Raw genomic sequence first — 57,671 nt, 5'->3', positions numbered from 1 at the left:
ACATCCGAATCTGAGCGTCGAAATGCTGCTGCGAATCGATTCGACCCACCTCCTCGATGACGGCGTCGACATTGCCATCCATGTCGGTCACATGAAGGATTCCTCGCTTGTTGCGATGCCCTTTTCAAGTACGCGATGGATCATCTGCGCGTCCCCCTCCTACCTGGCGCAGCACGGAACACCTTCTCACCCTGACGACCTTGCAAACCATGCCTGCGTCAATTTTGTCTCATCGATTGCAGCCAGCCTCTGGATGGTTCGCTCAGGCGAGCACATGGCAAAGCCGCTGCAGGTCAAGAGTCGCATCGTGTCGAATCAAGCGTCTGTTCTCATCGAATTCGCCCGCGCCGGACTCGGCATTGCCCGCCTCACTGAAGTGCAGGTCGCCGACGACCTTGCGCAAGGCCGCCTCATCGAGCTGTTTCCGAAACATCAATGTCATGAAGAAGATCCGATCATTGCGGTCTACCAGAGCCGGCGGCACCTGAGTAGCCGGATACGGGCGTTCATCGGTTTTCTTCGAACCGCCTTCCCCGATCCGCCTGCCTGGCGGCACTGGCGCAAGGGCGATAACAGTACGCTGCCGATGTCGTAGAAATGAACGTCACTCAATGTCGTTTCACTCACCTCGGCAATTTATCCTTTGAGATCAAATTCGTCGCCGGGGTGATAGTCGTAACAATGGTATTCGGACAAGGCCGTCAGGCTTACTTTTCGGAAGTATTTGCAGCAACATCCGACGACAATCCATGCTCTGATTACGCGGCAGTTATTTCAGCTATTTGGGCTACTCGACCAGCTATTTGCACACTCCCCCCATTTAAAAATTAACGCTTTTTTTAGCAGGCCCAGGCTTTGGCTTTGGCTTTGGCTTTGCTTGCTCAAGTTCGACAGGCTGCCGGCGCGCTACTGTTCCTGCACCAGATGGCGCGCCAGCGCACCACCATCGCCGCGCCAGAATTCGTGATCTGCCTGGCGCACCCGCTCGGCCGCATGCTCCATGTGTTCGGCCGCTGCGGCGCGGGCGGCGTCGGGATCGCCCGCCGCAATCGCGCTGACGATTTTTTCATGCTCGAGGCGGACCTGGTTGGAAAAGTCTTCGCGCCGGGCCTCGTTGGCGCGCGTCACCTTCACGGCTAATCGCGCCGGCTGGGCAAACATTTTGATGAATTTCACCCAGTACGGATTACCGGTCGCGACCGCAATACTCAGGTGAAAAAGTACATCTTCCTCGACCCCGCTGACGCCGGAGGCAACCGCCTCTTCGATACGCCGCAACGCCTGTTCGATATCGGCCAACTGTCCCGGCGAGCGCCGCAATGCCGCCAGCGCAGCGGTCTCCGACTCCAGTCCGCGCCGTACTTCGAGCAGGTTCAGTAGCGATTGCACCGATTGCTCGGTGAGTGCAGCGTTGCTATCTGCCAGCGCCTCCGGCGCGGCACACACATAGGTGCCGCTGCCCTTGCGCGTGCTCAGGATGCCATCGGCCTTGAGCAATGCAATCGCTTCGCGCACCACTGTCCGGCTGACCCCGAAGTGCACCGCCATCACCTGCTCCGACGGTAATCGGGTACCGGGCGCGAGCTGGTCTGCGCGAATTTTTTGAAGCAACTTGCCCGCCACGCGCGAGCCGAGCGTGCCGGCGACAAAGCCATCGCCTTCAGGTTCCGGGTCAGGCAAGGTAAAAGAAGTTGAATCCATGGTGTCCATTTCAGTTATCCGTACATAAAAAGCTTAACGCCAAATTGTACGTAACCATGCGCACCGAGCTGATAAATATACAGCTTGACGTTCAATTTTTAGACACATAACATACAAAAGAACAAATTTAATACAGCCTGCAATCGCAGTCCGCGATCATAAAAACCATGCAAGCACTTAACCCAACCCAAAAGAGGAGACAACTCAATGGCAATTTCCGGAATACGATCGCCCGGTCGTGACACGTCGGCTGCCGCCGGCAGCGATGCCAGCGTCGAAGAAGCCCGCATCTATCGCAAGGTCACCTGGCACATCGTGCCGTTTCTGATGCTGTGCTACATCGTGGCCTACCTGGACCGCGTCAATGTTGGCTTCGCCAAGCTGCAAATGCTCAACGACCTGCAATTCAGCGAAACTGTTTTCGGCCTCGGTGCCGGCGTCTTTTTCCTTGGCTATTTTCTGTTTGAAGTCCCGAGCAACATTATCTTGCATCGGGTCGGCGCGCGCATCTGGATCGCCCGCATCATGATCACCTGGGCGGTGATTTCAGGCTGTTTCATGTTCGTCACGACGCCGACTTCATTCTACGTAATGCGCTTCCTGCTCGGTCTAGCAGAAGCCGGATTTTTCCCCGGCATCATCCTGTACCTGACTTACTGGTATCCGGCCGCACGACGCTCACGCATGGTCTGTACCTTCATGACCGCGATCCCGCTGGCTGGCCTGATCGGTGGCCCGTTGTCCGGCTGGATCATGGAAGCCTTTGCCGGCGTTCAGGGTCTGACCGGCTGGCAGTGGCTGTTCGTGCTCGAAGCCATCCCTGCCGTCGTGCTGGGTATTGCCGTACTGATGTACCTCGACGATGGCATCCGCTCATCCAAGTGGCTGACCGAAGCGGAGAAGCGTGTCCTCGAAGCCGGCATCGCCGCCGACGCCAACGACAAGGTCCCGCATCCGAGCCTGAAAGCGCTGTTTTCGGATGGCCGCTTGTGGCTGATGGCGCTGATCTATTTTTGCTGCGTGATGGGCCAGTACGGCCTGACCTTCTGGATGCCGACACTGATCAAGACCGCCGGTATTCAGGGCGTGCTCAACATCGGTCTGTTCACCGCGATCCCGTATTCGGCTGCGGTGATCAGCATGCTGGTGCTCGGTCGCAGCTCGGACAAATACCGGGAACGTCGCTGGCACCTGGTGATCCCGATGCTGATGGGCGCGATCGGCCTGGTCGGTAGCGCGATGGCCGGCACCACCAACACCGGTATCGCCATCGTTTTCCTGTCGATCGCCGCAGCCGGTGTACTGGCTTCGGCACCGCTCTTCTGGAGCTTGCCAACGTCGTTCCTGCACGGCGTCGCCGCCGCTGCCGGTATCGCAGCAATCAATTCGGTCGGCAACCTGGCCGGCTTCGCCAGTCCGTACCTGATCGGCCTGATCAAGGACATGACGCAGTCGACCGACATCGGCCTCTACGTGCTGGCCGCAGTGCTGGTTGCCGGTGCCGGACTGGTGTTGAGCGTCCCTGCGAAGCTAGTCAGCAAATAAGCGGTTTTCCTTCTTCACAGCCCGGCCACGCCGTCACGGTTGGCCGGGCATTTTTTCTTCAGCAGGAGCAATTTACATGACAGAACAAATCAAGCGGGTCGGCATCGTCGGACTAGGCGCAATGGGCATGGGCATGGCGCGCTCGTTATTGCGGGGCGGCCTTGAAGTCCACGCCTACGACATCCGGCCGGAAGTCGTGCAGCAACTGGTGGCCGACGGTGCCCACACCGCCGCCACGCCAGCCGAACTGGCCGGCCGGGTCGAAGCACTCCTGATCGTCGTCGTCAACGCCGCGCAAACCGATCAGGTTCTGTTCGGCGAACACGGTGCTGCGGCCCATCTCGCACCCGGTGCGATCGTTATTGCCAGCGCCACGGTCGCACCCGAGTATGCCGAAACCCTGGGCACCAAGCTGCTGGCGATGGGCCTGCGCTTCATCGATGCGCCGATCTCCGGCGGCGCGGCCAAGGCCGCCTCGGGCCAGATGTCGGTCATGGCTGCCGGTGCGCCAGACACGTTTGCCGTCTGCACCGATCTGTTCGCGGCGATCTGCGCCAACTTGTATCGGCTAGGCGATCAGCCCGGCCAGGGCTCGAAAGTGAAGATGATCAACCAGCTTCTGGCCGGCGTGCATATCGCCGCCGCCGCCGAAGCAATGGCACTGGGCTTGCGCGCCGGCTGCGATCCCGATGCGCTGTACGAAGTTATCTCCAACAGCGCCGGCAGTTCATGGATGTTCCAGAACCGCGTGCCGCATATCCTCGCTGGTGACTACCGGCCGCTGTCGGCAGTGAATATTTTCGTCAAGGACCTCGGCATCGTGCTCGACTACGCAAAAAAGAGTGTGTTCCCGTTGCCACTGTCGGCTACCGCGCACCAGATGTTCATGCAGGCTTCGGCAGCCGGTTTTGGCGCTGAGGACGATTCGGCCGTCGTCAAGGTATTCCCTGGCATTACGCTGCCTGCAGCCAAAGCAGGGGGAGACTGACATGACCGTGTTACTGGGATGTATCGCTGACGACTTTACCGGCGCTACCGACCTTGCCGGCATGCTGGTGAAAGCCGGCATGCGCACCGTGCAACTGATCGGCGTGCCTGGCGGTCCGCCGCCGGACAACGTCGACGCCATCGTCATCGCGCTGAAGTCGCGCACCAACCCGGCGAGCGAGGCGGTGGATGAATCGCTGGCGGCGCTGCGCTGGCTGCAGCAAGCCGGCTGTCAGCAGTTTTATGCGAAGTATTGTTCGACCTTCGACTCTACGCCGCAGGGCAACATCGGGCCGGTGGCCGACGCACTGATGGACGCGCTCGGCACCGATTTCACGATTGCCTGTCCGGCCTTTCCAGCCAATGGCCGCACGATCTACAAGGGCTACCTGTTCGTCGGCAACGAACTCCTCAATGAGTCCGGCATGCGCAATCACCCGCTGACACCGATGCACGATGCCAGCCTGGTGCGCGTACTGCAGCAACAGGTCAGCGGCAAGGTCGGCCTGGCCGATTACAGCGTCGTCGCACAGGGCACGGATGCGATTGCCGCACGCTTCGACGAGCTGCGCGCGCAAGGCCATCGCTATGCAATCGTCGATGCGGTCTCGAATCAGGACTTGATGGCCATCGGCGCGGCCTGCGCCGACTTGCCGCTGGTCACCGGCGGCTCCGGCATCGCGCTGGGCTTGCCAGAAAATTTCCGCCGGCGCGGCTTGCTGGATGCGCACACCGTGGCTGACCGCCTGCCGGCCACCGGCGGACGGCGTGCCGTGATCGCCGGCAGCTGCTCAATGGCAACACAACAACAGGTCGCCGCCATGCGTGCCGTCGCGCCGGCATTCCATGTCGATCCGCTGCAACTGGCGCGCGGCGATGACGTTGTTGCCACCGCACTCGCCTGGGCGGAGGCAAACCTGGGTCAACAACCGATACTGGTGTACGCAACCGCGACGCCGGAAACCGTACGCGCGGTGCAAGTACAACTTGGCGTCGAACGCGCCGGCACGCTGGTTGAAGTCGCCCTCGCGGCCATCGCGCAAGGATTAGTGCGGCTAGGCGTCGGACAACTCATCGTCGCCGGTGGCGAAACCGCCGGCGCGGTGGTCAAGGCGCTCGGCATCAGCGGTCTGATCATTGGTCCGGAAATCGATCCGGGCGTGCCGTGGACCGCTGTGCTGCACGACCATCGGAGTGACAAGAGCAGCGCCACACCGCTGGCGCTGGCACTCAAGTCGGGCAACTTCGGCAGCGAGGATTTCTTCATCAAGGCCTGGGCCTGCCTGCCATGACGATCGCGATCCACACCCATACCGACGAAGCGCGCCAGCGCGAACTGATCGTCGAGTTCGGCCGCTCGCTGTACGAGCGTGGCCTGACCGCCGGCAGCAGCGGCAACCTGAGCGTGCGGCTAGCCGATGGCTGGCTGCTCACGCCAACCAATGTCAGCCTGGGTCGGCTCGATCCGGCACGGCTCTCGAAGCTCGACGATAACGGCACGCTAATGAGCGGCGAACCGCCATCGAAGGAAGCCTTCCTGCATCAGGCGATGTATCGCCAGCGCGGCAAGGCTGGCGCAATCGTTCATCTGCACTCGACCTATGCGGCTGCGGTGTCCTGCCTGTGCGGACTCGACCACGATGACTGTATCCCGCCACTGACGCCCTACTTTGTCATGAAAGTCGGCCGCTTGCCGCTGGTGCCGTATCACCGGCCAGGCGATCCGGCACTGGCTTCGGTGATCGGCAAGCTGGCCTGCAAGCACTCGGCCGTGCTACTGGCGAACCACGGACCGGTGGTGTCGGGCAGCACACTCGAAGCGGCCGTGTATGCCGCCGAAGAGCTGGAAGAAACCGCCAAACTGTTTTTGCTGCTGCGCGGCTTGCCGACCCGGCCGCTCGATGCAGAACAAATCAAGGACCTCAGCTCGACCTTCGGGCTCGACCTTTAACGCGATTATCAACACACTATTTTTTCAAGGACTGCCATGCCCCGATTTGCTGCCAACCTGACCATGATGTTCAATGAAGTCGCCTTCCCGCAGCGCTTTGCCGCGGCTGCCGCGGCCGGTTTCAAGGCCGTCGAATTCCTGTTCCCGTACGATCACAGCCCCGCTGAAGTCGCCGCGCTGCTGCAAGAAAACCAGCTGCAGAACGTGCTGTTCAATTTGCCGCCGGGCGACTGGGCTGCCGGCGAACGCGGCATCGCCTGCCTGCCAGGGCGCGCAGAAGAATTCCGCGCCGGCGTGGCACGGGGCATCGAGTACGCGCTGGCAATGGGTACGCCACGACTACACATGATGGCCGGCCTGGTGCCGGCCGGCGCTGACATGGCCATGCATCGCGAGCAATACCTGTCGAACCTGCGCCATGCGGCGGAGGAGCTCGGCAAGCACGGTCTGATGCTTCTGCTCGAACCGATCAATGGCCGTGACATGCCTGGCTATTTCCTGAGCGGACAAGCGCAGGCGCATGCATTACGCGAAGAATCGGGGGCGACCAACGTCAAGGTGCAGATGGATTTCTATCACGCGCAAATCGTCGAGGGTGACCTGGCGATGACGCTCAAGCAGCACGTCGACGGCATTGGCCACGTACAGATCGCCAGCGTCCCGAGCCGCAATGAACCGGATGACGGCGAAGTCAATTATCCGTACCTGTTCGCGCTACTCGATGAGCTCGGCTACGACGGCTGGATCGGTTGCGAGTACCGTCCGCGTGGCCGCACCGAAGACGGTCTGGCGTGGCTGAAGGCAGCGCAGGGAGTGCAATCATGAAGGTACTCATCACCGGCGGCGCCGGTTTTCTCGGCCAGCGTCTGGCTCTGCAATTACTCAACATCGGCCAGCTGACCGGCAGCGATGGAGCACGCCACAACATCGAACAACTGGTGCTGATCGATGTCGTGGCAGCGTATGACTTCGGCGATGCGCGGGTACGCGTGGTCACCGGCGATATCGCGAACGGCGCGTTACTGCGCGAGGTGATCGATACTGATACCCGTGCGATCTTCCATCTGGCGGCCATCGTCAGCTCGCATGCCGAAGCCGACTTCGACCTTGGCATGCGCATCAATCTCGACGCGCCGCGCCTGCTGCTGGAAGTCTGCCGCGAACGCGGACACCAACCGAAAGTGGTCTTCACCAGCTCGGTCGCGGTGTATGGTGGCGACCTGCCCGCGGTCGTGCTCGACACCACCGCACTGAATCCGCAATCGTCGTACGGCATGCAAAAAGCCATCGGCGAATTGCTGCTCAACGACTACAGCCGGCGCGGCTTTGTCGACGGCCGCGTGCTGCGATTGCCAACCATCAGCGTGCGTCCGGGGCTTCCGAACAAGGCCGCCTCGTCATTCGCCAGCGGCATCATCCGCGAACCACTCAACGGTGTCGCATCGGTCTGTCCGGTCTCACCCGATACCCGTCTGTGGCTGCTATCGCCACAACGTGCGATCGATGCGCTGATCGCCGGGCATGACTTGCCGGGTAGCGCGTTTGGCACCAGCCGCACGGTCAATTTGCCGGGTGTCTCGGTGAGCGTCGCCGGCATGCTGGCCGCGCTGGAAAAAGTCGCGGGTTCGGCACCGCTGGCGCACGTCACCTTTGCGCCGGATCCGACGGTAGAGCGCATCATCCGCAGCTGGCCAGGTTGCTGGGACGTGACGCGAGCACACGCAATGGGACTGGTCGGCGATACCGATTTCGACGCCATCGTGCGGGCCTACATCGCAGCCGAACTGCCGACGAACTGACAACGCACCGACCTTTGCCACCTGCTCCTTATCGTCCTGGGCTGGTGGCAAACCGAGCGCATGAAGATGGCCGAAAACTTTGAAGTACAGCAACACCCCAGATAGCGTGAAATCAAGATTCCGTGCGCTCTCCCGGAAAAACAAATCTGCGCAAAACCGGCAATGCTCTGTCATCATGCGGCCCGACACTCGGCCCGACACTCGGCGTACGCACTCGAGCCATCGGTCAGATTCTTACAGGAGACCTGCTTGAGCATCAATTTCCACCAGTTGCGCTGTTTTCACGCGGTTGCGCTGCACGGTAGCTTCACGGCGGCCGCACGCAGCCTGTTCATTGGTCAGCCCAGCATCACCACCCATGTCAAGGCTCTTGAACAGCGTTTCGGCATCGAACTGTTCTATCGCCATGGCCATATCGTCGAACTGACCCATACCGGGCACAAGCTGATGGTGATGACGATGCGTATCTTTACGCTGGAAGCGGAAACCGAGGAAACCTTGCGCGCCGCCGGCGGCCTGCTGGAAGGGAAAATTCGCATCAGTGCGTTCGATCCGGTGCAGGTCACGCGCATGGCGGCAGCCTTTGGCCTTCAGTATCCGGAAGTGATGGTTTCTGTCGCCTTTGGCAACATCGGCGAATTGCGCGACAACCTGCTGGAACTGAAAGCCGATGTCGCCATCCTGCCGCAACTGGGTGACCAGCGTTTCTTTACCATTCCCTATCGGCGGGCCCGGATTTCACTGCTGGTCGGTCTCGGCCACGCCTGGAGCGAGCGCCACGAAGTCCAGATCCGCGACCTCGAAGGCCAGCGCATCGTGACCCGCGAAAGTGCCTCCATGCAACGCAAGGTGTTCGATACCCATCTGGAAGAAGCCGGCGTCAGTGTGCGCCGGGTACTGGAAATCGACAGCCAGGAAGCGGTGCGCGAAGCCATTGCCTACGGCATGGGCATCGGCATCCTGCTCGATGTCGGCAATTTCAAGGACCCGCGTTTCCGGGTAATCGAAATCGCCGACACGCCGATGTTCATCGACATGGAAATCGGTTGCCTGGCAGAGCGCCGCGAAGCGCCCGTGATCAAGGCGTTTTTTGACGTGGTGCGGAGGATGCAGGATGGGGAAGAGTCAGTGAATTAACATCCTCCTCCCACATCAACCTTGCGGTCGCCGCTGACGCGGAAAGAAAACATATTGCTGTGCGAGCGATCCATTCGCCGCACCGGCTTCAAAAAATGCTACAGGCCCTGTGCCTGTGCCGCCGTCGTCTGCGCCGCCGTCGCCTGCACCTGTCCAGCAGACACTTCCAGCGCCACCATCTGCGCCTTGACGAACGCCGTTCGCACGTCGCCCTTCATGCTGTCGCTCTCGGTGAGTATCTGCACCAGGCGCTTGGTGATCGCCCGCCGCTGGAGTACCTCGTCTTCGACCGTTGCCCCCTGCGGCACGTCCAGCACGTTGCCGCTGCAATAGCTGTTAGGGGCGCCGCTCCAGGTCTTGAGCCAGTTGTAAAAACTCTCGGCGCTGGCGTTCGGATTGGTGCCACGCACGGCGTCACGCAGCATCTTGCGAAACAGGTAGACGCCGGCGTCGAACTTGGTCGGGTTTTCCAGTGCATGAACTGCGATGGGGCGCTGGGTGGTGATCGCTTCATAGTCGCCAGGCGCCTGTTGCGCATCCTTGTAGCAAGCACGCTCGCGATGGTTGGCCGGGATCGGTGGGAAGTCTTCCAGCTTGTAGTCGCCAAAACGTTCCGGACGGCGCATCGCAACCTGACCTTCAAGGAAATCGATGGTTTCATATCCGACCATCTCACGCACGCCGATGCCACGCGTGTCGATGCCCGGACCCATCACGCGCCAGCCGAGCATGACGCTGTTTTCATCATCGACCGGCACTGTCCAGCGAATGATATGGAAGCGGCTGAAGTGCTTTTTGGCGACGCCGCTTTCCGAGGTATAGGCATGCAGGCTCAGGTTCGGCAATGCCTGGTGCTGGACCCGTATGAACAGGCGATCCTTGTCAACCCGGCGCGCGCCAGCACAGGCCAGGCCCCGCCCCTCATGAATCGGCACAAAATGCATGTCCGGAGGCACCTCCATCGAGGCAGCGCCGACTTCATTAAAAGTCGTGCCCTGGAAGTTTTCATCGACCACGTTGGAGGAGTTATGCAAGGCGGTCGGATGAAAATTGTCGGCCGCATTGTCCTGCACCTGCAGCCAGTTCGCATGCTGGAAATTACTGTAGGGGACCAGTTCGTCGCCCGGCGCCACGGTAAAGTTTTCTTCCCACTCCGGGAACGGCGGCTCCAGATCCGGTGGACCCATGTAGGCAAATACCAGTCCGTTTCGCTCGAAGGCCTTGTAGGCACCTTGCTGGATCGAGCAGGCAAACCGTTCCGCTTCCTTTTCTTCGCCCTTCGGAAACGGTACATGAATGCAGGTGCCATCAACATCGAACACCATGCCGTGATAACAGCAGCGGATGCCGTGCTCCTGGATTGCGCCGTATTCGAGCGACGCGCCACGATGCACGCAATGCGCATGCAGCACGCCGATGGCACCGCTCTTGTCGCGAAAGGCCACCAGTTCCTCGGTCAGTATCTTCAGGAACAGCGGCGTGTCACCGAGCTGCGCTGACATGCAGACCGGATGCCAGAACCCACGCATGTATTCACCCATCGGCGTCCCTGGCCCGGTTTCGGTCAGTTCCGGATCGTGCCCCGGCACCTTGTTGGTGTAATAACCGCCGAAGGCGGTGAGCTTCTGCGGCTTGACGTTGGCATTGCGCTTGTCGTTATCTACTTTTGTGTCCATCTAGGTCTCCTCTGTCCGGTTCATCGAACCATCTGATGCGTTACAAATCAGGCTGGTCTCCAACATAAAGGCCGGGACGTTCGCTGTCGAATTCATTTTCGCCATGGGACCTATTGGCAACCCGGCATGAGGCCGTGCCGCATCAGACCCTATCGGCTGAATCAATAGAGACCATCTGATAATCCGATTAGACGAATCCGGCGGACGCCGTTTAGCATGAAAAAAACAAAGGGATACCCGATACATCCCGCTGATCCGGGGTACGGATGCCGTTGCAGGCACCGGGTAAAACTCATCACCATCAAGGAGACACAATGAACACCATGACCGATCCCGGCATGCGCCAGAACGCAGCGTCACCGGCCCACCTGACCCTTTTGGTCCGCCAGATCCGGTGCGAAGCCAATGGTATCAATTCCTATGAACTGGTCGACCCTAGCGGTGCCGAACTGCCGCAAGTCACCGCTGGTGCGCATGTCGACGTCCACCTTGACGGCGGCATCGTGCGTCAGTATTCGCTGGCAAACGACCCGGCAGAACGTCATCGCTACGTCATCGCGGTACTGCGCGATGACGCCGGGCGTGGTGGATCGAAGGCGGTCCATGCATCATTGAAAGTGCGCGACCTGATTACGGTTAGCCAGCCGCGTAATAATTTTGCGATTGCCAGCACCGCCACCCGACACCTGTTGCTGGCAGGTGGCATCGGTCTGACGCCACTCAAGGCAATGGCGCATCATTTCGAGCGTACCGGCGCCGACTATGCATTCCATTACTGCTGCAAGGGTGCCGACTTCGCGGCGTTTTCACAGGAGCTCGCGCCACTGATCGAATCCGGTCACCTGACCATGCATTTCGATGGCGGCAAAGCCGGTGCCGGTCTTGACCTTTGCGCGCTGCTCAAGATGCATACCGCAGGCACCCATCTTTACTACTGTGGCCCGACCGGCTTCATGGATGCCTGTGCCCGCGCCACCAGTCACTGGCCGGACGGCAGCGTGCATTTTGAACATTTCAAGGCCCCGGCAATTACCGGCAGCGCGGGCGCTTCCGCAGATTCCAATACCGATGATTTCCAGGTGCAGATCGCCAGCACCGGCGACGTGCTGCAGGTACCGGAATCAAAAAGCATTGTCGAGGTTCTGCGCCACGCGGGCATTGCGATCGAAACCTCCTGCGAAGCCGGCCTTTGCGGTACCTGCAAGGTTAGGTTCATCTCAGGTGACGTCGATCACCGGGATTTCATTCTCAGCGATGCAGAACATCGGGATCACCTGACCGTCTGCGTTTCACGCTGCAGCACTCGTGCTGGCAACAAGCTGCTGGTGCTCGATCTCTGAGCGAGACGTCGCACGCCCTACCTGGCCTGGCGTGGCATCGACAACCCGATATTCCCTTTCACCTCGCCATTAAGCGGCAGCACCGCTTGGTTGTGGCGTGGCCTTCCCACCCGAGTCTGGAGTAATCATGAATACCGTTGTTAAACAAAACGAACTGCGCAGGACCAGCGCCCACCCATCGAATAATTCAATCTACAAGCCGAAGCAGGCCGGCCTGATCTTTCCGACGATCCCGGATTTCGAGACCTTTGCGCAGGAGCGCCAGCATCGCAAGGAACGCCTGGTGGCAGCCTGCCGCGCGTTTGCGCTGCATGATCTCGATTACGGTTTTGCCGGCCACCTGACGATCCGTGATCCGGAATTTCCGGAACTGTATTGGACCAATCCGATGGCAGTCCATTTTTCACTGGTCAAGATGTCGAACCTGATCCTGGCCGACCATACCGGCAAGGTCGTCGAGGGCAAGTATGCCTTGAACCGTGCCGGCTTCGTACTGCACGCGGCGGTGCATGAAGCCAATCCCGACATCGTCGCCATGTGCCACGCTCACTCGGTCTACGGCACCGCATTTGCCGCGCTCGGACGTCCGCTTGATCCGATCACTCAGGACGCTGCTGCATTCTTTGAAGATCATGTCGTGATCCGGGATGAAGCCGGTGCCGTCGCAGTCGAAGAGAACGCCGGCCTGTCGGTGGCGGATTACTTCAAGAACGTCAAGGCGGCGATCCATCAAAACCATGGATTACTGACAGTCAGCCGCCACAGCATCGAGGCTGCGGCGTTCTGGTTCATCGCACTCGAACGCTGCTGCAAGCAGCAAATGCTGGTGGAAGCCACCGGCATCAAGCCGCTGATGGTGCCGCCGGCAGCAGCGCGTTATAGCCGAGAACACGTCGGCAGCGAATACATCGGCTGGCTGCACTTTCAACCGATCTACGAACAGTTGGTACACACCAGCCCCGACATGTTCGAATAAAAACTTCGTTACAGAAGACCGGGCAACAAGAAACAGGATGGCGGGCCGGACCCGTCATCCGCACCGGGCAATCCATAAAATAATAACTGGAGACAAACATGCAAAATACGGCAACCGGCGTACCGCCGCTGGTCAAGGATTTCGAGGAGGCGACCTACAGCAAGGTCACCTGGCGTCTGATCCCGTTCCTGTTCATCTGTTACGTGTTCGCTTATTTGGATCGGATCAACGTCGGCTTTGCCAAGCTGCAGATGCTGAGCGACCTGAAATTCAGCGAAAGCGTCTACGGCCTCGGGGCAGGCATCTTTTTCATTGGTTACTTCCTGTTTGAAGTACCGAGCAACATAGCGCTTCATCGTTTCGGTGCCCGCAAGTGGATCGCCCGCATCATGATTAGCTGGGGTGCAATCTCGGCCTGCATGATCTTTGTGACAACGCCGACCATGTTTTACGTGTTGCGTTTTTTCCTGGGCGTGGCAGAAGCCGGGTTTTTCCCGGGCATTATCCTGTACCTGACCTACTGGTATCCATCGGCACGGCGTGCCAAGATCACGGCACTGTTCATGACCGGCATCCCGATCGCCGGCCTGATAGGCGGCCCGCTATCGGGCTGGATTCTGAAACGGTTTGACCAGTTGTATGGCATGCCGGGCTGGCAATGGCTGTTCCTGATTGAAGCGATTCCATCGATCATCACCGGCATCATCGTCCTGTTTTATCTGAACGACAAAATCAGTGATGCCAAGTGGCTCAGTCCGGCGGAAAAATCGCTGCTGGAAAAAAATGTCGCCGCCGGTGAAAAAAACATCGAGTCGCACAGCGTATTTGGTGCCTTCAAGAACACCAAGGTCTGGGTCTTGTGTGCCTGTTATTTCGGCATCATCATGGGGCTGTACGGGATTTCTTTCTGGCTGCCGACGCTGATCAAGGCCTCCGGCGTTACCGACGCCCTCGACATCGGCTTGCTGACGATGATTCCGTATGGCGTCACTGCAATTGCCATGGTCCTGATGGGACGTAATTCGGATCGCATGTTCGAGCGGCGCTGGCATGTCGCGATCCCGGCCGTCGTCGGTGCCATCGGCCTGATCGTCAGCACTTTCTATCCGCAAAACACCGCACTGGTCGTGCTGGCACTGACGGTCGCCACCGGCGGCATCTTTTCGGCTCTCAGCCAGTTCTGGTCGATACCGCCGGCATTTCTGGGCGGAGCGGCAGCGGCAGCGGGAATTGCGCTGATCAATTCGGTCGGTAACCTTGCCGGCTTTGTCAGCACCTACATCGTCGGCTGGATCAAGGACATGACCCAAAGTACTGACATAGGGCTTTACGTCATCGCCACATCGCTTGTGATAGCTGCGGCGATCGTGCTGACCATGCCAAAAAAACTGGTGAACAAGTAAAAGCTCATCGTTGGCCGGAGTGACTTGAAGTTGTAGGACGTGGCAATAAAACCGCTGTCCAGCCTGGTGCTGCCGGACAGCGGGCTGTCGCGGATGGTGCACCGGTTTCCAGGCGCGGCACCACTACATATGTCGAAAGTCGAACGATCGACTAATTTGCTCGAATAATAGCCAATATTGAATCCGCCACAGAGCCAAGGCTCATAAGGCCTTTCAACAAACAGCGTCCAAAGTCGCGCTATTGCAAAATGGCTATACCAACCGGCAATCACTTTGCGCGCAAACTAGGTATGACGGCCTGCATTCCATCAAGGTCAACCAGAATTAACTGCGACTGAATTGGCAAGAAGCCGTCTATCGCGTCATTCCAGTACTCTTTCCACGTCGACAATGTTCACACCTTGGAGTTGACCGAGCCAGGCATCGAACCACGGTTTGTGTGAGGCCCCGACGATGGTAAGTACGCGAGCCCCTGGCCGCTCACGGAAGGTTTCGCGGATGTTAGCCACCATGCGTAGATTGCGGATTTCCCAACCGGCCACCCACATCTGCGGGTAGCCTTGTGGCGATGTTGCGTTCAAAGCCAGTCTGACGTTGGTTTCGGCTAATACCCGAAGATGTTCCGGTTCGTTGATGTAGCGGTATAGCGGCAGCAGATCGTGCGCCTGCGACAGGGCATGCTCTCGTTTTATGCGCTCTTTGAACTCCTCACTGCCCGTGCCCCAGGCCGCCTCAATCGACTGGCCAAACGCCTTGATGTCTGGCACATCGATCTTGTCACCGGTATGGTTGTCGACCGCGTGGACCCGCGGCAGACCCAGTCGCGCGGCCAGGCGCGCGGCCAACTGGAATTTCTCATCGTTGCGTTTCCCGTCCTGCACAAGCATCTCCACCAGCGCGGCGCTCAAGCTGTCGCCGGAGCGGCGCTCGGCATCGGGTAGTTGTAGCCACTGCACGTAGGCCGAGACGCGGTCGTTTGCCGCAAAAAACAGCCCCGCCAGATGGCGCCGCTGCGCCGCTGTCGGTTGCGCCGGCCAGGCTTTTAAGGTCATGTCCACTTCAACGATGGCGGCAGGAACGTCCAGCCCAGTGGCTTCCCTGGCCGCGTCGGTGGGCCCACAATAATCCGTGCCGTATTTTGCTGGATGGCGGGCAGCGAGATCGCATTCCTCGCCAGACTCTTCCTCGATGGTGATGATGTCGGGGCTGAACGTCGCCAACCGGTCGAGCACGCGATCAAGCGATACGGCATTGAAGTCTTTTGGCATCTCGCGCAGATGCACGGTCCCCAGCACTAGTATTTTTGACCGTGGCCCGACCATAGCGCGACCTAGCGCCGTCAGATCGACCTGAGCCTGTGCTGCCAACGGCAACGTCAACAGCAATCCCCGAATCCAGTTTTTCCAATTACCCATCGCTTGATGCTCCTCGCACTTTAAGAACAGCTTTCACGTGACGATCCACAGGAGCGCTTGAGCATTGGAGGGTCGACGATCTTGGGTGCCAGATCGGCTGTCCGGCCAGTTACCGGCGGGCCAGCTTGCTCACGCCGTAGTGACGCACGTCGCCCTTCTCGTCAATATCCATATCCGGAACACCCATGAAGTTGGTGCGGTACATCATCAGTGACGACCGCACCACTATATCGTTCTTCGCACTACGTTGCCGTTGCAGCTCAAAAGCCAGATCCGACAAGGAACGTCCGCTTTTCATGAGAATCTCCAATCAATAAAAAAGCGGAGACACCTCCCCGCACGGGGATTGTGTCCCCGCCGGGGTGATGGACACGGTGGCAATCACAGTATGTTTTCGGATCCCCGCAGGACCATTGCTGTCATTGACCACTTGGTCATGTTGATTGATGCAATCCAACCAAAGCTTATCGATGCAATGTCTGACAATAATCTGCGCCAAGGCTGGCATTCCGCACTTGTCGAAAGATACGATTTCAGGAGGGTATCCCGGATCTAAAATTTTATTGCACAAAAAAAATAATAAGATTACATTAAGTGGTAGTACCGGTAAGACCAGAAAGACGAACGAGGTAGGACCGGCTGAGACATCACTATTTCCAACTCTAGAAAGACGACCATGCAACGCATTCTTCTCGTTCCTCTATTTCTGGCATTTATCAGTGGCGCTACCCATGCTCAAGAGCCGATTGCCATCGGCATTAGCATCGCCCAATCCCCACCAGGCTCGGTCGTGCAGGGAGTGCAAGTCAAGGACGGCGTTGAAATCATTAAAGACATGATCAATGCACAAGGTGGTGTACTCGGACGGCCGATTAAACTGGTTTATGAAGACAATCAGGGAATCCCCGAAAAAGGGAGATCTGCAACTGAAAAACTCATCGTCAAGGACAAGGTTGTTGCCGTCACAGGCGGACATCAAAGCTCGGTATGTTTAGCTGAAATCGAAGTCGCCCATCGCTACAACGTGCCTTACATTAATACAAATTGCTGGTCGGACGACGTCCGAAAAAAAGGTTACCCCGAAGTCTTTAATCCAGGAAATTACAACACCAGAGTATCCACGGCAATGGCTGAAACAATTGTCGCCATGGGCGTAAAGCGCGTGGTCGCCTTTGCAGAAAATACCGATTATGGTATCGGCCAAGCCAAATTAATGGCGGAGATGATCAAGGCGAAGGCCCCGCAAGTCGACTTCAAATTTGAGACGCTGGATCGGACAGGTAAAGATTTCACTCCAGCGATACTCGCCCTGCGCGCAAATCCTCCCGACATGGTGGTCAATGTGATGTTGCCACCGGCTGCCTACATCCTGATGAACCAGCTCTATGAGCAACGCGTTGCACCAAGTCCCAAGACCTGGATGTATGACGGGGCCGGCCTCGCCGACTATCCGGATTTCTGGCAAAACGTCAAGGACTCCGGAAAGTACATGCTCTCGTTTGGTCTCTATCATCCAAAAATGCCGATGCCGAAAATTGGACAGGACGTTGCTGCAGAATATTTCAAACGCACTAAAGGCGAGCCTAATCGCCTCATTTTTCAGGCTGCCGATTCGCTACTGACCATTGTAGAAGCGATCAAACAAGGCAAGAGTGCCGATCCCGCAGTGATCACCAAAACGCTCAAAACAATGACCGTCGAGGGTGCTCGCGGCAACTTCACATTCTCCCAAACACCGGGCGTCACTTTCCAGCAATGGGCTGATATTCCATATGTCAATTATCAGCTCACGGAAGTCAATCAACCGGTTTCAAAAACCAATTTGATCCAGGGCCCGGGGCAAGCGCTCGATGTCAGCAAGCTGCAAAAACCCGCCAAATAAAAACGCCGCATCGCCTGGCCGGCAGCGGCCGGGCCGTTTAACCAAATTGGGCCTCATGTGAACAACTTGCGACAATCGTTAGTCGACTATGTCGACTGGCTTGGCTATGGCCACGGCGAACGGGTAGAAGCGTGGATTGAGCGACTCGGCATGAATATGCCGGAGCTGCAGCACTTCCGTGCACAGACGACTCCATCTTGTCCTGCCTATGTAGCCAGCCCAGCGGCCATGCCAGTGGCCGATGGCGTGCCGGACCGGGTACTGGCCATTAAAGTAACACCAGATCAGGAAATCCTGGACGCCATGGATCGTGCCAAGGAACTGGCGCACTGGAACATGTTCACGTGGTTGGCAGCTGAAATACCGCAACGGGAACCCGGCTTTTTGGGTGGAATGCTCGTGGCAATAAAAGATTTAATGACCATCGCGGACAGGCCGCTGAGCGGTGGATCTGCCGCATTGAACGATACGATTGCGCTACGTGATGCAGAAGTGGTCGCAAGATTGCGACGGGCAGGAGCTGCATTTATTGGCGCCACCAATCTGCATGAATTGGCTTATGGAATTACCAGCGACAACCCACGTTTCGGCAGAGTAGTCAATCCTGCCGCACCAGACAGAATCCCAGGTGGATCGAGTGGCGGGTCGGCAGCCGCCATTGCTGCCGGCATTGTCCACGGTGCCCTCGGAACCGATACGGCGGGCTCGATCCGGGTGCCAGCAGCATGTTGTGGCATCGTCGGTTTCAAACCGAGCTACGACGTCTTGCCAAGGAAAGGCGTGCTTGATCTCGCACCCACTCTGGACCATGTCGGTCCCATGGGGCGGACCGTGGCCGATACGGCAGCCCTGTTTGCTGCCCTTCTGGACTTGTCGGCAATGCCGGCTTGGCGCTATGACAGCCTGGCCGGACGCAGGATCGCCCGGCTTGCTGGCTACTTCGATCAGCCGCTAGCACCGTGTTTGAGAGAGATGTTAGCCGAAGCTATGGAAACGCTTTCTGAAGCTGGTGCAACCTGCTCGGTAACTCAAATCGACGGGATGAACTCTGCAGCGTCGATCCAGTTAAACACGATTTGTGCCGAAGCCAGCGCGACCCACAACGCGTTGTTGCAGCAGAACGGTGAAGCCATTGGCGAAGATGTCCGGGTCAGGCTTGAAATCGGAAATTTTCTGCCAGGGCACTGGTATCTCAAGGCGCAGAAAATGCGATCCCGGTTGGCTAACGATGTGGACGCGGCATTCGGCCAGGCCGACTTTTTGATTTGTCCAACAATGCGCACCGCGGCTCCCGCTATCGGAGCGACACACGTCGACATTGAGGGTCGCACTTATCCGCTGCATACCGCAGTGACGCAACTAACCATGCCATTCAACCTGACAGGACACCCTGCCATTTCCATTCCATGGAGCCACACTGAGGACGGCGCGCCGCTCGCCCTGCAGATCATCGGCAGACGAAGCGCCGACTGGCAGGTTCTGGCGATCGCCGAGTTGCTAGAAACACTTTCACCATGGACCAAACGGCAAACAGCCGACAACCTTGAAAGAGACCGTCATGCTGGCAATTGATCTGCTTGTTAATGGTTTGATCTTCGGATTGTTTTACGCACTGATGGCCGTCGGACTGGCCATGATTTTTGGCGTCTTGAAGGTAGTGAACTTTGCCCATGGCGAGTTCTACATGTTGGGTGCTTATGCCTACGTACTTGTGTCGCTTAAATTAGGTGTCTCGCCGTGGATCGCCTTACCCATCGCTGCGGCTGTAGGCGCTGCTGTCGGTTGGCTGGTGGAACGCACACTGATGCGTCCGTTATACAGCGGGTATGCAAGCTGGAGCATCATGAAGGATGAATATGCCGTTGTCGTCACCTTCGGTCTGTCGCTTCTGCTGATCAACCTTGTCGACAAAGTCGTCGGACCCTATCCGATGCGCGGCCCGGAGCTCATCGAGACCACCCGATTCTCTATCGGACCTATCATGCTCAACGGTCAAAAGCTGATTGCGGCAGGTATCTCGCTGGCGGTCCTCATCGGACTTGCCCTGTTCATCAAAAAGTCACTGTGGGGACGCCAAATCCAGGCGGTCGCACAAAATCGATTGGGTGCTTCGTTAGCAGGCATTGACGCTACACGCACCACCAGCATGATTTTTGCCATCGCGGGTTTGCTCGCGGCGTTATCGGGTGCTTTGCTAGCACCGGTCATCAATCCGTCTCCAGATATCGGCGCGTTTCCTGCAATCAAATCCTATGTCATCGTCGTGCTCGGTGGAATGGGTTCGATTTGGGGGGCAATGATTGCAGCCTTGTTGCTTGGTGTGTTCGAGGCATTCTTCGCGGTGTATGTGTCTTACGCCTATCGCGATGCGTTCGGATTGCTGCTCCTGATCCTGGTACTGATATTCAGACCGCAAGGTTTGTTCGGCGAGAAAGGACGGGAAGTATGAGCGCCCCTCGTAATCTGTGGGCCAACAGGCTACGCACGGATTTTCAGGCAGCGTTAGGCATGATCGTCGCACTGGCCTGTATCCCATTATTCGTGAGCTCGCCGTATTTGCTCGGCATCGTCATTGTCAGTATGTACTTCGCGATGCTGGCAATGGGATGGAATCTGCTAGCAGGATTCACCGGTCAGTTCTCCCTTGCTCCTGCCGCTTTCGCCATGCTTGGCGCCTACACGACAGGACTGCTTAATTTCCATTTAAAAACGCCGCTTGCGCTGGGCCTTCCGGCAGCCGTGCTGGCGACTGCTTTCATAGGATGGGTGCTGGGACGGCTAATTCTGCGTCTGCGCGGGCCCTATCTGGCGCTGACGACATTGTCGTTTGCCGAAATCGCACGCGTCGTCATCAGTAATTCGTATGAATTCACGAGAGGAGACCGAGGACTGAACGTACCAACGCTGATGCAAAGCAGGCTCGGTTACTACTATTTATTTCTGGCGGTGCTGGTCTTCATGTTGATTGGACTCTATCTGCTCATGCGCTCAAAAGTTGGACGTTTTTGGCTGGCAATCCGGGATGACTCAATCGGCGCGGAAACGCGCGGTATCGATGTGGTGCGATATAAAACCCTGGCCTTCGCCCTGTCATGCGCAATGTGCGGCTTTGCCGGTGCACTCTATGGCACATTCAGCCAACTTGTCAGTCCGGAACTCGGCCTTCTGTTGCAAACGGGACTGGTCATTTCGATGGTCGTTATCGGGGGTATCGGCACCCTGTCGGGGCCGATCCTCGGTGCGCTGTTGGTCTATCTTTCGTCGGAATGGTTGCGAGAAATTGGCGGCGTGCAGTTAATTGTTTTTTCTGCGCTCGTCATCCTGTTCGCACGGTTCTTTCGCACGGGAATATGGGGCCTGATTACCACCTGGCGTCCGCGTGAAAAGTCCAAATCTGATACTGCCACGGAGTCAACATGAGCCTGCTGATGACAAAGGAACTTTCACTTCATTTTGGCGGCGTCGCAGCAGTGGACGGTGTCAGCATTGACGTCGAAGAAGGTGAAATCCTCGGCTTGATCGGGCCTAATGGATCGGGCAAGACAACGGTACTCAACATGCTGTCGGGATTTCTCCGTCCCGATGCCGGTGACGTCATTTTTGCAGGTGAAAATGTAACGAGTCTGACAACGGTTCAACTGGCCCAGCGCGGCTTGCTACGGATGTTCCAGATGACACGTGTTTTCGGACGTGTCACAACGCTGGACAACATGCTGGTGGCGGGTATGGCCATGGGACTGAGCGAAAAGGAAGCCAATCAACGCGCTCAGGTGCTACTGAGCGAACTGGCCATGACACACGTCCAGTATCTCAATGCGGGCGAGTTATCAGGAGGTCAGCGAAAGCTTCTTGAGTTCGGCATGTGCTTCATTAAACCTCCGAGAATGGCGCTGCTGGATGAACCCTTTGCCGCCGTCCATCCGGTGATGCGGGAAGCCATGGCTAACTTCATACGGCGCCGACATGCCATGGGCCAGACATTTGTCCTCGTCAGCCACGACATGCCGATTGTTATCGAATTATGTCAGCGCTCCGTTTGCATGAATGCAGGCAAAGTCATTGCGGTGGGATCGACCCGCAGCGTGTTGGAAAGCACGCCGGTGATAGAAGCGTACCTTGGGGACTCCAGCCATGACTGAACTACTACTCAACGTCGAAAATGTAACAGCAGGCTATGCGCAGGACATCGACGTCTTGCGTGATGTTTCGCTACAAGTTCATGCCGGGAAAGTAAGTGGACTGATAGGCTTGAACGGTGCAGGAAAATCGACGGTGGTGAAAACAATCTGTGGTTTCTTAACGCCAAAAGCTGGAAAAGTCAGCTTTCTTGGTGAGTCCATCTCTGGGGTAGGACCGCACCAATTGATTGATCTTGGTATCTGCTGCATCCCGCAGGAATCCAGCCTGTTTCCCTATCTGACCGTCGAGGAAAATCTTCTGCTACCTCTGCAGGGGCGCAGGAAGAAATTCGCTGATGTCATTGCAGAGCGCTTTGAGGAAGTGCTGACCGCCTTCCCTGCCGTTCGCGAGAAACGACGAGCGCAAGCGGGTGACCTTTCCGGAGGACAGCAGAAACAGGTGGAGTTTGCCAAAGCCTGGATGCAAAACCCCCGCATGTGTCTGATCGATGAACCGAGCATCGGACTGTCGCCGATCATTGCCGAAGAAGTTTTTACGTGGATAGAAAAATTTACCCAATCCGGCATGGGGATTTTATTGATTGACCATAATGTAAGACGCGTTGTGCGGATGTCTGATCACGTCCATGTGTTAAGTCTTGGCCGGATTACTGCTGCGGGTAAAAAGGAAGAGTTTCAGGGAGATCTTCATGAACAGGTAAAGCAGTGGTTAGGGCTCATCTTTTAATGCGACATATCGAATGCATCAGCGTCACCACAAAAAACTTCGTCCGCTTCGGACTGGTCATCGACCCCGATAGCTGTGCACCCGAACTTATTAACGATGGAACGACAGAGCGATATCCGGAACTGGCCTGCTTTGACTCGGATAGTCAGGCCGGTGGTCCAGTCATCGGGATTTACATTGCAAAAGCACGCCACTTTCCATTGGAGATTACAAAGCTTGAATGCCATCAGCAGGCCAGCCAGGTTTTTATTCCAATGGGCATGCACCGCTTTATTATTATCGTAACAACAGGTCGAGACAATCCGGAGTGGGAAAATATCACCGCATTCATTACATCACCAGGTCAGGGAATCAGCTTGCATAAGGGAACCTGGCATCACGGCTTGATTGCCCTTAATGATGCGGATCGGTTCGCCGTCATTGAGGGACGTCATTTCAGAGAAGACACGCAAGAACACAGTGCGCCGCAAAAACTAGTACTGGATGCTCCCGACCAGGCAAAAATCACCCGCTAAGCATTGCTGCTTGAGTTGGATAGAAACGCTCGGCGCTATCACCAACTGTTTTCCGCAATCAAGGCCTGCTGGAGAAGCTACTGATTCAGCAAAATCGCAGCGTAATCCGTGTATTCAATAAATAAGGATGCAAATGTCAGACAACTCAGTAAGAAACGCTGCCAACGATGCTGTTGAGTTGACACAGACTCTGCTCCGCATGAACACGATTAATCCACCCGGCAATGAAGACCAGTGCACGATGTACTTGGCGGAACTGCTGTCAGCAGCCGGTTACGACTGTCGCCTGGTTGACTTCGCACCCCACCGCAGCACCCTTGTCGCGCGCATTGGCGGGCACCCTGACAAGCCACCCATTTGCTTCACCGGGCATGTCGATGTGGTTCCACTGGGCACAGCGCCATGGAGGTATGACCCGTTCGGCGCGGAAATTATGGGCGACAAACTTTACGGTCGGGGTTCCAGCGATATGAAAAGTGGTGTTGCAGCCTTCACCATCGCAGCGATCGCCGTGGCCGACGAGATCAAGGATAGCGCGGGCCTGACCCTGATCATTACGGCGGGCGAAGAGATCGGCTGCGAAGGCGCATTCCATCTGGCTGGCCTGAAAGATGTGGCCGAAATCATTGGCAAGGCTGGAGCACTCGTGGTGGCGGAACCAACCAGCAATGAACCTATGGTGGGACACAAGGGCGCGCTCTGGCTCAAAGCCAGTGCGACCGGCGTGACCGCCCACGGATCCATGCCCGAAGCCGGCGACAACGCCATTTACAAGATCGCACGCGCTGCATTGGCGATGGAAGAATTCAATTTTTCTACCCCGGCCCATACGCTCATGGGACAAGGGACACTCAACGTCGGAACGGCACGTGGTGGTTTGAATATCAACTCAGTGCCTGACGCTGCCGAAATGACCATTGATATTCGTACCGTTGCCGGACAGGATCACGGTCAGATATGGCAATGTCTGTGTAACCGCATGGGTTCGGGCATTGGCCTGCAAACCCTCCTGGATATTGACAGCGTTTTTACAGAACCTGATAACCCCTGGATACAAACAGTATTCGCACGCTGCCAGCCGTTGTTCGACAGTCCTCTCAAACCAAAGACCATCTCTTATTTCACTGATGCAGCAGCCTTGCGTGGGCCGCTAGGGATGCCGCCAACCGTCATTCTTGGGCCGGGAGAACTCGACATGGCGCACCAGACGGACGAATTTTGCTACGTTGCGCGGATCGGCGAAGCGGAAAAACTGTTCCGCCACATCATGTTGGACTGGAACAAATGATCAGAACTGCCTGACATTTATACTGCTCAGAATCAAATTGCATTTTTCTTGCGCACCCGATGGGCGCGTTTTTGCGCGTTGACGATGTGCGCTTTCATGTCACTACTAGCTGCTTCCGGATCTTTTTTCTTCAGCGAAGCGACGATACCGCGATGTTCAGCAACGACGGATCGGTGATTCGTCTCCGAAGTGTCAAGAAAAGCAATGTTCTTGCTCTCCGTCATGACCATATTGAACGTGTCAAGAATTTCCAGTAACAGCGGATTACCTGACAGTTCAGCCAGTTTGCGGTGGAATTGGCTGTCAGCCGCGCTCATTGCAGCCAGATTGCCGTCATCCACTGCGGCTTCGAGTTGATCGACCAGCGTATCCAGACTGTTGATTTTTTTCAGCGGCACTTTCACTGCAATCAGCTGTACCGACAAGGATTCGAGCGCGGCACGCACCGCATAAACGTCTTCGAGTGTGTACTGCGAGGCGAAACGCCAACGTGCTTCTGATTCATCCGGCTGGACAACAAACGTGCCTCGCCCTGCTTCGACGCTGATGAAGCCCAATCCTTCCAGTGCCGAGATGGCCTCGCGGATTGCCTGCCTTCCAACCCCCAGTTCTTGCGCCAGCACGCGTTGCCCGGGCAACGCCTGACCGACTGGATAGGTACCGGCTTTGATACCTTCCTGAATGATTTCTACAGTGCGCTGCGTTGCGGTCTGCTTAGCGTGTTTCATGGTTTATCTTTTTACGACGAAAATGGAATAACGAAATCTAAAAATACTGGTGGGAGATAAGTTTAAATAAGTGTACCGTACAGGTATGACCGGTAGTACCATATTTTACAACGGATGCAGGAATTTTTCAGCATCTCTGATGTAACGCACAGGCATGACGCTAATGACTGTCCAATCCGGTTTTATACGATCATCAACAATTCCGGTCGACACACCGCAAACCAAATATTTTTAGACCTTTCGTGAATGGGTTATTAATAATGAAACTATGTAGATATGGCCACATTGGCAAAGAGCGGCCTGGACTGATCGGCCCTGACGGCGAACTGCGAGATTTGTCCGGCGTGATCACAGACCTGACTCCGGAACAGCTTTGCCCAGACAAACTAGCCGCACTGGCTAAGATCGATCCCCGTTCGCTTCCCTTGGTCGAGGGTACGCCACGATTGGGAGCACCGGTGCATCACATCGGGAAATTCATCGCCATCGGTCTGAACTATCGCGATCACGCAGAAGAAGCCGGCTTGTCGATCCCGACAGAACCGATCATTTTCATGAAAGCTACCAGCTGCATCAGCGGGCACGACGACGATATTATCGCGCCGATAGGCTCAACCAAACTCGACTGGGAAGTCGAACTTGGCATCATCATCGGCTCACAGGCACGTCATGTTTCAGAGGCTGATGCACTCGATTATGTAGCGGGATATTGCGTGGCGAATGATGTGTCCGAACGAGCGTTCCAGTTTCAGTCATCCCAATGGGACAAGGGCAAAGGTTGTGACTCCTTCGGACCGCTAGGCCCTTGGCTTGTCACGAAAGATGAAGTCAATGATCCGCAGAACCTTGATTTATGGCTGGATGTGAATGGCAAGCGGATGCAGACAGGAAATACAGCAAAGATGATTTTTAGTGTTCGACAAATCATCTCCTATTGCAGTCGATTCATGACGCTGCAGCCTGGCGATGTCATCATCACCGGCACGCCACCGGGTGTTGGAATGGGCTTCAAACCGGAACCAGTGTGGCTAAAGCCCGGCGACATCGTCGAACTGGGAATTGCTGGTCTTGGTTCACAACGCCAGCACGTTGTGGCAATGGCGGTAGTTGTCCATGGTTGAGTCCCTCTAGAAAAACCACATTGAGCTTCATTCAAACGTGAAGATAGCGCGACGCTCGCATCACAACTACGTTGCCGTGGCAGGGACCCGCGTTTTGGCCACGACTGATGTCATCGAGCCACCCAATGAGCGATTGAAAAATGTCCATCATTACCAGCATTGAAGATCTCCGCATCCTCGCCAAAAAACGTGTGCCACGCATGTTTTATGACTATGTCGACTCCGGGTCCTGGACAGAATCAACATACCGCGCCAATACAAGCGATTTCTCTGCTATTAAATTCAGGCAAAAAGTCGCGATCGATATCGCCAACAGAACACTTGAATCGAGCATGGCAGAACAGTTGGTGTCGATGCCCGTTGCTCTTGCGCCAACTGGGCTGGCAGGCATGCAGCATGCCGATGGCGAAATTCTGGCAGCCAGAGCGGCGGAGCGTTTCGGGATACCTTTCACCTTGTCGACAGTCAGTATTTGCTCGATCGAAGATGTTGCTGCACACACGAGCAAACCCTTCTGGTTTCAACTGTACATCATGCGCAATCGTCAATTCATCGTGCAATTACTGGAGCGTGCAAAAGCGGCGAATTGTTCTGCATTAGTGCTGACACTGGATTTGCAAATCCAGGGGCAGCGACACAAGGACTTGAAGAACCGCCTTTCGGCACCGCCCCGACTGACGATGGCCAATGTGCAGAACATGATGACAAAGCCGCGTTGGTGCCTAGGCATGCTGCGCACCAAGCGTCACGGCTTTGGCAACATCATCGGGCATGTCGATGGTATTTCGAACATGACTTCCTTTGCGACCTGGGTTGCTGATCAATTCGACCCATCGCTGTCTTGGGATGATGTCAAGTGGTTAAGACGGCTCTGGCGGGGAAAATTGATTCTCAAGGGAATTATGGACGTCGATGATGCGCGCATGGCCGCCGATTGCGGTGCCGATGCGGTGATCGTTTCCAATCATGGTGGTCGCCAACTTGACAGTGCGCCGTCGGCAATTTCTGTACTACCCGATATCGTCGCGTCAGTTGGTCATCGTATCGAGGTACACATGGATAGTGGCATCCGCACAGGTCAGGATATTCTCAAGGCATTGGCCTTGGGGGCAAAAGGCGTCTATGTTGGTCGCTCCTATCTTTATGGCCTGGGTGCAATGGGTGAAGAAGGCGTGACCAGGAGCCTCACTATCTTGCGCAATGAACTGGATTTAACGATGGCATTTTGCGGCGTTTCGGATGTAAAAAAAGTTACTCAGGATATTCTGATGCCGGGTACGTTTCCGGTCAGCAGGACATGTTAAAGACCCTTGGAGATTGCCATGCAGGACAACAAAATCACCTTCAGTAGTTTCGAGCTACCGGCAGGCAAGTCAGTAAGTGCCGGCAACATCAGCGCAGAGGAACAACAAGTCCGCATCGATCTGGCCGCAGCCTATCGTTTGTGCGCGTTATTTGGTTGGGATGATTTGATCTACAGTCATATCTCGGCGCGCGTTCCAGGACCGGAACATCATTTCCTCATCAATCCGCTCGGTCTGGCATTCGATGAAATCACGGCCTCTAATCTCGTCAAAATTGACCTCGACGGTAATTTGATCGGTGACAGCATTTATCGTCCCAACGCGGCTGGTTTTGTCATACATGGCGGCATACACATGGCGCGAAAAGATGCGGGAGCGATCCTGCACCTCCATACCGAGGCAGGTATGGCGCTGTCAATGTGTCAGGATGGACTGTTGCCGCTGACTCAGCATGCAATGCGTTTCCATGGCCGCATTGGTTACCATGATTACGAAGGTATTGCCCTATCGACGGAAGAGCGCGATCGCATCATCATCAATTTGGAACAGCATGCGGCGCTCATCTTTCGTAATCACGGTACGCTGACGATCGAAAAAACAGTTGGCCATGCTTTCGTTGAAATGTTCTATCTGGAAAAATCGGCACGTAGCCAGATGCTGGCGCTGGCAAGTGGTCAACGTCTATCAATGCCCACAGCAGAAGTCGTCGCGCTAACAAACGCACAGTGGGTCAATGATCTTAATAACCCTGTTTCGCGTGAATGGCCTTCATTGTTGCGTAAGCTGGATCGACTTGATCGTTCGTATCGCGACTAATACATCGTCACAGAAAATATGAATTTTTATTTGATCAGAAAGGCGCAACAGGGGTCCGTACCGCCTCATGGTGGCATCGTTCAGGGCACGGGATGGGCCTCCCATCCGGTCGTCACTGAGGCCGCCAAGGGCTATATTTTTCTCCATGGCAATATAGTTTCCTGATGACAAGATTTAGAATCGTCAAGACTGTCAGTCACGCTCGACGCTCGTTAGTTGTTCGCGATGGGCCTGGGAATATGCTAGATGCGCGTCGCCGGCGGGTGCATGGAAAGGATAAATGAACGAAAAAGGGCCAAGATCGCTTGGGTACGCCAGAAGAAAATTTAATTGAGGCATAGAAATGGAAAGACAAGAAAAGGAAAAAATAGCCGTTTCACATCTACGACCCTACACGGATGGAGGTGCCACAGTGCTATCGAGATCATCCCCAGTCGCACGCACATTAAAGAAGTGCGATCGACATTACTCAACCGGGACGATGCAAATTAGTTTGCTGTTCTGATTAAAATGTGCCTGAACTAAAAGCTATTCGTATCCGTTGGGTGGTCTTGGTCTGCTAGTCGCTAATTCAAGTCCGGGTCCGGGCCCGGAAGAAAAAAATAAGCATTAAATCACAGGGTTACACGCTTCGGCCTGTGGCCCTTTTTACGTCGCCCGCTCAACCTTATTAAGGTTCAGTGGGCGGGCGCGGCGTTCAAGACAGGTAATCTTTCTTAGCGAAATCGTCACAATTTTAGTTGATGCTTAGCCATTTTTTCGTTGGCTTTGGCGTGATTGTTGATGTTGATGCCAAGTTAACCTAGGCAGCCGAAAATCTCTGCCCTACTCATACGCTTCAGAAACCTCGACCCAACACGGGATTGAAGACATTCGATGTGGGGCAGTCAAATTCAGCCCGGTAAGTCAAAGTCGAGTAAGCGCCAACAGTCGTAGTCCGCATTGATCTACGGGAAACCTTGGAACGATCAAGTTCATAAACAAAGATACGCTCGCCACCCGGCGGGCAACACCACTCTTGAAAGCGATCATGTCCATCAAATCACTCGCAATCGTCTCCGCGCTTGCGCTGAGCACCTTCGCCACCAACGTCCATTGATCGCAAATCAATTGATAGAAAAAGAACTGGAGGACGGAAGTCTTATCGCTTCCGCCAAGGTCGGCCACCCTAACCAGGTCTTGCCGATCGTGCATTATTGGATACCACATATCCGCATAATTAGTCCCGAGAGATTGCAAAGCGAGATGGAGCAGGAATTGCGGAACTACGCAGTCAATTTCAAATAGCGCTGGTTTTGACCCAATCGCGAGCAATGACTCTGATGCCCGTAGTTGAGGCAATTGAAAAGCGCTATTTCTATAAATTTATGTAACGACGTAACAAGTTCTAGAGAGTGTGTTTTGCAACAATTCGATTAAACATAGGGAGAGCAATAACATGGCAAAAATTAAATTTAACAAACTTGAAAATTTTGGATTTTGGCTCGGACTGATTCCTTTTGCCGGTGCATTGGTAGCATGCTCACCCGTATCGTCCGGCTCTGCAGAGGCATGCGCGGCCTTGAATTCAACCATTGATCGTAATATCGTAGAAATTGCAGTGTCAGATACGGAGGGAGAGGGGAAAGACACGAGTGCCATGCAGCAAGGAGCGCGCTTTGCTCAAAACAATAATCGATTGTCTACTATTATTCTGAATCTCCAATTGCAGGCTCAAAACAAATGTCCGCCACGTCAAGTACCAATAGACGCGTCAATCTACTCAAAGCAAGCATCGGACTGCTATCTGGCAAGGATGGAACAGAGTATAGAAAATTATGGTTCAGATGAAGGCAAAAAGAAAACAATAAAAACAAAAGCCACTTTAGCTTGCGACTTCAAGATTTGGAACACGCAAGTGGCTAAATAAATCGTCATTATCGTTTATTTATTTTGATATTTGACTCCTAAATTAGTTTACTCTTCCAAGCATTTTATATGCCATTATTGACATTACTTTTTCGACGTTTTTTATTTTGAATGGCGTCGAAGTCTTACTAGGGACGCAATCAAGTTTATCTGATACAAAGAGCACAGAGCCTCGCAAATATCTTAGTAAACTGGATGGCCAATCGGCTGCTAAATGTGTCGTAAAAAATATTGATGAACGCCTCTCCTTTATGAATGTAGTCGTGTCACCTGATGCTCCGCGACCGGGTGTTATTGAAATACATGCCCGTTCTGAAGCTGGATTTGCCGCAATCGTAGAAGTCTCACCGAAGGAAGGAGAAAGCTTGGTTACTACGTGGATATCTAATCACTAGCCCGATAAAAGAACAATTACGAATCGAATTACTGAAGACTGTTGAGATGGAATAGTAGCAATGGTTGGAGTATGAAGTAAAACATCTTCAATGCTCCCATTATGTGCCTTGTTCATTTGACTTTTACCTCATCAACCACACTGAAAGAAATAGCTTTGATTTGGATATTTTTGATTCTCGCTGCACTTGGTACATCATTATTTAATTTTGGTGCCGCCTCAGCAAAGGTAGTGATTCTCTTGTTGTCATTGAAGGTTGCTCTGGTAGTTATTGTAATTCTCGTCGGACGACTGCTGTGGAATCGGTACAAAAAGAAATAAATTCGCTGCTGATGTAACAGAGCCAAAACTTGTCAATTCAGACCAAGCCTGCTCACCATTAGGTGCGTGGGCTTTTTTTTATTAAAAAATAATCTACCCAATTCAGACTCTACCTATCCCTACTAACATAAGGACTTTCATGGCTTCATTCAATGCACTTTATCCCAATTTCACCATTATCATCAATTGGAAGGCCAAAGGATTCGGCTGTGCCAAAGCTTGCTCATACTGGGCAGTCTCTAAACTGAAGTGCAACACCCAACTTGTCGCAACTGACGCAAGGCGATCTCGACGCCATTGCTTACCCGATGAATACCTGCTCTCGCAAAGTGCTCGGCTATCGAAGCCCGCTCGAAGTCTATGGCGAGATCATCAACAATATGAAACAGGCCGAATCGTCTACGACCCATTAACGTGTTGCACTTGTTTATTGACTCCGCCATGCCTTCTTGTGGGCTTGTTTTCGGCGTATCTAATCACTATCACAACGTGAGCTTAAAAAGCTTTTTTGCCAAATCAATACCAGCGATAGTCATTTTCATGATGGATGCTCCTTTCATTGAAAGATGATGCCGCTCCTGTTTTGACACCTCGATGTCTTCTTGAAAGAGGGCGTCCATTCCATTAATGCCGCGAGCTGGACCATTTTCGATTGCAAGGAGCTACAACTACACCTAGCGAAAATGGAATTTAAACCACGCTGCTTTTTACATGGAACCGTTTCCCGCATTCCGTCCACCTATGACTCGTTCCAACTATCACCCAGTCCTGTTGACGTTCGCGATCAGAGTTTTTCCAACTCAAATGTGACCCAATAGAAGATCAAGGTAAGGGAGCTCAGGTATCACCCACTTTTTAGGACATCCATGAAACCAATAGATTCAAGCCATATCAGTCCCGCGCAAAATACCGCTGCGCTCGCTGCACTAACGACCGATGTTACAACACCCGCCGTAGCCCGTTTTACGGCTCCCACGAATACAAATACTGTCATTGAAAGCACAGGAGGTCGGAAAAAATCTAACGCCAGCATGATTGATGGTGACACCTCAAGCCGGTGGCTTCATCAAAATCTTTCGCGGCTAACCATTGAAGAAAAGCATCTGAAGAGTCAACAGCAGATAGCAGGCTCCTTCCGAGATGTAACTGGAGATATTCTAAAAACAATTCACAGTTTTCTGAACTCAAAAGAGCGTGTGAACCATTCACAAACATGCAAGCCAATATTGGAAGAGTATCGGAGGAATCAAGAAGCGGCAGCAGGTTCTTTCAGAGAATTTCCTAAAAATAATCTGCAATTAATTGATAGCTACCTTAACTCGAAAGATAGTAAAAACCTGTCGCAGACTTGCACGTTGATAGCATCCCTGAAATTAATAGCTCGTCAATACCGATATCCCACGCTCGATGAAATACGAGAGATGATTAGTGATCCAAAAGCTAAAGGAAAAAAATTTTCTGGCGAAATTCAACTACCCCCGTTGATTAATGATAACGAATTAACTTCATTGATCAATCAAGGATTGATGTCAAAAATCACAAAATTAGATTTATCAAATTGTATGGGGATAACAAATACAGGGTTATCACATTTGAAAAAATGTAAGTCCCTGAGATCATTGGATTTGAGTGGCTGCACCAGTCTTACCGATAATCCATTTTCGCCCCTAATAAATCTGAAATTGGAACATCTCTGCCTGAGATCTTGTATAGGCATGCGTACCCACTTGGGAATGATAAGTCTTGCCTTTCTGCCGTTAAGATCATTGGATTTATCAAACTGCACATTACTCACCAGGTTTGGGGTTAATATTGGCGGGCGAACAACCTTTAGAAATAGAAGAAGATTCGAATCATTAGAATCGCTCAATTTGAGTGGATGCGCACATTTTGACAATCAAGCAATGACTAACTTAGGTCAGATGCCATTAAAAATACTGGACATTTCTGGATGCCATCTTATTGATGATAATGCTTTGGGAGTTTTGCACCAATTACCATTGACATCATTAAATATATCCGCATGTCCTCTCATTACCGATGTTGGACGGGCTTCTTTAAATGCAATGCACATAGCAAAATTGACGACCTAACTTGTGAGATGTCTGTAGTGTTAATTTTGGACGAGGATGCACGTAAAGCTAATTTCGTGGCGTATCAATAATCAAAGCGTGTGACCAAACCGGTGCTCAACTTAACTTCCTTCGCGTCTGCACAACATACACTGATCGCGATCGAACTCATGCACGTGATATATAAAGGTCAAATGATCCTTGCTGACGGCGTTTGGATAACTTGCGCAATACAGTTATACGCCATGGCAGAGTAAATCTACCCAGTTTCAGGGGTACTGCCTCCACTCTCCAGTACTCCGGATTTTTTAAATTAATGCGGCAGAACCTATTAAGAAAGGGTACCCGCGTCGTACTTATTGATGGCTTGCCGGGCAAAATCCAATCGTTCTTGAAGTCGAGCCCGCAAATCTGATTCCAAAATATTCTCATCTTGCTCATGAATCGGTTTGTAAACACCCACGATGTCATCGATATGCGCTGTCAAATGATCATCCGTCATATCAGCGATTTTCCTGACGGTAGCAACAAACTCCTTGAAGGGCTTTGATTCAACAGAGAAGTCGCCGCCAACGTCTTCGAGTCTTACTTTTAAATTTTCTGGAGTTAACATTTTTTCCGGCGGCACATCCAATTTTTCGTTATTCCTGGTGATGGATCCTGGTGTACTTTCAAAAGACAACGATGAACCGTGATCGATCTTCACAATTCTCACTGTGTTCCGGTTGTCGGTTGCAACAACACCAAAATTACCAGAATTCGTATCTCGCTCTGCCAAAAACCACGTAGCAGCGGCGAGCTTACCAAGGTCAACAACCTCCATATTTGAATAATCAAACTCTACATCGTTGGAGTCCTTATTACTTCCAGCAATATTAGGAGGGAGCACAGCCGCCCCTCCTTTTTGAATCGACACAGTGGGTCGATGCCAGCTCGTATCATCGGGCCTCCAATCTTTATTCCAGGGTTCAATTGGGAACGTGCCTATCTTTTTTTCGATCTTTGAAAAATCCTGGAAGTTTGGCTGAATCTTCAAGCCCACCTTGAGCTCTCCGGTTGCCGATTTGAACAGACGACTTTTTGGAGAAAAGTCGTCTCCAAAAAAACGTTGATAGGCCAAACCTGCTGTGACATCTGCCAGAGCATAGTGCAGCTTTACCAGAGCAGGCAGCCTCTCCGCATTTTTAGGATCTCCACCGATAAAATGAACTTTGTTGTATCGAACCATATGCTTTAGCTGCGAGCTATTTTGGCCTACTGTGGGCTTGACATAATAAGAGGTGGCCTCCGTTCGACCGCGTTCAGTTAGCGACTTCAAAGGAAGCTTCTTGACAATCGATGAAACATCTACAAGCATTCCGGTTGTGAATGGATGATCTTCGGTATCAATGACTTGAATTGCGTCAATCTGAAGGGGCGTCCGAGCTTTCCAGAGTTTGCTGGATTGGCTTTCCGCAGATGTGGCAGGCACCGCCTCCGTCTCACCCTTGACTGAAACCGGGCTGTTTTTCTCAGTGCCTGACCTCTGCGATGCTTGCCTTCGCAGCCTATTCTCCGTAGCACCACCGCGAGCAATTGGCACCCGGCTTGAGCCTGAGTTTGGATTGACCGCTTGCGTCGTGTCTGAATGCGAAGAACGGTCTGTCGTTGGATGAGGTGGCGCATCGGTCGCCTCAAGAGTTGCTCTCAGGGACGTAGAAGGTCTTGAACCAGGACGAGTTAATTCCATTTTAGATTTATTCCCGTTGAGATCACCGATCAAATAATTCCGAGTCTTTGATAATCTACTAACAGCTCAAACTAACGTACCTCGTACTGTGAGTGTCAAAACCCAGGTGATAAGTTCGGCATTTTCCCAACACCTGTCCGGCCAATGGATATTGCCGGCGCTAACCGAATGCCTGTTCGCGCCACGGCCAGCAATTATCGTCAACGCGTCCTGATCGCGTCACGTCGGGTTGCACCGAGAATCGACCACACTTTTCAGCGTCAAGCCATCTTGCCGTTTCACGCAAACCCCAACCCGGTTGCGTTTGAGGAGGACGCGTTTCGCCTACTATTTCTGCAACCTCAATGCTGTAGCGATGACGACGGAGCGCATCCCGACATGCCCGTTCATGAAGCATTCCGGCTAGGAGCCTGTCGGACTTAGGGAATCGAAGCGAAAAAATAGCTGGGCGAGGACAGATTTTGCCGATTTCGCAGTGCCAATAGCGAGCTATTGGCCAAGAAAGCGGTGAAATATGGACCGTCCAGGTATTTTTGCAGCCGATTCTCCCTAAGTCCGATAGGCTCCTATGCTACGGCAGGCCCGCCACGTCCTTGAGAAACTGGACTCGCTCGCTGGTCGACTCGATGCTCTGGGCAATGAGTCCCAGGAAAGTATCCCGGTTGCTGCATTTTGACAAAGCGCGCCGAATGACGATTTTTGCAATTGCACCGATGGCGCGTGTGAGGAGTGTTTCGACCGCCGCAATGAATGCCGAGTCCAGCGGCACCGTCGACATCGTGCTGCCCAGTGCCGTCGCGACTGCAGCCGCACTGCCGGAGGACGAGGCACTGGCCATCATCGTGCTGCCGGGCGATTTTTTCTTCAGCGCAGCAACGACGTCGAGCAATTCGGCACGACCCGATTCGGACGGCACATGCGCCAGCAGCAAACCGGCCAGCGTATCGATACCGTCAGCCCGGGTTCCGGCTTTCTTGAGCAGTAATCTGGCAATCGGACCGATCTGGGTAGGATGCAATAACCGAAGGGCATTGCAGCGAGCGGGCCGCCGCAAGTCGTTAGTCTTGGCGACGGTGACCGAGGCATTCGGTGCAATGCCCTGCGGTTATTGCCCCTACGGGATCAACGTAATAGGCTCACCCCAATCGCCGTTGAGCTTTCCCGCAAACGTCCTTGTCGGCGGCAACCCGCGCCACACATGCAGCGACGGCGCGACTCCGGTCGAGCCGTCGCTCCACCATATGCCCTGCCCGGCTAGCGCAGCATTGGCGAGCGCGTGCGCCAATGCCGCTAGCGGCAATGCATCCACACTGGCAATCGGCATGGGCAACGTTAGTTGATTGCGCGAATGCGGCAGGAATGATTGTTTTTGGTGTGTTTGACGCTGGTCTGAGCGACCTTTGTTAATTATCAGAAGTGCAGTAGAAGAAGGTGTTCCACCGGGAACTATTCCATCGCCCTCGTTCGTGCTTTGCTCCATGCGAGGGCCACCGCATCAGCCTGGCTGATGCGGTACAGAGCAACTTACCGCCTGTCGAATTTGAATTTGATTGGCGACAACAGCAACCGCGAAGCGGTGATTGATTTGCCTGTCAGGTGCTATCCAGCACCTGACAGATCGCGCGGATGGTCTCAGCCAGCCCGATAAATGGCGCAGAGTTTATTGCCATCCGGATCGCGCACATAGGCCAGGTGCATGGGTCCCATCGTGCCGCCATCGCGCAGACCCGGCGGGTCTTCCGCAGTCTGGCCGCCATGCGCGATTGCCGTATCGTGGAATTGCTGTACTTGCTCAGCCGAAGTGCAGGTGAAGCCTATCGTCGCACCGTTCGCCGGAGTCGCTTTTTCTCCGTTGATCGGCTCGCTGATACAGAAGGTGTTTCCCTGGTGCCGGTAAAAGAGCCGGTGATGACCCGTCGAAGCCTTATTACGAAGCGGCTCGCGTGCGCCGAACATGCCGAGGACGGCATCGTAAAACTTTTTTGACTGTTCGATGTTATTCGTACCGACCATGATGTGACTGAACATAGCGTCTCCTTATACCGAAGCGGATCTCCGGGTTGTGCCCAGGATCATAATGCAAATACGGCATTGCCCCAACATCGCCGGTCACCGCCGGTCACCGCCTGCACCCAACCAGATAGCAACCTAGGCAAACAGCCCCGACGTGCGCATCAATGCCTCGACCGAACCCAGCGCACCTTCAAGGTAACCGCCTTCGTCCGGTGCGACTTCGCTACCAACGACATGCAACTGCATGCTGTGCAACTGCGGCAGCCACACTGACAAGTCAAGCTCGGGATGCCTTGGCGGCTCGCCGATATCCTCCGCGCTGACGATCCACGCTTCCCGGGCCCAGTCCTTCAGATAAGACACGTCCGGTGTGGCGGCCTGTGCGCCGAACACGCTGACGAGCTGGCGCAGGCAGGCATCCTGCAACGTCTGCGTTGTGTGCTGGCTCCGCACTTCAGCCGGCACGCCGATAAAACCGAACAGCGCAAAACCGGTGTCGGCCGTGGCCGACGCATCATGGATTTCCACCATCGGACCGACCCGGCTGAAGGCCTGGCCGGACAAGCCGTCCTCTCGCCAGAAAGGTGCCGGATAGACCGCCACGAACTTGGCCTGCGAAGCCATCCAGGTCGGCGTCGCCATTAACGCTGCAGGCAGCCCGGTCGGCAGGCACTGCGCCAGTCCGTCAATCTGCAGCAGCTTGCGGGGTGGCGCGGCCAGCACCAGATGCTGCGCCCGAAACTGCCGCTGCGCGCCTGTGGCATCGTCAGATGTCACACACCAGCCGTCATCGCCGCGCGCGACACCCGTGATCGGACAGCCGCGATGCACGCGCGCCGGATCTAGCCGCGCCGTCAGCGCCGCAATCAACGACTGCGTTCCGCCTTCCACGCGGTACGACAGCATGCCTTCTCCTTCACCGCTGCGTTGCACCGGCTGTACGCTGCTCTGCTGATACAGCACATCACCGTCGACATGCTGCGCAAAGACCGCGCATTCCAGTTCGGCACACAGTCGTCGCATTCGCTGCTGGTGCGGCCAGAACCAGGTCGGTCCCAGATCGACGCCGAATCCGGCATCGGCCGCAACCGGCTGCGACAAAATACGGCCGCCGAAGCGCGTCTGCGCCTCCAGCAACAAATACGGACTACCGGCCTGCTCCAGCCGCAGCGCGGCTACCATGCCAGCCAGCCCGCCGCCGATAATGAGAATGGGCGTGTCTTGAATCGTCGAAGTAATGACTGCCTCCTGGTTCGTAGTGGGAAATACGCGAACGACAAGTTGGCGTGTTCGCGCGCGGGCTGTATTTTACCGTCAGCCTGCCTTTCAATCAGACGGCAACCCGTGAACCACGTCGAACAGTCGTCCCAGCAACGCCAGCGGAAAAATCCGGGACGGTCGCTGGAAGCAAGGCATCCACATCGATAATGCGCGTGGGGCCCCCTCAATATGGCTCGCTTGCGGCGAGGCATTCTGCTTGTTGAGTCAAGTCGCACCACGCCAAAAGCAGCATGAGCTAAGACAATCCTGCAAAAACGTGACCGACACCTGCATGCGTACTTGCACGATAATCTGCCAGCCACACCGGCAAGTTGGCTCACGCAACAAAGGACATGCAATGACGATCACCGATCTCCCGTTCCGGGCAACTACCGCGCAAGCCTGCCACTGGCTGACGCAACAAACCCGCGAGCCGTGGCACCTGCCACGCCTGCTCGAGAACGGCCTGATCCCCTATGTCTGGCTCGATTACGATGCCAGCCAGCCAGAACTGTTCGGCGACGCCAACGGCGGCTACCCGGCACCCATTTTTTTTGAAGGCGACACACGCAGATTGGCTGCTGGCAGCGATGACGTGTTGATCACAATCACAAAAGACGTCTACCGTATCGTTGCGCAACTGCCGCCACCGGGCATACGCCGGGAGTTGCACGAACTGCGTTTCCTGAAAAAGGACCTGGAACGGCTGGCCGGCAAGCTCGAACGCGCTGCCGCAGCCGCCCTGCTGCCACCATCGGACCCCGTCGTCAGCGAGGGCGTGCAGGAATCGCAGGCTGGCATCAGCAAGGATCAGGTCTTGATCGCCTTTGCCACGCTGCTCAAAATCAACCTGGAACAAGCGCTTGACGGTGCCGGTGGCATATTCGGTGACGAAGGGGCGCGTGTCAAAACCGGCACCAAAAAATCAAGAAACAAGACGCTCTGGAATCCGGTCACGCTGGCATTGGGATTGAACGATGTGTATCGGGTGCCGATGCCGCAGTTGAAGCGGGCGTTTGGTAGTCATGATTTTTTGCGAGAGTGGGAAGGGGATTGGAAAAGGACGTTGGTGTTATTGGGAAAATGAAGGATCGATGAATACCGGTATTCATCGAACACACTCGGCCATTGATACGCCGGTTCAATCTCGTCAAGGATGACAGCGACCTCCAAAAAGTAGGGTGCAATAACCGCAGGGCATTGCACCGGATGGCACCACAGAGTCAGTCACCTTATTGCGACGACAGGCCGAACGGGACTCCCCCTTCCTTGGCATTCAGAGAGATTGCGCTATGACGCCGCATTGATGCGCCCCAATATTTGCCAACCGACCGCACGAGACGCAAGCCTTGGCGATGGCGACCAGTGCATTCGGTGCAATGCCCTTCGGTTATTGCACTTTACTAGACTCAAAGACCAGAGAAGACCGACCGAAACCCTCTTTACCCTCGTTTTGAACGTCGTTCGGGTCAAATAGACTACGCCCAGCGAAAAAAACGAAATAATTTTTTATCGATCTGGAAAAATTCTTAAGAAAATTTATAAGCGATTGATTTTATGTAGTTTTCTAAAAAAAATCGACGCCATGGCAGTGAAAAAATTGTATTAAAGTTTTATGAAATCCAGCCGAAGGGGCGAACAGGAAAAAAGGGCTGTACCGGGTGAGCGCACTAATTATCGTTGCCCACATTAAACTTTTTGGACCACCTACCGATAAAGATTACAACAGCGGTTTGCATCCCTCCCACAGAGGGGAAACCAAAGTTGACCGGGCCTTCAAATAGCCAGCAGTCATCGACCCCTTAACTCAGGAGCATTATCATGGCCTCATTCATCAATACCAACCTTGCATCATTGAATGCACAACGCAACCTGACCACATCGCAATCGGGTCTGACTACTTCGCTGCAACGGTTGTCGTCAGGTCTGCGGATCAACTCCGCAAAAGACGACGCCGCCGGCCTTGCCATCTCGGAGCGTCTGACTTCACAGATCAATGGTTCAGATCAAGCTGGCCGCAATGCGAACGACGGCATCTCGCTGGCGCAAACCGCTGAGGGCGACCTGGCACAGATCGGTAATAACTTGCAGCGTATTCGTGAACTGGCTGTCCAGTCAGCCAACGGCTCGAACTCGGCATCGGATCGCGCTTCGATCAACAACGAAGCCAAATCGCTGGCTGCTGAAATCGACCGCGTCGCTCAAAATTCTTCGTTCAACGGCAACAAGTTGCTTGACGGCTCGTTCGTTGCACAAGGTTTCCAGATCGGTGCGAATGGAACGACAAATGACCAAGTAGTCATTAACTCAATTTCCAGCGCACGGACCTCCCAACTGGGTGGCGTTGGTACCAGCTTCAAAGCCACAGTCAACGGCACTGCAGTTACGGCAGCCTTGGCGGCCGGCGATCTGACACTGAATGGTGCTCAAGTAGGTGCCTCCCAGCTTGGCACAGCGGCTGGTCAAAGCACAGCCAGCGCGTTCTCAGTAGCAGCCGCCATCAACGGGGTGACTGCCAGCTCAGGCGTAACGGCTACTGCCAACACCACTTCGTTGACAGCGACTGCGACCAATTTCGGTTCGGTTGCGGCAAATAGTTTCGCGATTAATGGTGTCAATGTAGGTGACGTTGCGGCCGGTACTACGGCTGCTGGCCAGGGCGCAAACATTGCAGCTGCAATTAATGCGGTTTCGACCCAGAGCGGCGTTACCGCTGCAGCTGACGCTGTCACTGGCGCAGTATCCCTGTCGGCCATAGACGGTCGCGACATTGCAGTCAGCTCGGCTTACTCACAAAACGTATCAGCAGTAGCAACTGCCCTAAACACCACTCTGGCATCCAAAATCGGCTTTACCGTCGGGACTGGCACGACGGCAACAGCAGGAACTGGTGCAGTAGCTTCGACAGCACTAGCGGTTGGTTCAACTTACACAACGGCAGCAACCCAAGGAACCATTGCTGCGAATACGATAAGTATTACCACGGCTTCCGGCACCTACGCACTTGGCGCGGTCGATCTCACTGGCACTGCCAATCAAAATGCTACTAATCTGTCAAACGCTATTAATAAGGCTACAGGTGCAGCAGTTACGACCGTTGGTACAAACGTAGTGACTGCTGCCATTGCCTTCACGGTCGCACTGACCGGCATCGCTGCAGACACAGCAACCGCAACTGCCAATACCGCAACCGCAGTAGCTCAGTTTGGTACTTCTAGCCTCGCCGGTGTAATCGGCAAGCAAGCGTTCACACCCTCAGCGACAGTGGCTGCAACTGCAGCAACTACGCACGGTACAGTATCGCTGAACAGCACGAGCGCCAGCGGCATTGTGTACGCAGGTAATTCCGCAACTTCAGCAGGATTGTCTGCTTCTGGCTCACAAGCAGCAGCGGTCTCGTCGACTGTCTCGAGCATCGCTTCAATCGACTTGTCCACAGCAGCCGGCGCAACAGCAGCACTGACGGCCATCGACGGTGCCCTGGCAGGTATCAGCAGCTCCCGCGCCTCACTCGGTGCGGTACAAAACCGGTTTGCTTCGGTTGTGTCCAGCCTGCAAACCACGTCAGAAAACTTGAGCGCCTCCCGTAGCCGGATTCAGGACACCGACTTTGCTTCGGAAACCGCCAAGCTGACCCGTGGCCAGATTTTGCAACAAGCTGGTACGGCGATGCTGGCGCAGGCCAATTCGTTGCCAAACGGTGTACTCTCGTTGTTACGTTAAGTCGCTGAGAGCACGTAAAAAATAGCGGTCATTCGTGACCGCGCTTTCAGGGCGGAAACCGGGGAACCGCTTTCCGTCTTCTCACTGTGAAGGGGAAAAAAATGGACATCACCGGACTATCGAGCGTGCGATTCACAGCGCCAGTCAGTGTCGATCAAACCCGACTGGCAGCGCCGCAAGTATCCAACGTCTCGACTCCGGTCGTGGCGGATAATGGCATGAATGTGACGGCGACGAACACTGTAAAACCGGTGCCGCCTAGCGACAGCGAGATCAAGCAATCGATCAAGGAAGTGAACAAATATCTGAAAGAGACGCTGAACGGCATCGAATTCAGCCAGGACAAGGATACCGGCCAGACACTGGTCAAGATTGTCGATACCACCAGCGGCAAGGTGATCCGGCAAATTCCGACCGCACAAGCTGTCGAGATCTCCAAAGACATTAGCAAGCTGCAAGGCTTGCTGATCAAAGACAAGGCATAACCTCGGACGAGAGCAGACACCATGAGCATTTCCGCACCCGGCATTGGATCAAGTCTCGACGTCAATTCGATTGTCAGCCAGCTGATCGCGATCGATAGCCAACCGCTGACGACGTTAACCAAGAAACAAGCCAGTTTCCAGGCCAAGCTTTCAGCCATGGGCAGTGTCAAGAGTTCCCTCTCGTCCTTCCAGAGCGCTGTCAGCGGGCTCTCGAATATCACCAAGTTCCAGGCTGCGACTGTCAGTTCGTCGGATGCGACCGTTGCCTCGGCCAGCGGCAGTTCGATTGCCGTCCCGGGAACTTATTCCTTGCAGGTGACCAGTCTGGCGCAAGCACAAAAGCTGGTCGCACCCGGGCAAGTTACTACCAATACGGCCGTTGGCAGCGGTACCCTGACCTTCGATTTCGGCACGATTAGTGGCGGGTCATCGGCCAGCGGAAAATACACGGGGTCGAGTTTTACTAGCAACGCCGCCGGCGTCAAAACCGTCACGATTGATCCGGGCAACAACACGCTGGCCGGCATCCGCGATGCGATCAACGGTGCAAGCATCGGCGTGACGGCAACCATTCTCAATGATGGCGGCACCTCACCGTATCGACTGGTACTCACCCAGACAAACTCTGGTGTGAGCAACAGCATGAAAATTGCGGTCAGCGGCGACGCCGGCCTGTCGGGATTGCTCGGACAAGATCCTGCCGGCACCCAAGCAATGACCGAGAACCAGACCGCCGCCAATGCCTTATTTTCAGTCGACGGTATTGCTGTGTCGAAAAACTCGAACACGGTCACCGATGTACTTCCGGGCGTGACGCTTAATTTGCTTGGCAAGACTGCTGTCGGTGCCAGCACCAGCCTGACCGTGGCCCGAGACACAGCAGCCATCACTGCTTCAGTGACGGAGTTTGTCAGTGCATTTAACAAGATCACGGAAACACTCAACACTGTCTCGGCCTTCGATACGACGACCAACACGGCAGCCGTGCTGAACGGCGACTCGTCTATCCGCGCTATCCAGACCCAGATTCGCAACGTGCTGAATGCGCCGGTAGCAGGTGGCAACAGCGCGTATTCGATCCTGTCCGAGATCGGTGTCTCGCTACAAAAAACCGGTGAGCTGACGCTTGACAGCACCAAGCTCACGGCAGCAGTCAAGGACCACTATGCCGATATCGCAGGCCTGTTTGCCGCGGTCGGTAAAACTACAGACAGCCAGATCACCTACACGGCGGCAACCACTAACACCAAGCCGGGTGCCTATGCAGTGAACATATTGCAGCTTGCAACACAGGGCAGCGCCGTCGGACTGAGCGCTGTTACCGGTGCCGGCAGCGCAAAAACTACCGGCTCAGCCGTCGCCAATCTCCTCGTCGATGGTAGCAATGACTCACTGACCGTCTTGCTCAATGGCGTCAGCGCGAGTATCTCGTTGACCCAAAAAACCTACTCCACCGCCGCCGACCTGGCCGCCGAAGTGCAGACCCGCATCAATGCCGCATCCGCATTCACGAACGCCGGTGCCAGCGCCACGGTCACTAACAACGCCGGCGTGCTGACCATCTCGTCGAACAAGACCGGCTCGGCATCGGCCGCCAGCGTCACTGGCGGCAATGGCAAAACCAGTCTGATGGGATCTGCCCCGACGATCACAGCCGGCTTCGATACCGCGATCACGACCGGATTGAACGACACGCTCGACGTGCAACTCAACGGCGTAAATAAGACCATCACGCTCGCCGCTGGCAATTACAGTTTTGCATCGCTGGCAGTCGAATTGCAGGGCAAGATCAATGGCGCAACCGAATTCTCGTCGCTCGGCAGTGCTGTCAAGGTGACCCAAAATGCCGGCGTACTGTCGATCCTGTCGAATACCTACGGCGCCAACTCCTTTGCGACTATTACCACCGGCACGGCCATGGCGGCCTTGTTTGGCGGGTCGCCAACGACGACTCGCGGACTCGATGTCAAAGGCACCATCAATGGCGCAGCTGCAGTGGGCATTGGCCAATTGCTCACAGGTGCGACCGGTGACGCTTCGGAAGGACTGACCCTGGTCGCCGAAGGCGTCGCACTGGGTGCGCGTGGCACGATCAATTACTCGCAGGGCTATGCCTTCCAGCTCAATACACTGCTAACCGGAATGCTCGGTGCAAATGGACCTGTGACATCGCGCACGGACGGTCTTTCGGAATCAATCAAATCGAATACCAAGAGTCAGACCGCACTGAAGGCGACGATTGCCGCCAATGAGAAACGCTATCGCGCCCAATATACCGCGCTCGACAGCGTCATCAGCAAGCTCAACACCACGAGCACCTATCTGACCCAGCAACTGGCTGCAATCGCCAAGAATTCTTAACGGAGAAATGCCATGTTCGGAAAATCTTCACGCGGTGCCAACGCCTACGCCAACGTCAGCATGGAAACCGGCGTGACGTCTGCCTCACCGCACAAGCTGATTGTGATGCTGTTCGACGGCGCGCTGGTCGCCGTCGCTACCGCAGAACAGCAAATGAAAGACGGGAACATTCAGGCCAAAGGCAAGTCCATCTCGAAAGCAATCTCGATTATCGACAACGGTTTGCGCGCCAGCCTTGACAAAAAAGTCGGTGGCCAGATCGCTGAAAGCCTTGATGCGCTGTACGCCTACATGAGCAATCGCCTGCTGATCGCCAACCTGAAAAACCAGCCGGAGATCCTGAAGGAGGTGCACACCTTGCTGATGGACCTGAAGTCGGCCTGGGATGCGATCGGACAGCAAGCAGAGGCGGCACCGGCGGCGGCACCGATCAAGGCCGCACCCGACTTGTCGACCTATGCACCAACCTTGATGAAAGCCTGACTGACTATGAATAGCCAAGAAGTCTTGTCACTGTACGAAACGGTGGCCGTGATCACCGACCAGATGCTGGTCGCCGCGCGAAAACGCGACTGGGAAGAACTGGTGGTGCTGGAGTCGCGCGTGGCCGGGCATGTCAGTTCGCTGAAAACTGGCGAAGAGCCGACCGCACTGACCGGCCCCACACGACTGCGCAAAGTCCAGATCATCCAGAAAATCCTGGCCCATGACCGGCTGATCCGCGACATCACCGAACCGTGGATGGCGGAACTGGCCATCCTGATGAACAGCTCCGGTACCGAGCGCAAGCTGTCTCAGGCTTATGGCGGGAAGTTCGCCGGCTAGGCATGGTGGCACCGATCGACATCGTGGGAACCCGATCGCTGGTTCCGCTCGCGTCGCTGTACCCGCTAGGGGCGATCGGCGATGTGCGCGAAGAAGCCAGCGCTCGCCTGGCGCAACTGGCTGTTGGTCAAAAAATTCAGGGCACGGTGCAAACGCTGCTCGATGACGGATCGTTCATCGTCAAGCTGGCCGATACGGCCGTGCACACTAATTTGCCACAGGGCACCAAGGTGGGAGACCAACTGCAATTGACGCTGGTCGGCACCCAACCGCGAGCGACGTTTTTGCTGGAGGGCGAACCAGGTGCCGCCCCCGCCACCTTCAGTCCGACCGCCCGCCTGATCGACAGTCTGCAACAACAAGCGACCTCTACTGCCCTGCTCGGCAAAACGCCGCTGGTGAGTACCGGTGCGACGCCGCCGGCACAGATCGCCACCGCCTTGCAGACTGCGCTGACGACTAGCGGGATTTTTTACGAGTCGCATGTGCAGCAGTGGGCCAACGGCGAACGGCCGCTCGCTGACGTCCTGCGCGAACCGCAAAACATCAACGCCCGCAGCGCTGTCCCGGCTGCGGCTTCGGCTGCGGATACAGGACTCAACCCCGACACCGCCCGCATCGTCAACCTGCAACTCAATACCCTCGACATACCCCGCGTGCAATGGCAAGGCGAAGTCTGGCCGGGCCAGCAGATGCAATGGGAAGTGAGCGAGCAAGCGCACCAGCAGAAGCCCGATAAGGCAGCGGAAGCGCCCGAGCGCAGCTGGCAGAGCGTGGTCCGCTTCGACCTGCCAACGCTGGGCCAGATCGCCGCCACCATCACGCTGATTGGTGATCATGTGCAAGTGCAGGTGCGCACTGCCAACCCGGACAGCGCGCAGACCTTGCGACTGCATGGCGCGCACTTGTCGCAAGCACTCGAAGCGGCCGGGTCGAAGCTGGACCTGCTGACCGTCAAGCAGGATGAGCAAGCCGGATGAATATGCGTCATGACTAAACCCGACTCTCCACTCAGGAATGCCGTTGCGCTGGCTTACCAGAACGGCGATGCCGCACCCAAAATCGTCGCCAAGGGACGCGGGCTGATTGCCGCGCAAATCATCGAGCGCGCCAAAGAAAACGGCGTTTTTGTGCATGAGTCGAAAGAGCTGGTCGCCCTGCTGATGCAGGTTGATCTCGACGATCAGATCCCGCCGGCACTTTATCGGGCAATTGCCGAACTTCTGGCATGGCTTTATCACATTGAAGCTACGAAATTGACTGACGGCAATGTATGATCGTCGCTTTACGATTTTTCATTATTCGAATTAGCCGATGCCTATATCCCAAGACGAATACGGAGACGAGGATCTTGACCTCAGCCCGTTCAAGGTCCATTCACGGCGTGAAATCCTGGCGTTGATGCGCGCACTGTGCGAGCAACGCCAACTGGTGCGAATGCTCGTCGGCGGCTCCGGTGAAGCCAGCGTTACTTCAATCTTGCATGTCGACGAAGATGACAACGCGGTAATCCTCGACGTGCCAGCCAATGCCGCAATCACCCGACATGTACTCGGCAGTAAAAATATTTCCTTTGAAACCGTACTCGAACGCATCCGCATCCTGTTCTTCGCGACCGACATTACGGAGTGCAGCTACGGTGACCTGCCGGCCCTGCGCATCGCACTACCGACCAGTATGATCCGGCTGCAGCGGCGCGAATACTATCGCGTAGCGACACCGCTCGCGACGCCCTTGCGCTGCACGATACAGATTATCGATGGCGAGACGGTGCAACCGGTCACGCTGTCGCTACTCAATGTCAGCGGCGGCGGGATTACGATCATTGATGACAAGCATCAACTCGACCATACGATTGGTCGCATCTACCGGGGTTGCCAGATTTACCTGCCGGGCAGCACGGTGGTGACCACCGCGCTGGAGATCCGTAATTCAGTCGACCTGCGCATGGAAAACGGCAAGCACAGTCGCCGCCTGGGTTGCCTGTTCCATGATTTGCCAAAAGCCATGCTGGCCGTCATCCAGCGTTACATCACCCGCCTTGAGCGCGAACAGAATGCGCGTAACAGCGGCCTGCGCTAACGCTACGCTCTGACACGCGCGCTTATTTGGCGGGCGCGGCCGGCTCGATCGTGATGGTGGTGGTTTCGCGTATCAGGCCGCCGTCACGCACGCTGCCACTGACAACGCCGTCACCATGAATGCGCCGTTCGCAATCCCGCTTGTCGTCCGGCGGCAGCGTGGCGCAACGACGCAGGGCATTGGCGTCATACGCCGCATTGCCATCATCGAGCTGATGGCCACGCGCTGCATCGCGGGCGGCAGCGGCTTCTTTCAGGCACGTCGCTTCGGACTGATTGGACTGGCCAGTGAGGCAAAGCGTCCGGTCAGATTGATACGCTGCGTCGATGGTGGTTGTTTTTGTATCGGCTGCAACGGCATTGCCGCCCAAGCCAGCTACCAGCGCGACGGCACTCAGGTAAAAAGAAATCTTCAACATCATCTCTCCCTAGTCGAAATTAGCAACGTAAATGGCCGCATCAGGCCAGTCTGTTCGCTAACAAACATAAGCAAACCGATAGTCGCCAGCCGGCGCGACCTTGCTGACAGCCGATGCGGCGCGTACCATGCGCACACATAAAAATATTTGACAGGAAATGCCATGGACGACCGCTTGACTACCGATGAATACGACGCACTGACCCAGATCGGCAAGGCTGCCCGCGGTGAACGCCCGAGCGCCTGCGTCGCCCGCAACTCGAAGAAACTCAACGGCCTGAAATTCATCAGCCACGCCCGCGACGGCCAACTGACGCTGACCGAAAAAGGCCAGCAAACGCTATTCCTGAAACAATGCATCGAAGGCTTGCGCGCCGTCTCGACCGACGCGCTGGCGCACCTCTCGGCCGATGTCGCGCTATTCCTCGGCAAAAAGGGCCACATCACCCACGCCGACGACGGCACCTTTGCCATCACGCAGCGCGGGCAAGAATCGCTGGCGGATATTGATGCGGCTAGCAAGTATTAAAGGGTAGGCAGTCGGTGTGATGCCCTGCGAAGAATCGCAGTTGTAATCTCGTAGGGTGCAATAACCGCAGAGCATTGCACCAAGCGCCCCACATCAACCCGCGACCGCACGCATCGCCATCAACCCAACCGCCAGCACTGCCCCGACAATCCCGGACGCCAGACACAACCAGCGCGCCTTGCGCCAGTTCGCATCGACCCGCCGCACCAGCTGACCATTCTGTTCGGCCAGATCGCGGATCAATGCCGATGAGGCGATCATTTGTTCGTTGAGCGCTAGCACGGCCGCTTCGGTCGCGGCAAGACGCGCGTCGACCAATGCCGCTGGCGTCATCGCCTGCGTCGCTGAGGCATTCACCGATACCGGCGGGACAGATTTCTTACCCACCGAATTCCATAATTTTTTAGCGCCTTCGGCCACCTTGGGTGCGTTGCTGATCACATCTGCCCACGGGACTGCCTGAAGTACGGTAAACCAGCCGATGGCCATACGGAGATTCCTTTCAGTGTTTGAGTTGACCCTGACCGTACCACAAGCGCATGCATCACAAGATGACGTGCAACTCGATTGCGTCCAAACCAATCGTGTCACCAAGTCGTATAGATGTCACGATGAGGTCATGTTGACTACCTACACTCCGAAGCTCCGGTGTCATGACGACACTCACCCTCCTGGAGCCTCCAATGCAGATCCCGTCGCTGTTAAAAACCCTGCCCGCCCTGCTTTGCCTGTTCAGTATCAGCGCCTTTGCCGAAACCAGTCTGACCGTCTACACCGCACTCGAAGCCGACCAGCTCAAAGCCTATCAAGCCAAATTTGAATCCGAATATCCCGACATCAAACTGCGCTGGGTGCGCGATTCGACCGGCATCATCACCGCCAAATTGCTCGCTGAAAAAGCCGCGCCGCAAGCCGATGTCGTCATGGGTGTCGCCGCGACTTCGTTGCTGGTACTGGAAAAAGAAGGCATGTTGCAAGCCTATGCACCCAAGGGTGTCGAGAAACTTAACCAGCGTTTTGTCGATGATACCAAGCCGCCAAGCTGGGTCGGCATGGATGTCTGGGGCGCGACCATTTGCTTCAATACCGTTGAAGCCGCCAAGCAGGGCCTGACCAAACCGGAGAGCTGGAAAGACCTGCTCAAGGCCGAGTACAAGGGCAAGATCGTGATGCCAAATCCCGCCTCCAGCGGCACCGGCTACTTCGATGTCAGCGGCTGGCTGGCCACCTTTGGCGAGAAAGACGGCTGGGCCTACATGGATTCGCTGCACAACAATATCGCCCAGTACACGCACTCCGGCTCAAAGCCCTGCAAGCAAGCTGCTGCCGGCGAATTCCCGATCGGTATCGCCTTTGAATACCGCGCCGCCAAGCTCAAGGAATCCGGTGCGCCGATCGATCTGGTGTTCCCGAAAGAAGGTCTGGGCTGGGATGTCGAAGCCACCGCCATCATGAAGGGCACCAAGAATCTGGATGCCGCACGCAAGCTGGCGGACTGGTCTGCCTCGAAGTCCGGCAACGAACAGTTCGCCAGCAACTTCGCCATCGTCGCCTATCCCGGCGTGGCCAAACCGAACCCGCTGATCCCGGCCAATTACGAGCAACTGCTGATCAAGCAAGACCTGAAATGGGCAGCGACCAATCGTGACCGCATTCTGACCGAATGGACCCGTCGTTACGACGGCAAGTCCGAGCCAAAGCCAGCAAAGTAATCGATGACGACGCGCCTCACGCTAACTGACATCGCGGCACTCTTCGAGCACGCCGGTGGCAGTCTGTACGGCGGCGAGGCCATCACCCAGCGCGACCACGCACTGCAATGTGCGTGGTTGTCCGGGCAGGCAGGCGATGACGATGCACTGGTCGTCGCCTGCCTGCTGCATGATCTCGGCCACATGCTGTTCGAACAAACTGATCAGGACCTCGCCGATGGCAAGGATGATCTGCACCAATACAAGATCGTGCCTTACCTGCGCGGCTTGCTGCCCGCCGAAGTGATTGATGCCATCCGCTTGCATGTCGATGCCAAGCGCTATCTGTGTTTTACCGAAGCACCCTATTTTGCCGCGCTGTCCGATGCGTCGCGCCTGAGCCTGGCGCTGCAAGGCGGCGTGATGGACGCCGCGGCCGCCGCGACTTTTGCCAGCCATCCGCATGCCGCACGCGCCGTCGCACTGCGCCGTCATGACGAAGCGGCCAAGGTCGTCGGCCTCGTCGTCCCGCCCTTTGCCCATTACCTGCCCCGCCTCATTGCCCTGTCCGAAAGAGCTGCCGCCTCATGACCACACCCATCGACGACCACTGGCTGCGTATCGCCGGAGTCGGCAAACAGTTCGGCGCGTTCACCGCGCTGCAAGAGATTGATCTCGATGTCCGCAAGGGCGAATTCGTTTGCTTGCTGGGACCTTCCGGTTGCGGCAAGACGACGCTGTTGCGCATCATCGCCGGCCTTGAAAAACAGGACGGCGGCACCATCCTCATGGGCAGTCGCGACATCGGCCGGTTGCCACCGGCGCAGCGCAATTACGGCATCGTGTTCCAGTCGTATGCGCTGTTTCCCAACCTGACGGTCGCGCAAAATATTGGCTACGCGCTGCGCACCGGCCGCACTGAAAAAAATCGCCGCGTCGACGAGTTGCTCGATCTGGTAGGCCTGACCGGTACCGAAGACCGCTACCCGGCGCAGCTATCAGGCGGTCAGCAACAGCGCGTGGCACTGGCGCGTGCGCTGGCGACATCGCCGAGTTTGCTGCTGCTGGACGAGCCGCTGTCCGCGCTCGACGCCAAGGTGCGTGAACGCTTGCGACAAGAACTGCGCAACCTGCAACGCAAGCTCGGCATCACCACCATCATGGTCACGCATGACCAGGATGAGGCGATGGAAATCGCCGATACCGTCGTCGTCATGAGCCAGGGCCGCATCGAACAGCGCGGTAGCGCCGAGCAGATTTATCGCAATCCGGCCTCGCGTTTTGTCGCTGATTTTGTTGGTCGCGCCAACTGGTTGCCGCTGCAACGCGGTAGTGATGGACACGCGATGCTGTCCGGTTTGCCACTCGACATGACACTCGCCGCAGAGCAGGCAACGCTCTTTTGCCGTCCCGAAGATGTGCGCATCGAGACCCGATGGCATGCCGGTTCGACCTCGATGATGGCTGTCGTTGATGCGGTCGAATTCCATCGCGGCATTCGCCGTGCCACGCTGTCACTGTGCGTTGATCGCGGGCTGTCGATCTTTGCCGATGTCGGTCCGAATGACACCGGCTACGATTCGCTCGAAGCCGGACGGCGCGTGCCACTGACGCTGCTGCCGGACAAAGTGCGGCTGTTCACCCGGCCTTGCCAATGAGTGTCTTGCGTAGTCGCGACGATAGGGTAGCCCTCGGCCTGATCGGAGTGATCGCCGTGCTGATGCTGGCCTTTCTTGCGTGGCCATTGCTCAGCCTGTTCGGCATGACCACCCAGGCGCGCGACGGCAGCTATGCCGGACTGGCCAACTGGACTGCCCTGCTGGCCGAACCGCGCCTGCACATGGCCACCGCCAACAGCCTGCTGGTTGCGTTCGGTACGGTGTCCATCGTGCTGCCGCTGGCACTGGCATTTGCCTTTGCACTGACCCGCACCCGCCTGCCCGGTCGCCGTCTCCTGCGCGTCATCGCGCTGGCACCGATGCTGGCCCCGTCGCTGATGCCGGCGATCTCGCTGGTCTACCTGTTCGGTAATCAGGGACTGCTCAAAAGCTGGCTAGGCGATGCGTCGATCTATGGCCCGATCGGTATCGTGCTGGGCGAAGTGTTTTATACCTTTCCGCATGCGCTGCTCATTTTGCTGGCGGCACTGAGCGTGGCCGATGCGCGTTTGTATGAAGCGGCCGAGACGATGGGAGCGAGCAAGCTGCGTCGCTTTCTGACGGTGACTTTGCCCACGGCCCGGTATGGCGTGGTAGCCGCCGCGATGGTGGTGTTCACGCTGGTGGTGACCGACTTCGGCGTGCCCAAAGTCATCGGCGGACAAACCAACGTGCTGGCACTCGAAGCCTACAAGCAAGTCATCGGCCAGCAAAATTTCAGCAAGGGCGCGATCATCGGCGTGCTGTTGCTGCTGCCAGCGATACTCAGTTTTCTGGTCGAACGCTGGCTCTCGAAGCGTCAGTCGGGCCAGCTCAGCGGACGCTCGGTGGTGTATCAGCCCGGTCGCAATCGCTGGCGCGATGGCGTGCTCGGCATGCTGTGCATCGCCATCTCGGTGTTCTTGCTGGCGCTGCTCGGGGTCGGTTGCTACGCCGCGTTCGTCAAGATGTGGCCGTACAACATGAGCCTGACGCTGGCCCATTTCGACTTCCAGCATCTCGATGGCGGTGGCTGGCAATCCTTCCGTAACAGTGCGCGCATGGCCGCGCTGGTCACCGTGTTCGGCACCGCGTTCATTTTCCTGACCGCCTACCTGCTTGAAAAATCACCGGTCCCGCGCAGCCTGGGCGCCACCATTCGCAGCCTCGCGCTGCTGCCGATGGCAGTGCCGGGACTGGTGCTGGGACTCGGTTACGTGCTGTTTTTTAATGCACCCGACAATCCGCTCAGGAGCTTGTACGGCACGATGACCTTGCTGGTGATCGCCACCATCGCGCATTTTTACACCACCGCCCACCTGACACTGACGACCTCGCTGCGCCAGATCGACAACGAAATCGAAGCAGTCGCACGCAGCCTGCAGCGACCGTGGTGGCATACCTTCCGGCGCGTGACCTTGCCGATCAATTTGCCGGCCTTGCTCGATGTGGCACGCTACCTGTTCGTCTCGTCGATGACGACAGTGAGCTGCGTGATTTTTCTGTACACGCCCGAAACCGAACTCGCTGCCGTGGCGATCCTGAACATGGATGACGCGGGTGACACCGCCGCCGCAGCGGCCATGGCGACCTTGATCGTGGCCTCGTCGCTAGTCGTCACCTTGCTGATGAACGCCGTCGGCTGGTGGCTGAACCGGCGCGCGCAAGCCTGGCGCGCCCCCTGAATTTTTTGACCGACCAAGGAACAACCCGATGCGCGATCCCCTGCTACTGACCCCCGGCCCGCTCACTACCAGCCTGGCCACCAAGACTGCGATGCTGCATGACTGGGGCTCGTGGGACAGCAGTTTCAATACCTTGACCGCCGATGTGCGCCGTCGTTTGCTGGCCATTGTTGATGGTGCCGATGACTTTACTTGTGTGCCGCTGCAAGGCTCCGGTACCTTTGCCGTCGAAGCCGTGATCGGCACCCTGCTCCCGCGTGACGGCACATTGCTGTGCCTGATCAATGGTGCGTACGGCAAGCGTATCGCCCAATTGACCGAAGTGATGGGCCGCCGGGTCAGCGTGCTGGATTTCGGCGAAGTTGCGCCGGTTGATCCGGTGAGGGTGGCCAGTGCGTTGGCTGCTGATCCGTCAATCACCCACGTCGCCGTGGTGTATTGCGAGACCAGTACCGGCATCCTCAATCCGATGGTCGCCATTTCGGAGATCGTCGCCGCCGCTGGCAAATCACTGATCATCGATGCGATGAGCGCGTTCGGCGCACTGCCGATGCCGGTACAAATGCTGACCTATGACGCGGTAATCGCCTCCGGCAACAAGTGCCTCGAAGGCGTGCCGGGGATGGGCTTTGCGATCCTGCGCACAGCCGTGCTGGAACAATGCGCCGGTCGTGCGCATTCGCTGTCGCTGGACCTGCATGCGCAATGGCGCTACATGGAACAGACCGGCCAGTGGCGCTACACGCCTCCAACCCACGTGATGGCCGCGCTCGCCGTGGCACTCGATCAGTTTGAACACGAAGGCGGCCAACCGGCCCGGCTGGCACGCTATGAAGACAATTGCCGCACGCTGGTTGATGGCCTGGAAGCGCTCGGCCTGCACATTTTTTTAGCACCCGAAGTTCAGGCACCGATCATCGTCACCGTCCATGCGCCGGCCCATCCGAACTGGAACTTCAGTACCTTTTACGCACTGGCCAAGGCCCGCGGCGTGGTGCTGTATCCGGGCAAACTGACGCATGCTGAAACCTTCCGCGTCGGCTGTATCGGTGCGATCGGCAGTGCCGACATGCTCATCGCTGTCGACGTCATTGCCGACGCGCTGCGCCAGATGCAGATCACGCCAGCAGCATTGAAGTCGTATCGGGGACCCGTGCAAGCCGTCGTCTTCGACTGGGCCGGGACGCTGGTCGACTTCGGTTCGTTCGCCCCGACCCAGGTGCTGATCGATGCCTTTGCCGGCTTCAGCATCACCGTCTCGATGGCCGAAGCACGCTTGCCGATGGGACTGGCCAAGTGGGATCACATTCAGGCGCTGGGCCGGCAGGACGGTGTTGCGCAACGCTGGCAACAACAGCACGGCAGACCGATGTCGGATGCCGATGTCGACACGCTGTATGCCACGTTCCTGCCCTTGCAGATCGAACGCGTGGCCGCCTATTCCGATCCGATTCCGGGTGCGATCGACGTGCTCGCCGCGCTGCGTGCGCGCGCCATCCGTATCGGTTCGTGCTCCGGTTATCCGCGTGTCGTGATGGACAAATTACTGCCGCACGCCGCCTCGATGGGCGTGCATGTGGATCATGCCGTCGCCACCGATGACCTCGCTGCCGGTGGTCGGCCGGGGCCGTGGATGGCACTGGCCAATGTGCTCGAACTCGGCATCGCCGATGTGCGTGCGTGCATCAAGATTGATGACACCGTGCCCGGTATCACCGAGGGTCGCGCGGCGGGAATGTGGACGGTCGGGCTGTCGTTGTCAGGCAATGAAACCGGCTTGTCGCTGGCCGAACTCGACACCTTGCCGCCCGCCGAACTGGCCCGCTATCGCGATGTCGCCAGCGCCAAACTGATGGACGCCGGAGCGCACTATGTGATCGATTCGATCGCCGGATTGCCGGCCGTTGTCGATGCGATTGAAGCGCGTCTGGCACGCGGCGAACAGCCGTGACAGCACGTCATCGCACCGCCATCATCGGTGCCGGCATTGTCGGGCTGGCGCATGCGTGGGCAGCCAGTTTGCGCGGTGATGCGGTCACCGTCTACGAACGCGACCAGCATGCCAACGGTGCCTCGGTACGCAATTTCGGACTCGGGCTGGTGCTCGGCCAACCGGCCGGCGAACTGGTCGACCTGGCGCAACAAACGCGGGCGTTGTGGCTGGCATTTTTTGCCGAGACCGGTTGCTGGCACAAGGCCAAAGGCAGTCTTGTAGTCGCCCGCAGCGTCACTGAACTGCGTGTTCTTGAAGCCTTTCAGTCCGTGCGTGGCGAGCCGTACGGCACCCGTTTGCTGAGCCGCGCCGAGATCGCCGACCAGCAGCTTGCCGGTGTCGGTGGTTTGTTCAGCCCTGCTGAAATCGCGATGGATGCACGCCAGACCATCACCCTGCTGACGCGCTGGCTGGCCGAACGACACGGCGTCGTGTTCGAGTTTGGCGTGCTGGTTCACGACATTGATTTGCCACACCTCGCCACCAGTCGCGGCCCGCACGAAGCCGACGAAGTCGTGCTCTGTTCGGGGCATGATGTGCAGACGCTCTACCCGCAGCATTTTTCCGCACTCGGCATTCGTCGCTGCGCGTTGCAAATGCAGCGCGTCGCCCATCCCGGCATCACACTGGGACCGACCTTGATGACGGGTTTGTCGACGCTGCATTACGGCGCCTTCACCGAATGCGCGGCGCTGGCCGAACCGCTGGCGGCGCTGCGGCAGGAAGTCGCGCAGCAGCAACCGGCGCTGCTCGAGCATGGCATCCACCTGATCGTCCAGCAGGTTGGCGACGACGGCGACCTGATCATCGGCGACTCGCACGTGATCGGCGAGACGCTGGTGCCCTTCAACGAAGTCGCTGTCGATACGATCATCCTCGATCTGGCGCAACAGCTACTGCAACGTCCGCTGCAGGTGCGCGAACGCTGGCAAGGCATCTACGCCAGCGGCCGCCGTGCTTACGAAGTACTCCATCCGGCACCGCACGTGCAAGCCGTCGTCATCACCAGTGGCATCGGCATGAGCATCGCCTTTGCGCTGGCCCGTCGGCAACTGGCGCACTGAATCGTGCACAACCCATCCGAGCCACTCGTGCGCAGTGCCGGCGTCACCATGTGGCGTCAGATCGAACAGGCCTTGCGGGCCGATATTTTGTCGGGCGAGTTGCAGCACCGGCTGCCTAACGAAACCGCGCTGGCAGAACGCTTTTGCGTCAACCGCCACACGGTGCGGCAAGCAGTAAAAGCGCTGGCCGATCACGGCCTGGTCGACATCCGGCATGGCAGCGGCACCTTCGTGCGCGACGACATGCTCGACTATCAGGTAGGACGGCGCAGCCGGCTGGCCCACAGCGTCGCGGGTGCACGCCGGATCGGCACCAGCCGCGTGCTGTCATGGGATGCGATGCCGGCCACGCCGGAGATTGGTCAATTGCTCGACTTGTCTGCCGGCGCAGAAGTGCTGTGCGTCGAATCGCTCGACATCGTCGACAGCAAAATCATCGGCGTGTGTTCGCAGTATTTTCCGTTACCGCGCTTTGCCGGACTCGGGGCGTTGTATGCACAAAGTGGCGTGACGCATCTGGCGCTGGCGCAATTCGGCGTGGTGCAATTCCAGCGGCGCATGAGCCGGGTTACCGCGCGCTTGCCGGACAAGCTGCTGGCCCAGCAACTCGGGCAAGCGGTCAGCCTGCCTATTCTGCATGTGGATACGGTTTATGTTGATGGTGATGGGGTTGCTATCGAATATGGTATTTCGCGGTTTTGTAGTGCTGCGGTGCAGGTGGTGATTGAGCCGGATTAGGGTGGCGGGAGTAACGAAGGGGGCCGCACTCAGCGTATCGGTGGTGCACTCGGTGCAATGCCCTATGGTTATTGCACCCTACGCGAGAGGCCGTGGATGGTTGGTCATGGCGCAGCCGGTTCTACCAAAATCGTAGGGTGCAATAACCGCAGGGCATTGCACCGGTTGAGTTCAACGTATTGACGCCGATCGGCGGTACATTCGGTGCAATGCCCTTTGGTTATTGCACCCTACGCGAGAGGCCGTGGATGGTTGGTCATGGCGCAGCCGGTTCTACCAAAATCGTAGGGTGCA

General features: G+C 56.3%; 55 protein-coding genes and 2 pseudogenes (1 of these 57 running past the window's edge). 44 read left to right on the top strand and 13 right to left on the bottom strand.

All coding sequences use genetic code 11. The annotated features are described in order from the left end of the window. On the top strand, nt 1–595 hold the 3' portion of the coding sequence (locus QN370_RS03640; RefSeq protein ID WP_322125813.1) for a LysR family transcriptional regulator. The gene continues 347 nt to the left of window position 1, outside the view; the window shows 595 of its 942 coding nt (coding positions 348–942); its start codon lies off the left edge, out of view; its stop codon occupies nt 593–595. 311 nt (nt 596–906) lie between these two features. On the opposite strand, the gene QN370_RS03635 is transcribed toward QN370_RS03640, so the two are convergent. Further along, nucleotides 907–1,701, bottom strand: coding sequence for a FadR/GntR family transcriptional regulator (locus tag QN370_RS03635; protein WP_322125812.1), 795 nt, complete (start codon nt 1,699–1,701; stop codon nt 907–909). Nucleotides 1,702–1,908: 207 nt separating this feature from the next. Between QN370_RS03635 and QN370_RS03630 the strand changes: the two genes are divergently transcribed. From QN370_RS03630 to QN370_RS03600, 7 genes and pseudogenes are all read left to right on the top strand, one after another. Further along, nucleotides 1,909–3,246 carry an MFS transporter gene (locus QN370_RS03630; RefSeq protein WP_322125811.1) on the top strand — a complete coding sequence of 446 codons (1,338 nt, stop codon included), beginning with the start codon at nt 1,909–1,911 and terminating at the stop codon, nt 3,244–3,246. 10 nt (nt 3,247–3,256) lie between these two features. Then, nucleotides 3,257–4,234, top strand: a pseudogene (gene ltnD, locus QN370_RS03625) (L-threonate dehydrogenase); the annotation flags it as partial. Nucleotide 4,235: 1 nt separating this feature from the next. Continuing rightward, a complete protein-coding gene (gene otnK, locus QN370_RS03620; protein WP_322125810.1) occupies nt 4,236–5,525 on the top strand; it encodes a 3-oxo-tetronate kinase in 1,290 nt (429 codons plus the stop codon). Next, the gene (otnC, locus tag QN370_RS03615) at nt 5,522–6,184 is read left to right on the top strand and encodes a 3-oxo-tetronate 4-phosphate decarboxylase (protein WP_322125809.1); all 663 of its coding nucleotides are present in this window, start codon (nt 5,522–5,524) and stop codon (nt 6,182–6,184) included. The genes otnK and otnC overlap by 4 nt, the downstream gene beginning before the upstream one ends. Before the next feature lie 36 nt (nt 6,185–6,220). Next, a complete protein-coding gene (gene otnI, locus QN370_RS03610; RefSeq protein WP_322125808.1) occupies nt 6,221–7,009 on the top strand; it encodes a 2-oxo-tetronate isomerase in 789 nt (262 codons plus the stop codon). After that, entirely contained in the window at nt 7,006–7,983 is a 978-nt protein-coding gene (gene denD, locus QN370_RS03605; protein WP_322125807.1) for a D-erythronate dehydrogenase, read from the top strand. Before otnI ends, denD begins: the two co-directional genes overlap by 4 nt. 249 nt (nt 7,984–8,232) lie before the next feature. Then, nucleotides 8,233–9,120, top strand: coding sequence for a LysR substrate-binding domain-containing protein (locus QN370_RS03600; RefSeq protein WP_322125806.1), 888 nt, complete (start codon nt 8,233–8,235; stop codon nt 9,118–9,120). Nucleotides 9,121–9,218: 98 nt separating this feature from the next. On the opposite strand, the gene QN370_RS03595 is transcribed toward QN370_RS03600, so the two are convergent. After that, the gene (locus tag QN370_RS03595) at nt 9,219–10,796 is read right to left on the bottom strand and encodes a Rieske 2Fe-2S domain-containing protein (protein WP_322125805.1); all 1,578 of its coding nucleotides are present in this window, start codon (nt 10,794–10,796) and stop codon (nt 9,219–9,221) included. Between the two features lie 314 nt (nt 10,797–11,110). Here QN370_RS03595 and QN370_RS03590 point away from each other — a divergent pair, with 314 nt between their 5' ends. The 3 genes from QN370_RS03590 (at nt 11,111) to QN370_RS03580 (ending at nt 14,515) form a co-directional block, all read left to right on the top strand. Continuing rightward, entirely contained in the window at nt 11,111–12,136 is a 1,026-nt protein-coding gene (locus QN370_RS03590) for a PDR/VanB family oxidoreductase (protein ID WP_322125804.1), read from the top strand. 127 nt (nt 12,137–12,263) lie between these two features. Next, nucleotides 12,264–13,112, top strand: a complete 849-nt coding sequence (locus QN370_RS03585) for a class II aldolase/adducin family protein (protein ID WP_322125803.1) — start codon at nt 12,264–12,266, stop codon at nt 13,110–13,112. Between the two features lie 98 nt (nt 13,113–13,210). Then, nucleotides 13,211–14,515: an MFS transporter gene (locus QN370_RS03580; protein WP_322125802.1), complete on the top strand. Its 1,305-nt coding sequence runs from the start codon at nt 13,211–13,213 to the stop codon at nt 14,513–14,515. 362 nt (nt 14,516–14,877) lie between these two features. On the opposite strand, the gene QN370_RS03575 is transcribed toward QN370_RS03580, so the two are convergent. Both QN370_RS03575 and QN370_RS03570 read right to left on the bottom strand, forming a co-directional pair. After that, nucleotides 14,878–15,930 (bottom strand): DUF5694 domain-containing protein, encoded by a 1,053-nt coding sequence (locus QN370_RS03575; protein WP_322125801.1) that lies wholly within the window; start codon nt 15,928–15,930, stop codon nt 14,878–14,880. A 109-nt stretch (nt 15,931–16,039) separates the two neighbouring features. Beyond that, nucleotides 16,040–16,228 carry a hypothetical protein gene (locus tag QN370_RS03570; protein ID WP_322125800.1) on the bottom strand — a complete coding sequence of 63 codons (189 nt, stop codon included), beginning with the start codon at nt 16,226–16,228 and terminating at the stop codon, nt 16,040–16,042. A gap of 378 nt (nt 16,229–16,606) precedes the next feature. On the opposite strand from QN370_RS03570, the gene QN370_RS03565 reads away from it, so the two are divergent. The 8 genes from QN370_RS03565 (at nt 16,607) to QN370_RS03530 (ending at nt 24,481) form a co-directional block, all read left to right on the top strand. Continuing rightward, complete coding sequence (locus tag QN370_RS03565) at nt 16,607–17,812, top strand: ABC transporter substrate-binding protein (protein ID WP_322125799.1); 1,206 nt, start codon at nt 16,607–16,609, stop codon at nt 17,810–17,812. A 66-nt stretch (nt 17,813–17,878) separates the two neighbouring features. Further along, entirely contained in the window at nt 17,879–19,384 is a 1,506-nt protein-coding gene (locus tag QN370_RS03560; protein WP_322125798.1) for an amidase, read from the top strand. Continuing rightward, complete coding sequence (locus QN370_RS03555) at nt 19,371–20,261, top strand: branched-chain amino acid ABC transporter permease (protein ID WP_322125797.1); 891 nt, start codon at nt 19,371–19,373, stop codon at nt 20,259–20,261. The genes QN370_RS03560 and QN370_RS03555 overlap by 14 nt, the downstream gene beginning before the upstream one ends. Then, a complete protein-coding gene (locus QN370_RS03550; protein WP_322125796.1) occupies nt 20,258–21,232 on the top strand; it encodes a branched-chain amino acid ABC transporter permease in 975 nt (324 codons plus the stop codon). Before QN370_RS03555 ends, QN370_RS03550 begins: the two co-directional genes overlap by 4 nt. Next, the gene (locus QN370_RS03545) at nt 21,229–21,951 is read left to right on the top strand and encodes an ABC transporter ATP-binding protein (protein ID WP_322125795.1); all 723 of its coding nucleotides are present in this window, start codon (nt 21,229–21,231) and stop codon (nt 21,949–21,951) included. The genes QN370_RS03550 and QN370_RS03545 overlap by 4 nt, the downstream gene beginning before the upstream one ends. Then, nucleotides 21,944–22,678, top strand: a complete 735-nt coding sequence (locus QN370_RS03540) for an ABC transporter ATP-binding protein (protein WP_322125794.1) — start codon at nt 21,944–21,946, stop codon at nt 22,676–22,678. The genes QN370_RS03545 and QN370_RS03540 overlap by 8 nt, the downstream gene beginning before the upstream one ends. Further along, nucleotides 22,678–23,193, top strand: a complete 516-nt coding sequence (locus QN370_RS03535) for an ureidoglycolate lyase (protein ID WP_322125793.1) — start codon at nt 22,678–22,680, stop codon at nt 23,191–23,193. Before QN370_RS03540 ends, QN370_RS03535 begins: the two co-directional genes overlap by 1 nt. Nucleotides 23,194–23,326: 133 nt before the next feature. Then, nucleotides 23,327–24,481: a M20 family metallopeptidase gene (locus tag QN370_RS03530; RefSeq protein WP_322125792.1), complete on the top strand. Its 1,155-nt coding sequence runs from the start codon at nt 23,327–23,329 to the stop codon at nt 24,479–24,481. A 32-nt stretch (nt 24,482–24,513) separates the two neighbouring features. Here QN370_RS03530 and QN370_RS03525 read toward each other — a convergent pair whose 3' ends face one another. Continuing rightward, nucleotides 24,514–25,209 (bottom strand): FadR/GntR family transcriptional regulator, encoded by a 696-nt coding sequence (locus QN370_RS03525; protein ID WP_322125791.1) that lies wholly within the window; start codon nt 25,207–25,209, stop codon nt 24,514–24,516. Nucleotides 25,210–25,469: 260 nt separating this feature from the next. On the opposite strand from QN370_RS03525, the gene QN370_RS03520 reads away from it, so the two are divergent. The 6 genes from QN370_RS03520 to QN370_RS03495 all read left to right on the top strand — a co-directional run bounded on the left by QN370_RS03520 (nt 25,470) and on the right by QN370_RS03495 (nt 31,486). Continuing rightward, on the top strand, nt 25,470–26,330 hold the full coding sequence (locus QN370_RS03520; protein ID WP_322125790.1) for a fumarylacetoacetate hydrolase family protein: 861 nt from the start codon (nt 25,470–25,472) through the stop codon (nt 26,328–26,330). A gap of 140 nt (nt 26,331–26,470) precedes the next feature. Beyond that, a complete protein-coding gene (locus QN370_RS03515) occupies nt 26,471–27,634 on the top strand; it encodes an alpha-hydroxy acid oxidase (RefSeq protein WP_322125789.1) in 1,164 nt (387 codons plus the stop codon). An 18-nt stretch (nt 27,635–27,652) separates the two neighbouring features. Beyond that, on the top strand, nt 27,653–28,450 hold the full coding sequence (locus QN370_RS03510) for a class II aldolase/adducin family protein (protein WP_322125788.1): 798 nt from the start codon (nt 27,653–27,655) through the stop codon (nt 28,448–28,450). A 942-nt stretch (nt 28,451–29,392) separates the two neighbouring features. Continuing rightward, nucleotides 29,393–29,737 carry a WYL domain-containing protein gene (locus tag QN370_RS03505; RefSeq protein WP_322125787.1) on the top strand — a complete coding sequence of 115 codons (345 nt, stop codon included), beginning with the start codon at nt 29,393–29,395 and terminating at the stop codon, nt 29,735–29,737. A 151-nt stretch (nt 29,738–29,888) separates the two neighbouring features. Beyond that, on the top strand, nt 29,889–30,359 hold the full coding sequence (locus QN370_RS03500; protein ID WP_322125786.1) for a hypothetical protein: 471 nt from the start codon (nt 29,889–29,891) through the stop codon (nt 30,357–30,359). 977 nt (nt 30,360–31,336) lie between these two features. After that, nucleotides 31,337–31,486 carry a hypothetical protein gene (locus QN370_RS03495; protein ID WP_323581668.1) on the top strand — a complete coding sequence of 50 codons (150 nt, stop codon included), beginning with the start codon at nt 31,337–31,339 and terminating at the stop codon, nt 31,484–31,486. A gap of 69 nt (nt 31,487–31,555) precedes the next feature. On the opposite strand, the gene QN370_RS03490 is transcribed toward QN370_RS03495, so the two are convergent. Beyond that, nucleotides 31,556–31,693 carry a hypothetical protein gene (locus QN370_RS03490; protein ID WP_323581667.1) on the bottom strand — a complete coding sequence of 46 codons (138 nt, stop codon included), beginning with the start codon at nt 31,691–31,693 and terminating at the stop codon, nt 31,556–31,558. Nucleotides 31,694–31,939: 246 nt separating this feature from the next. On the opposite strand from QN370_RS03490, the gene QN370_RS03485 reads away from it, so the two are divergent. Further along, entirely contained in the window at nt 31,940–33,166 is a 1,227-nt protein-coding gene (locus tag QN370_RS03485) for a hypothetical protein (RefSeq protein WP_322125785.1), read from the top strand. Nucleotides 33,167–33,476: 310 nt separating this feature from the next. On the opposite strand, the gene QN370_RS03480 is transcribed toward QN370_RS03485, so the two are convergent. The 5 genes from QN370_RS03480 to QN370_RS03460 form a co-directional block, all read right to left on the bottom strand. After that, on the bottom strand, nt 33,477–34,907 hold the full coding sequence (locus tag QN370_RS03480) for a hypothetical protein (RefSeq protein ID WP_322125784.1): 1,431 nt from the start codon (nt 34,905–34,907) through the stop codon (nt 33,477–33,479). Nucleotides 34,908–35,445: 538 nt separating this feature from the next. Beyond that, nucleotides 35,446–35,892 (bottom strand): hypothetical protein, encoded by a 447-nt coding sequence (locus QN370_RS03475; RefSeq protein ID WP_322125783.1) that lies wholly within the window; start codon nt 35,890–35,892, stop codon nt 35,446–35,448. Between the two features lie 96 nt (nt 35,893–35,988). Continuing rightward, entirely contained in the window at nt 35,989–36,198 is a 210-nt protein-coding gene (locus QN370_RS03470) for a hypothetical protein (protein WP_322125782.1), read from the bottom strand. A gap of 308 nt (nt 36,199–36,506) precedes the next feature. Next, entirely contained in the window at nt 36,507–36,902 is a 396-nt protein-coding gene (locus QN370_RS03465) for a VOC family protein (protein ID WP_322125781.1), read from the bottom strand. A 120-nt stretch (nt 36,903–37,022) separates the two neighbouring features. After that, the gene (locus QN370_RS03460; RefSeq protein ID WP_322125870.1) at nt 37,023–38,090 is read right to left on the bottom strand and encodes a flavin monoamine oxidase family protein; all 1,068 of its coding nucleotides are present in this window, start codon (nt 38,088–38,090) and stop codon (nt 37,023–37,025) included. A gap of 415 nt (nt 38,091–38,505) precedes the next feature. On the opposite strand from QN370_RS03460, the gene QN370_RS03455 reads away from it, so the two are divergent. The 9 genes from QN370_RS03455 (at nt 38,506) to QN370_RS03415 (ending at nt 47,623) form a co-directional block, all read left to right on the top strand. Then, entirely contained in the window at nt 38,506–39,234 is a 729-nt protein-coding gene (locus QN370_RS03455; protein WP_322125780.1) for a hypothetical protein, read from the top strand. Between the two features lie 734 nt (nt 39,235–39,968). After that, nucleotides 39,969–41,870 carry a flagellin gene (locus tag QN370_RS03450; RefSeq protein WP_322125779.1) on the top strand — a complete coding sequence of 634 codons (1,902 nt, stop codon included), beginning with the start codon at nt 39,969–39,971 and terminating at the stop codon, nt 41,868–41,870. A 101-nt stretch (nt 41,871–41,971) separates the two neighbouring features. Next, on the top strand, nt 41,972–42,355 hold the full coding sequence (locus QN370_RS03445) for a flagellar protein FlaG (protein WP_322125778.1): 384 nt from the start codon (nt 41,972–41,974) through the stop codon (nt 42,353–42,355). Nucleotides 42,356–42,376: 21 nt separating this feature from the next. Then, the gene (gene fliD / locus QN370_RS03440) at nt 42,377–44,716 is read left to right on the top strand and encodes a flagellar filament capping protein FliD (protein ID WP_322125777.1); all 2,340 of its coding nucleotides are present in this window, start codon (nt 42,377–42,379) and stop codon (nt 44,714–44,716) included. Nucleotides 44,717–44,728: 12 nt separating this feature from the next. Then, on the top strand, nt 44,729–45,199 hold the full coding sequence (gene fliS / locus QN370_RS03435; RefSeq protein WP_322125776.1) for a flagellar export chaperone FliS: 471 nt from the start codon (nt 44,729–44,731) through the stop codon (nt 45,197–45,199). A gap of 6 nt (nt 45,200–45,205) precedes the next feature. Then, nucleotides 45,206–45,541, top strand: coding sequence for a flagellar protein FliT (locus QN370_RS03430; protein ID WP_322125775.1), 336 nt, complete (start codon nt 45,206–45,208; stop codon nt 45,539–45,541). Nucleotides 45,542–45,543: 2 nt separating this feature from the next. Then, nucleotides 45,544–46,521 (top strand): flagellar hook-length control protein FliK, encoded by a 978-nt coding sequence (locus QN370_RS03425; protein WP_322125774.1) that lies wholly within the window; start codon nt 45,544–45,546, stop codon nt 46,519–46,521. A 9-nt stretch (nt 46,522–46,530) separates the two neighbouring features. Beyond that, the gene (locus QN370_RS03420) at nt 46,531–46,818 is read left to right on the top strand and encodes an EscU/YscU/HrcU family type III secretion system export apparatus switch protein (protein ID WP_322125773.1); all 288 of its coding nucleotides are present in this window, start codon (nt 46,531–46,533) and stop codon (nt 46,816–46,818) included. 37 nt (nt 46,819–46,855) lie between these two features. Beyond that, nucleotides 46,856–47,623 carry a flagellar brake protein gene (locus QN370_RS03415; protein ID WP_322125772.1) on the top strand — a complete coding sequence of 256 codons (768 nt, stop codon included), beginning with the start codon at nt 46,856–46,858 and terminating at the stop codon, nt 47,621–47,623. A gap of 22 nt (nt 47,624–47,645) precedes the next feature. On the opposite strand, the gene QN370_RS03410 is transcribed toward QN370_RS03415, so the two are convergent. After that, the gene (locus QN370_RS03410) at nt 47,646–48,044 is read right to left on the bottom strand and encodes a hypothetical protein (protein ID WP_323581666.1); all 399 of its coding nucleotides are present in this window, start codon (nt 48,042–48,044) and stop codon (nt 47,646–47,648) included. A gap of 159 nt (nt 48,045–48,203) precedes the next feature. On the opposite strand from QN370_RS03410, the gene QN370_RS03405 reads away from it, so the two are divergent. Then, nucleotides 48,204–48,569 carry a hypothetical protein gene (locus QN370_RS03405; RefSeq protein WP_322125770.1) on the top strand — a complete coding sequence of 122 codons (366 nt, stop codon included), beginning with the start codon at nt 48,204–48,206 and terminating at the stop codon, nt 48,567–48,569. A 93-nt stretch (nt 48,570–48,662) separates the two neighbouring features. Here QN370_RS03405 and QN370_RS03400 read toward each other — a convergent pair whose 3' ends face one another. Next, the gene (locus QN370_RS03400) at nt 48,663–49,058 is read right to left on the bottom strand and encodes a hypothetical protein (RefSeq protein WP_322125769.1); all 396 of its coding nucleotides are present in this window, start codon (nt 49,056–49,058) and stop codon (nt 48,663–48,665) included. A 194-nt stretch (nt 49,059–49,252) separates the two neighbouring features. On the opposite strand from QN370_RS03400, the gene QN370_RS03395 reads away from it, so the two are divergent. From QN370_RS03395 to phnF, 8 genes and pseudogenes are all read left to right on the top strand, one after another. Continuing rightward, nucleotides 49,253–50,281: a putative 2-aminoethylphosphonate ABC transporter substrate-binding protein gene (locus tag QN370_RS03395; protein WP_322125869.1), complete on the top strand. Its 1,029-nt coding sequence runs from the start codon at nt 49,253–49,255 to the stop codon at nt 50,279–50,281. A gap of 3 nt (nt 50,282–50,284) precedes the next feature. Continuing rightward, nucleotides 50,285–50,851 (top strand): HD domain-containing protein, encoded by a 567-nt coding sequence (locus QN370_RS03390; protein WP_322125768.1) that lies wholly within the window; start codon nt 50,285–50,287, stop codon nt 50,849–50,851. Further along, entirely contained in the window at nt 50,848–51,918 is a 1,071-nt protein-coding gene (locus QN370_RS03385; RefSeq protein WP_322125767.1) for a putative 2-aminoethylphosphonate ABC transporter ATP-binding protein, read from the top strand. The genes QN370_RS03390 and QN370_RS03385 overlap by 4 nt, the downstream gene beginning before the upstream one ends. Further along, nucleotides 51,915–53,582: a putative 2-aminoethylphosphonate ABC transporter permease subunit gene (locus tag QN370_RS03380; RefSeq protein WP_322125766.1), complete on the top strand. Its 1,668-nt coding sequence runs from the start codon at nt 51,915–51,917 to the stop codon at nt 53,580–53,582. Before QN370_RS03385 ends, QN370_RS03380 begins: the two co-directional genes overlap by 4 nt. 28 nt (nt 53,583–53,610) lie before the next feature. Next, nucleotides 53,611–54,702: pseudogene (locus QN370_RS03375) on the top strand (2-aminoethylphosphonate--pyruvate transaminase); the annotation flags it as partial. After that, entirely contained in the window at nt 54,694–55,533 is an 840-nt protein-coding gene (gene phnX / locus QN370_RS03370; RefSeq protein ID WP_322125868.1) for a phosphonoacetaldehyde hydrolase, read from the top strand. The pseudogene QN370_RS03375 and the gene phnX, both read left to right, overlap by 9 nt. Continuing rightward, nucleotides 55,530–56,639: a TIGR03364 family FAD-dependent oxidoreductase gene (locus QN370_RS03365; protein WP_322125765.1), complete on the top strand. Its 1,110-nt coding sequence runs from the start codon at nt 55,530–55,532 to the stop codon at nt 56,637–56,639. Before phnX ends, QN370_RS03365 begins: the two co-directional genes overlap by 4 nt. A 3-nt stretch (nt 56,640–56,642) precedes the next feature. Beyond that, on the top strand, nt 56,643–57,377 hold the full coding sequence (gene phnF, locus QN370_RS03360; RefSeq protein ID WP_322125764.1) for a phosphonate metabolism transcriptional regulator PhnF: 735 nt from the start codon (nt 56,643–56,645) through the stop codon (nt 57,375–57,377). Nucleotides 57,378–57,671: the final 294 nt, after the last annotated feature.

This window comes from Actimicrobium sp. CCI2.3, assembly GCF_035019065.1.
Lineage (GTDB): Bacteria > Pseudomonadota > Gammaproteobacteria > Burkholderiales > Burkholderiaceae_D > Actimicrobium.
This window is presented reverse-complemented; position numbering and strand designations above follow the sequence as displayed.

What these genes read in the sequence shown, in the direction of transcription:
- QN370_RS03635 (WP_322125812.1), bottom strand. Translation starts at nt 1,701, where the DNA reads ATGGATTCAACTTCTTTTACCTTGCCTGACCCGGAACCTGAAGGCGAT.
- QN370_RS03630 (WP_322125811.1), top strand. Translation starts at nt 1,909, where the DNA reads ATGGCAATTTCCGGAATACGATCGCCCGGTCGTGACACGTCGGCTGCC.
- otnK (WP_322125810.1), top strand. Translation starts at nt 4,236, where the DNA reads ATGACCGTGTTACTGGGATGTATCGCTGACGACTTTACCGGCGCTACC.
- otnC (WP_322125809.1), top strand. Translation starts at nt 5,522, where the DNA reads ATGACGATCGCGATCCACACCCATACCGACGAAGCGCGCCAGCGCGAA.
- otnI (WP_322125808.1), top strand. Translation starts at nt 6,221, where the DNA reads ATGCCCCGATTTGCTGCCAACCTGACCATGATGTTCAATGAAGTCGCC.
- denD (WP_322125807.1), top strand. Translation starts at nt 7,006, where the DNA reads ATGAAGGTACTCATCACCGGCGGCGCCGGTTTTCTCGGCCAGCGTCTG.
- QN370_RS03595 (WP_322125805.1), bottom strand. Translation starts at nt 10,796, where the DNA reads ATGGACACAAAAGTAGATAACGACAAGCGCAATGCCAACGTCAAGCCG.
- QN370_RS03590 (WP_322125804.1), top strand. Translation starts at nt 11,111, where the DNA reads ATGAACACCATGACCGATCCCGGCATGCGCCAGAACGCAGCGTCACCG.
- QN370_RS03585 (WP_322125803.1), top strand. Translation starts at nt 12,264, where the DNA reads ATGAATACCGTTGTTAAACAAAACGAACTGCGCAGGACCAGCGCCCAC.
- QN370_RS03580 (WP_322125802.1), top strand. Translation starts at nt 13,211, where the DNA reads ATGCAAAATACGGCAACCGGCGTACCGCCGCTGGTCAAGGATTTCGAG.
- QN370_RS03575 (WP_322125801.1), bottom strand. Translation starts at nt 15,930, where the DNA reads ATGGGTAATTGGAAAAACTGGATTCGGGGATTGCTGTTGACGTTGCCG.
- QN370_RS03570 (WP_322125800.1), bottom strand. Translation starts at nt 16,228, where the DNA reads ATGAAAAGCGGACGTTCCTTGTCGGATCTGGCTTTTGAGCTGCAACGG.
- QN370_RS03565 (WP_322125799.1), top strand. Translation starts at nt 16,607, where the DNA reads ATGCAACGCATTCTTCTCGTTCCTCTATTTCTGGCATTTATCAGTGGC.
- QN370_RS03555 (WP_322125797.1), top strand. Translation starts at nt 19,371, where the DNA reads ATGCTGGCAATTGATCTGCTTGTTAATGGTTTGATCTTCGGATTGTTT.
- QN370_RS03550 (WP_322125796.1), top strand. Translation starts at nt 20,258, where the DNA reads ATGAGCGCCCCTCGTAATCTGTGGGCCAACAGGCTACGCACGGATTTT.
- QN370_RS03545 (WP_322125795.1), top strand. Translation starts at nt 21,229, where the DNA reads ATGAGCCTGCTGATGACAAAGGAACTTTCACTTCATTTTGGCGGCGTC.
- QN370_RS03540 (WP_322125794.1), top strand. Translation starts at nt 21,944, where the DNA reads ATGACTGAACTACTACTCAACGTCGAAAATGTAACAGCAGGCTATGCG.
- QN370_RS03535 (WP_322125793.1), top strand. Translation starts at nt 22,678, where the DNA reads ATGCGACATATCGAATGCATCAGCGTCACCACAAAAAACTTCGTCCGC.
- QN370_RS03530 (WP_322125792.1), top strand. Translation starts at nt 23,327, where the DNA reads ATGTCAGACAACTCAGTAAGAAACGCTGCCAACGATGCTGTTGAGTTG.
- QN370_RS03525 (WP_322125791.1), bottom strand. Translation starts at nt 25,209, where the DNA reads ATGAAACACGCTAAGCAGACCGCAACGCAGCGCACTGTAGAAATCATT.
- QN370_RS03520 (WP_322125790.1), top strand. Translation starts at nt 25,470, where the DNA reads ATGAAACTATGTAGATATGGCCACATTGGCAAAGAGCGGCCTGGACTG.
- QN370_RS03515 (WP_322125789.1), top strand. Translation starts at nt 26,471, where the DNA reads ATGTCCATCATTACCAGCATTGAAGATCTCCGCATCCTCGCCAAAAAA.
- QN370_RS03510 (WP_322125788.1), top strand. Translation starts at nt 27,653, where the DNA reads ATGCAGGACAACAAAATCACCTTCAGTAGTTTCGAGCTACCGGCAGGC.
- QN370_RS03500 (WP_322125786.1), top strand. Translation starts at nt 29,889, where the DNA reads ATGGCAAAAATTAAATTTAACAAACTTGAAAATTTTGGATTTTGGCTC.
- QN370_RS03490 (WP_323581667.1), bottom strand. Translation starts at nt 31,693, where the DNA reads ATGGACGCCCTCTTTCAAGAAGACATCGAGGTGTCAAAACAGGAGCGG.
- QN370_RS03485 (WP_322125785.1), top strand. Translation starts at nt 31,940, where the DNA reads ATGAAACCAATAGATTCAAGCCATATCAGTCCCGCGCAAAATACCGCT.
- QN370_RS03470 (WP_322125782.1), bottom strand. Translation starts at nt 36,198, where the DNA reads ATGCCGATTGCCAGTGTGGATGCATTGCCGCTAGCGGCATTGGCGCAC.
- QN370_RS03465 (WP_322125781.1), bottom strand. Translation starts at nt 36,902, where the DNA reads ATGTTCAGTCACATCATGGTCGGTACGAATAACATCGAACAGTCAAAA.
- QN370_RS03455 (WP_322125780.1), top strand. Translation starts at nt 38,506, where the DNA reads ATGACGATCACCGATCTCCCGTTCCGGGCAACTACCGCGCAAGCCTGC.
- QN370_RS03450 (WP_322125779.1), top strand. Translation starts at nt 39,969, where the DNA reads ATGGCCTCATTCATCAATACCAACCTTGCATCATTGAATGCACAACGC.
- QN370_RS03445 (WP_322125778.1), top strand. Translation starts at nt 41,972, where the DNA reads ATGGACATCACCGGACTATCGAGCGTGCGATTCACAGCGCCAGTCAGT.
- fliD (WP_322125777.1), top strand. Translation starts at nt 42,377, where the DNA reads ATGAGCATTTCCGCACCCGGCATTGGATCAAGTCTCGACGTCAATTCG.
- fliS (WP_322125776.1), top strand. Translation starts at nt 44,729, where the DNA reads ATGTTCGGAAAATCTTCACGCGGTGCCAACGCCTACGCCAACGTCAGC.
- QN370_RS03430 (WP_322125775.1), top strand. Translation starts at nt 45,206, where the DNA reads ATGAATAGCCAAGAAGTCTTGTCACTGTACGAAACGGTGGCCGTGATC.
- QN370_RS03425 (WP_322125774.1), top strand. Translation starts at nt 45,544, where the DNA reads ATGGTGGCACCGATCGACATCGTGGGAACCCGATCGCTGGTTCCGCTC.
- QN370_RS03420 (WP_322125773.1), top strand. Translation starts at nt 46,531, where the DNA reads ATGACTAAACCCGACTCTCCACTCAGGAATGCCGTTGCGCTGGCTTAC.
- QN370_RS03415 (WP_322125772.1), top strand. Translation starts at nt 46,856, where the DNA reads ATGCCTATATCCCAAGACGAATACGGAGACGAGGATCTTGACCTCAGC.
- QN370_RS03410 (WP_323581666.1), bottom strand. Translation starts at nt 48,044, where the DNA reads ATGATGTTGAAGATTTCTTTTTACCTGAGTGCCGTCGCGCTGGTAGCT.
- QN370_RS03405 (WP_322125770.1), top strand. Translation starts at nt 48,204, where the DNA reads ATGGACGACCGCTTGACTACCGATGAATACGACGCACTGACCCAGATC.
- QN370_RS03400 (WP_322125769.1), bottom strand. Translation starts at nt 49,058, where the DNA reads ATGGCCATCGGCTGGTTTACCGTACTTCAGGCAGTCCCGTGGGCAGAT.
- QN370_RS03395 (WP_322125869.1), top strand. Translation starts at nt 49,253, where the DNA reads ATGCAGATCCCGTCGCTGTTAAAAACCCTGCCCGCCCTGCTTTGCCTG.
- QN370_RS03390 (WP_322125768.1), top strand. Translation starts at nt 50,285, where the DNA reads ATGACGACGCGCCTCACGCTAACTGACATCGCGGCACTCTTCGAGCAC.
- QN370_RS03385 (WP_322125767.1), top strand. Translation starts at nt 50,848, where the DNA reads ATGACCACACCCATCGACGACCACTGGCTGCGTATCGCCGGAGTCGGC.
- QN370_RS03380 (WP_322125766.1), top strand. Translation starts at nt 51,915, where the DNA reads ATGAGTGTCTTGCGTAGTCGCGACGATAGGGTAGCCCTCGGCCTGATC.
- phnX (WP_322125868.1), top strand. Translation starts at nt 54,694, where the DNA reads ATGCAGATCACGCCAGCAGCATTGAAGTCGTATCGGGGACCCGTGCAA.